At 66.7% G+C, this 57,671-nt stretch carries 43 protein-coding genes (1 of these 43 running past the window's edge); 17 read left to right on the top strand and 26 right to left on the bottom strand.

Annotated features, from left to right (window positions below; genetic code table 11):
• On the top strand, window positions 1-519 hold the 3' portion of the coding sequence (rpiA, locus tag K225_RS0103150; protein WP_026435054.1) for a ribose-5-phosphate isomerase RpiA. The gene continues 174 nt to the left of window position 1, outside the view; 519 of the gene's 693 nt are visible here — the last part of the coding sequence; the start codon falls outside the window, past its left edge; its stop codon occupies window positions 517-519.
• Window positions 520-560: 41 nt separating this feature from the next.
• Here the strand turns inward: rpiA and K225_RS0103145 are convergent, their stop codons facing one another.
• The 5 genes from K225_RS0103145 to K225_RS0103125 form a co-directional block, all read right to left on the bottom strand.
• The gene (locus tag K225_RS0103145) at window positions 561-1,205 is read right to left on the bottom strand and encodes a glutaredoxin family protein (RefSeq protein WP_026435053.1); all 645 of its coding nucleotides are present in this window, start codon (window positions 1,203-1,205) and stop codon (window positions 561-563) included.
• A gap of 42 nt (window positions 1,206-1,247) precedes the next feature.
• Window positions 1,248-3,281, bottom strand: a complete 2,034-nt coding sequence (locus K225_RS0103140) for a M3 family metallopeptidase (RefSeq protein ID WP_026435052.1) — start codon at window positions 3,279-3,281, stop codon at window positions 1,248-1,250.
• Window positions 3,282-3,345: 64 nt separating this feature from the next.
• Window positions 3,346-4,212, bottom strand: coding sequence for a bifunctional methylenetetrahydrofolate dehydrogenase/methenyltetrahydrofolate cyclohydrolase FolD (folD, locus tag K225_RS0103135; protein ID WP_026435051.1), 867 nt, complete (start codon window positions 4,210-4,212; stop codon window positions 3,346-3,348).
• Window positions 4,213-4,285: 73 nt separating this feature from the next.
• On the bottom strand, window positions 4,286-4,912 hold the full coding sequence (locus K225_RS0103130) for a response regulator transcription factor (protein WP_026435050.1): 627 nt from the start codon (window positions 4,910-4,912) through the stop codon (window positions 4,286-4,288).
• The gene (locus tag K225_RS0103125) at window positions 4,909-7,467 is read right to left on the bottom strand and encodes a PAS domain S-box protein (protein WP_026435049.1); all 2,559 of its coding nucleotides are present in this window, start codon (window positions 7,465-7,467) and stop codon (window positions 4,909-4,911) included. Before K225_RS0103125 ends, K225_RS0103130 begins: the two co-directional genes overlap by 4 nt.
• A 167-nt stretch (window positions 7,468-7,634) precedes the next feature.
• On the opposite strand from K225_RS0103125, the gene aceE reads away from it, so the two are divergent.
• The 5 genes from aceE (at window position 7,635) to K225_RS0103100 (ending at window position 15,494) form a co-directional block, all read left to right on the top strand.
• Window positions 7,635-10,349 carry a pyruvate dehydrogenase (acetyl-transferring), homodimeric type gene (gene aceE, locus K225_RS0103120; protein ID WP_026435048.1) on the top strand — a complete coding sequence of 905 codons (2,715 nt, stop codon included), beginning with the start codon at window positions 7,635-7,637 and terminating at the stop codon, window positions 10,347-10,349.
• A 19-nt stretch (window positions 10,350-10,368) separates the two neighbouring features.
• Entirely contained in the window at window positions 10,369-12,033 is a 1,665-nt protein-coding gene (aceF, locus tag K225_RS0103115) for a dihydrolipoyllysine-residue acetyltransferase (RefSeq protein WP_026435047.1), read from the top strand.
• 19 nt (window positions 12,034-12,052) lie between these two features.
• A complete protein-coding gene (gene lpdA / locus K225_RS0103110) occupies window positions 12,053-13,897 on the top strand; it encodes a dihydrolipoyl dehydrogenase (RefSeq protein ID WP_026435046.1) in 1,845 nt (614 codons plus the stop codon).
• A gap of 45 nt (window positions 13,898-13,942) precedes the next feature.
• A complete protein-coding gene (locus K225_RS0103105) occupies window positions 13,943-14,173 on the top strand; it encodes a DUF3079 domain-containing protein (protein ID WP_026435045.1) in 231 nt (76 codons plus the stop codon).
• A gap of 325 nt (window positions 14,174-14,498) precedes the next feature.
• Window positions 14,499-15,494 carry a class I SAM-dependent methyltransferase gene (locus tag K225_RS0103100; RefSeq protein ID WP_026435044.1) on the top strand — a complete coding sequence of 332 codons (996 nt, stop codon included), beginning with the start codon at window positions 14,499-14,501 and terminating at the stop codon, window positions 15,492-15,494.
• 37 nt (window positions 15,495-15,531) lie between these two features.
• On the opposite strand, the gene K225_RS0103095 is transcribed toward K225_RS0103100, so the two are convergent.
• From K225_RS0103095 to K225_RS0103080, 4 genes are all read right to left on the bottom strand, one after another.
• The gene (locus K225_RS0103095) at window positions 15,532-16,026 is read right to left on the bottom strand and encodes an EVE domain-containing protein (RefSeq protein ID WP_034711678.1); all 495 of its coding nucleotides are present in this window, start codon (window positions 16,024-16,026) and stop codon (window positions 15,532-15,534) included.
• A gap of 130 nt (window positions 16,027-16,156) precedes the next feature.
• Entirely contained in the window at window positions 16,157-18,967 is a 2,811-nt protein-coding gene (locus K225_RS0103090; protein ID WP_026435042.1) for a DEAD/DEAH box helicase, read from the bottom strand.
• 150 nt (window positions 18,968-19,117) lie between these two features.
• Complete coding sequence (locus tag K225_RS0103085; RefSeq protein WP_026435041.1) at window positions 19,118-19,612, bottom strand: hypothetical protein; 495 nt, start codon at window positions 19,610-19,612, stop codon at window positions 19,118-19,120.
• A 14-nt stretch (window positions 19,613-19,626) separates the two neighbouring features.
• Window positions 19,627-19,878 (bottom strand): GlsB/YeaQ/YmgE family stress response membrane protein, encoded by a 252-nt coding sequence (locus K225_RS0103080; protein ID WP_026435040.1) that lies wholly within the window; start codon window positions 19,876-19,878, stop codon window positions 19,627-19,629.
• Between the two features lie 244 nt (window positions 19,879-20,122).
• On the opposite strand from K225_RS0103080, the gene K225_RS0103075 reads away from it, so the two are divergent.
• Window positions 20,123-20,491 (top strand): hypothetical protein, encoded by a 369-nt coding sequence (locus K225_RS0103075; RefSeq protein WP_026435039.1) that lies wholly within the window; start codon window positions 20,123-20,125, stop codon window positions 20,489-20,491.
• Between the two features lie 38 nt (window positions 20,492-20,529).
• Here K225_RS0103075 and K225_RS0103070 read toward each other — a convergent pair whose 3' ends face one another.
• Window positions 20,530-21,093 carry a C40 family peptidase gene (locus tag K225_RS0103070; protein WP_026435038.1) on the bottom strand — a complete coding sequence of 188 codons (564 nt, stop codon included), beginning with the start codon at window positions 21,091-21,093 and terminating at the stop codon, window positions 20,530-20,532.
• 147 nt (window positions 21,094-21,240) lie between these two features.
• Between K225_RS0103070 and K225_RS0103065 the strand changes: the two genes are divergently transcribed.
• From K225_RS0103065 to K225_RS0103055, 3 genes are read left to right on the top strand one after another with little or no spacing between them, the layout of a single operon-like run.
• Window positions 21,241-22,809 carry a thymidine phosphorylase family protein gene (locus K225_RS0103065; RefSeq protein ID WP_026435037.1) on the top strand — a complete coding sequence of 523 codons (1,569 nt, stop codon included), beginning with the start codon at window positions 21,241-21,243 and terminating at the stop codon, window positions 22,807-22,809.
• A gap of 2 nt (window positions 22,810-22,811) precedes the next feature.
• Window positions 22,812-23,759 carry a ribose-phosphate diphosphokinase gene (locus K225_RS20270; protein WP_051248637.1) on the top strand — a complete coding sequence of 316 codons (948 nt, stop codon included), beginning with the start codon at window positions 22,812-22,814 and terminating at the stop codon, window positions 23,757-23,759.
• A 24-nt stretch (window positions 23,760-23,783) separates the two neighbouring features.
• Window positions 23,784-24,386, top strand: coding sequence for an isochorismatase family protein (locus K225_RS0103055; RefSeq protein WP_026435036.1), 603 nt, complete (start codon window positions 23,784-23,786; stop codon window positions 24,384-24,386).
• Window positions 24,387-24,852: 466 nt separating this feature from the next.
• On the opposite strand, the gene chrA is transcribed toward K225_RS0103055, so the two are convergent.
• Complete coding sequence (gene chrA, locus K225_RS0103045) at window positions 24,853-26,247, bottom strand: chromate efflux transporter (RefSeq protein ID WP_026435034.1); 1,395 nt, start codon at window positions 26,245-26,247, stop codon at window positions 24,853-24,855.
• Window positions 26,244-27,221, bottom strand: a complete 978-nt coding sequence (locus K225_RS20265) for a chromate resistance protein ChrB domain-containing protein (protein ID WP_034711676.1) — start codon at window positions 27,219-27,221, stop codon at window positions 26,244-26,246. The genes chrA and K225_RS20265 overlap by 4 nt, the downstream gene beginning before the upstream one ends.
• Before the next feature lie 233 nt (window positions 27,222-27,454).
• On the opposite strand from K225_RS20265, the gene K225_RS0103035 reads away from it, so the two are divergent.
• Window positions 27,455-29,359, top strand: coding sequence for a propionate--CoA ligase (locus K225_RS0103035; protein WP_026435033.1), 1,905 nt, complete (start codon window positions 27,455-27,457; stop codon window positions 29,357-29,359).
• A gap of 78 nt (window positions 29,360-29,437) precedes the next feature.
• Here K225_RS0103035 and K225_RS20260 read toward each other — a convergent pair whose 3' ends face one another.
• The 4 genes from K225_RS20260 to K225_RS20255 are packed head-to-tail and all read right to left on the bottom strand — an operon-like array spanning window position 29,438 to window position 35,497.
• On the bottom strand, window positions 29,438-32,368 hold the full coding sequence (locus K225_RS20260; RefSeq protein WP_051248635.1) for an EAL domain-containing protein: 2,931 nt from the start codon (window positions 32,366-32,368) through the stop codon (window positions 29,438-29,440).
• A 9-nt stretch (window positions 32,369-32,377) separates the two neighbouring features.
• Complete coding sequence (locus tag K225_RS0103025) at window positions 32,378-33,304, bottom strand: DMT family transporter (RefSeq protein ID WP_026435032.1); 927 nt, start codon at window positions 33,302-33,304, stop codon at window positions 32,378-32,380.
• Complete coding sequence (locus K225_RS0103020; RefSeq protein ID WP_026435031.1) at window positions 33,301-33,831, bottom strand: methylated-DNA--[protein]-cysteine S-methyltransferase; 531 nt, start codon at window positions 33,829-33,831, stop codon at window positions 33,301-33,303. Before K225_RS0103020 ends, K225_RS0103025 begins: the two co-directional genes overlap by 4 nt.
• Window positions 33,832-33,889: 58 nt before the next feature.
• A complete protein-coding gene (locus K225_RS20255; RefSeq protein WP_081679586.1) occupies window positions 33,890-35,497 on the bottom strand; it encodes a DNA-3-methyladenine glycosylase 2 family protein in 1,608 nt (535 codons plus the stop codon).
• A gap of 133 nt (window positions 35,498-35,630) precedes the next feature.
• Here K225_RS20255 and K225_RS0103010 point away from each other — a divergent pair, with 133 nt between their 5' ends.
• From K225_RS0103010 to K225_RS0103000, 3 genes are all read left to right on the top strand, one after another.
• Window positions 35,631-37,019 (top strand): phosphomannomutase/phosphoglucomutase, encoded by a 1,389-nt coding sequence (locus tag K225_RS0103010; RefSeq protein ID WP_026435030.1) that lies wholly within the window; start codon window positions 35,631-35,633, stop codon window positions 37,017-37,019.
• A gap of 173 nt (window positions 37,020-37,192) precedes the next feature.
• On the top strand, window positions 37,193-38,551 hold the full coding sequence (locus K225_RS0103005) for a 3-deoxy-D-manno-octulosonic acid transferase (RefSeq protein WP_026435029.1): 1,359 nt from the start codon (window positions 37,193-37,195) through the stop codon (window positions 38,549-38,551).
• A 175-nt stretch (window positions 38,552-38,726) separates the two neighbouring features.
• A complete protein-coding gene (locus K225_RS0103000) occupies window positions 38,727-41,417 on the top strand; it encodes a bifunctional acetate--CoA ligase family protein/GNAT family N-acetyltransferase (RefSeq protein ID WP_026435028.1) in 2,691 nt (896 codons plus the stop codon).
• A 39-nt stretch (window positions 41,418-41,456) separates the two neighbouring features.
• On the opposite strand, the gene K225_RS0102995 is transcribed toward K225_RS0103000, so the two are convergent.
• The 6 genes from K225_RS0102995 to K225_RS20250 all read right to left on the bottom strand — a co-directional run bounded on the left by K225_RS0102995 (window position 41,457) and on the right by K225_RS20250 (window position 49,013).
• A complete protein-coding gene (locus K225_RS0102995; protein ID WP_026435027.1) occupies window positions 41,457-42,779 on the bottom strand; it encodes a TolC family outer membrane protein in 1,323 nt (440 codons plus the stop codon).
• A gap of 61 nt (window positions 42,780-42,840) precedes the next feature.
• Window positions 42,841-43,182, bottom strand: coding sequence for a rhodanese-like domain-containing protein (locus K225_RS0102990; protein ID WP_026435026.1), 342 nt, complete (start codon window positions 43,180-43,182; stop codon window positions 42,841-42,843).
• Window positions 43,183-43,203: 21 nt separating this feature from the next.
• Entirely contained in the window at window positions 43,204-43,917 is a 714-nt protein-coding gene (locus K225_RS0102985; protein WP_026435025.1) for a protein-L-isoaspartate O-methyltransferase, read from the bottom strand.
• 24 nt (window positions 43,918-43,941) lie between these two features.
• On the bottom strand, window positions 43,942-47,142 hold the full coding sequence (locus tag K225_RS0102980) for an efflux RND transporter permease subunit (RefSeq protein ID WP_026435024.1): 3,201 nt from the start codon (window positions 47,140-47,142) through the stop codon (window positions 43,942-43,944).
• A 6-nt stretch (window positions 47,143-47,148) separates the two neighbouring features.
• Window positions 47,149-48,327 (bottom strand): efflux RND transporter periplasmic adaptor subunit, encoded by a 1,179-nt coding sequence (locus K225_RS0102975; RefSeq protein WP_026435023.1) that lies wholly within the window; start codon window positions 48,325-48,327, stop codon window positions 47,149-47,151.
• Window positions 48,328-48,332: 5 nt separating this feature from the next.
• Complete coding sequence (locus K225_RS20250) at window positions 48,333-49,013, bottom strand: TetR/AcrR family transcriptional regulator (protein ID WP_034711673.1); 681 nt, start codon at window positions 49,011-49,013, stop codon at window positions 48,333-48,335.
• Between the two features lie 88 nt (window positions 49,014-49,101).
• On the opposite strand from K225_RS20250, the gene msrA reads away from it, so the two are divergent.
• The 3 genes from msrA (at window position 49,102) to K225_RS0102955 (ending at window position 52,469) form a co-directional block, all read left to right on the top strand.
• The gene (gene msrA, locus K225_RS0102965) at window positions 49,102-49,641 is read left to right on the top strand and encodes a peptide-methionine (S)-S-oxide reductase MsrA (protein WP_026435022.1); all 540 of its coding nucleotides are present in this window, start codon (window positions 49,102-49,104) and stop codon (window positions 49,639-49,641) included.
• Between the two features lie 82 nt (window positions 49,642-49,723).
• Window positions 49,724-50,194 carry a hypothetical protein gene (locus tag K225_RS0102960; protein ID WP_155885212.1) on the top strand — a complete coding sequence of 157 codons (471 nt, stop codon included), beginning with the start codon at window positions 49,724-49,726 and terminating at the stop codon, window positions 50,192-50,194.
• Between the two features lie 178 nt (window positions 50,195-50,372).
• A complete protein-coding gene (locus tag K225_RS0102955) occupies window positions 50,373-52,469 on the top strand; it encodes a TonB-dependent receptor domain-containing protein (RefSeq protein ID WP_026435020.1) in 2,097 nt (698 codons plus the stop codon).
• Window positions 52,470-52,652: 183 nt separating this feature from the next.
• On the opposite strand, the gene K225_RS0102950 is transcribed toward K225_RS0102955, so the two are convergent.
• The 4 genes from K225_RS0102950 to K225_RS0102935 form a co-directional block, all read right to left on the bottom strand.
• Window positions 52,653-54,566, bottom strand: a complete 1,914-nt coding sequence (locus tag K225_RS0102950) for a potassium transporter Kup (RefSeq protein WP_051248633.1) — start codon at window positions 54,564-54,566, stop codon at window positions 52,653-52,655.
• 76 nt (window positions 54,567-54,642) lie between these two features.
• Complete coding sequence (locus K225_RS0102945; protein WP_026435018.1) at window positions 54,643-55,353, bottom strand: response regulator; 711 nt, start codon at window positions 55,351-55,353, stop codon at window positions 54,643-54,645.
• Window positions 55,350-56,900 (bottom strand): ATP-binding protein, encoded by a 1,551-nt coding sequence (locus tag K225_RS20245; RefSeq protein WP_051248632.1) that lies wholly within the window; start codon window positions 56,898-56,900, stop codon window positions 55,350-55,352. The genes K225_RS0102945 and K225_RS20245 overlap by 4 nt, the downstream gene beginning before the upstream one ends.
• 422 nt (window positions 56,901-57,322) lie before the next feature.
• Window positions 57,323-57,671, bottom strand: a 349-nt coding sequence (locus K225_RS0102935) for a transposase (protein ID WP_026435017.1), incomplete at its 5' end; no start/stop codon positions are given.

Raw genomic sequence — 57,671 nt, 5'->3', positions numbered from 1 at the left:
TCGGTGGCGAGCACCGAGCGGCTCAAGGCGCTGGGAATTCCGGTGTTCGATGCCAATGACGTGGAATCGCTGGCGGTGTACATCGATGGCGCCGATGAAATCGACGGCCACGGTTACATGGTCAAAGGCGGTGGCGCCGCTCTGACGCGCGAGAAGATCGTGGCGGCCCTGGCCAGTTGCTTTGTTTGCATCGTTGATGAGTCCAAGCTGGTGCCGGCACTGGGCCGCTTCCCTGTGCCAGTGGAGGTGATTCCGATGGCTGCCCAGCACATTGTGCGACGCTTTGCCGCGCTGGGTGGCATGGCGCGCCTGCGCCTGAGGGACGGACAACCGCTGGTGACGGACAACGGTCAGCACATCCTGGACGTGACGGGCTTGTCCATCACCGACCCGCTGGCGTTGGAGTCCCAGGTGAACCAGTGGCCTGGGGTCGTGACGGTGGGCGTATTCGCGCACCAGAAAGCATCGGTAGGCCTTGTGGGAACCACGCAGGGCGTGGTGAAGACCTTCACCTACTGAACGGCGTCAGGCAGTGCCGGGCCCGGGCCCGGCAGGATGTGTCAGAAGCGGATACCTGCGGGGTTGCTGGGCGAAGGGCCGTCGGTGCTGGGTGTGGGCCGTGGACGCTCCGCAGGTGTTCTTCTGGCCGGCCCGCCGGATGCCGCCGGTTGCGCTGCCTGGACGGCCACCAGCGGGGTCGCGGGCGGGCGGCGGTAGTTCGGTGGCAGCTGGGATTGCAGGGGATATCCGGCCGCGTTCAGGTACTGGGTCCACTCGTTTTCGGAAAATCCCGCCAGCTGCTGGCCACCGATCGTGGCAAAGGGCAGGCCGTTGTTGCCGCTCATGCGCTGCAACGCCTCGATGTCCTCGTTGGTATTGACGGTGCGTTCAGCAAACGGAATGCCGCGCCCCACGAGCAGGTTGCGGGCGCTGTTGCATGGAGCGCAGTCACTGCCGGTGTACAGCGTCACGGGAAAGCGTGCCGCAATCTGCTGAAGCTCGTAGGGCAGTGCAGAACCGATGGCTGCGGCGGAACCTTGCCAGACGCCTTGTGCGGGTTTGGCATTGCTGTCGGACGCGCGGTCCGAGAAGGTCACCTTTCCATCGGGGCCGACAATCCGGTACACGACCTGGGCATGGGCACCGGCAACCGCCAGCACCATCCCCAACGAGGCCAGCAACGGTGTACGCAAGGGCTTGCCCATGGGTCGTCTCCTGATAAAGAAGAGTCGGTGCAACAGAAAGACTTAGTCTGCCATGCCCTGGTGGCGCAGCAAGGCATCCAGGCTGGGTTCTCGGCCACGAAAGGCCTTGAAGGATTCCATGGCGGGGCGGCTGCCGCCCGCCTCCAGAATGGCTTGCCGGTAGCGGCGGCCCGTTTCGATGCTGGCCAGACCGTCGCTGCCGGCGGTTTCTTCAAAGGCCGCGTAGGCATCGGCGCTGAGCACCTCCGCCCATTTGTAGCTGTAGTAGCCCGCCGCATAGCCACCCGCAAAAATGTGGCTGAAGGTGTGGGCCGTGCGGCTGAAAGAGGGCGGTGGCAGCACCGACACTTCGCTGCGCACCTCGGCCAGCAAGGGCATGAAATCCCGGGCGGGGTCGTGATCGGTGTGCAACAGCATGTCGAACAGGGCAAATTCGATCTGGCGCAGGGTGCCCATGCCACTCTGGAAGTTCTTGGCGGCGATCATCTTGTCGAACAGTGCACGCGGCAGCGGTGCACCGGTATCGACGTGCGCCGTCATGTTGCGCAGCACATCCCATTCCCAGCAGAAGTTCTCCATGAACTGGCTGGGCAGTTCGACCGCATCCCACTCGACACCGCTGATGCCCGATACGTCGCGTTCGTTCACCTGCGTCAGCATGTGGTGCAGGCCGTGGCCGAATTCGTGGAACAGCGTGATCACATCGTCATGGGTGAGCAGCGGGGGCTTGCCGTCCACGCCCTCGGCAAAATTGCACACCAGATGCGCCACGGGGGTCTGCAGCGTGCCGGTGTCGGGGCGCAGCCAGCGGGTGCGCACGTCGTCCATCCAGGCGCCGCCACGCTTGCCGGTGCGGGCAGGCTGGTCGAGGTAGAACTGGCCCACCAGCTGGCCGTCGCGCTCGATGCGATAGAACTCGACCGCGAGGTGCCACACGGGCGCGCTGTCGCGGCGGATGCTGACCTCGAACAGTGTCTCGATGATCTTTAAAAGGCCGGCCAGCACCTTGGGGGCCGTGAAGTATTGCTTGACATCCTGCTCGCTGAACGAATAGCGCGCTTCCTTCAGCTTCTCTGCAAGAAAGGGCCAGTCCCAGGCCTGCGGATCGTTCAGGCCCATCTGGCTGGCTGCGAAGTCACGCAGGTCGGCCACGTCCTTTTCGGCATAAGGCCGGGCGCGGCGCGCCAGATCCCGCAAGAATGAAATGACCTCGTCAGGCGACTGGGCCATCTTGGGCACCACCGACACCTGGCCGAAATTGTCGTACCCGAGCAGCTGTGCCTCTTCGCGGCGCAGTGCCAGAATTTCACGGATGAGCGCCGAGTTGTCGAAACGCCTGGCCTCGCCTTCGGCCTGGTCGGAGGCGCGCGTGACATAGGCGCGGTACATCGTTTCGCGCAAAGCACTGCGGGTAGCAAATTGCATCACCGGCAGATAGCAGGGCATCTTGAGCGTGAGCTTGTAGCCGTTCTTGCCCTCCGCCTGGGCCGCTGCCAATGCGGTCTGCTGGACATCGGCGGGCACGCCATCGAGTTCTTCCGCCGTGGCGTAGTAGGCAAAGGCGTCGGTGGCGTCGAGCGCGTTTTCACTGAATTTCTGGCTCAGCTCGGCCTGCCGTTCCTGGATCTGGGCAAAACGTTCCTTGGCGGGCCCGGTGAGTTCGGCGCCGCTGAGGACGAAATTGCGCACGGCGTTCTTGTGCGCCTGGCGCTGCTCGGAGGTCAGAGTGGCGGGATCAATGGCCTTGTACTTGGCGTACAGGCGCTCATCGGCGCCAAGGCGGGTCCAGAATTCGGTCACCCGGGGCAGCGCTGCGTTGTAGGCAGCGCGCAGTTCCGGGGTGTCTGCCACGCTGTTGAGGTGGCTGATGGTCCCCCAGGCGGTGCCCAGGTGCTCCGTGGCAACGTCCAGCACCTTCGCAATGGCATCCCAGCGCGCAGGAAAATCGGCGGCCGTGACCGTTTCGAGGGCGGCATTGGCTTTTTCCAGCAACACGTCAACGGCGGGGACCACGTCGTCTGGCGTGATCCGGTCGAACTGGGGAAGGTCGGAGAAGTCGAGGAGGGCGTTGCTCATGCGTGTGTAGATGGCGCTTTGCGGTGCGGGTTCAAGTTGCGAGGCTGTGGGAGCGGGGCTGACATCAAGTGCCGGCGGCGCGCTCGGCGGCTTCCAGGGTGTTGACCAGCAGCATGGTAATGGTCATGGGCCCCACGCCGCCGGGCACAGGGGTGATCCAGCCGGCCACTTCCTTCGCGCCATCAAAATCCACATCGCCGCACAACTTGCCTTCTTCATTGCGGTTCATGCCCACGTCGATCACCACGGCGCCGGGCTTGATCATGTCGGCCGTGAGCACGTTGCGCTTGCCCACGGCGGCCACGATCACGTCGGCCTGCAGGGTCTGGGCCTTGAGGTCGGGCGTGCGCGAATGGCAGATGGTCACGGTGGCATCTTTTTGCAGCAGCATCAGCGCCATGGGCTTGCCCACGATGTTGCTGCGGCCAATGACCACAGCGTGCTTGCCCCTGAGGTCGTAGCCCTTGCCATCATTGAGCGATTCGAGCATCTTCATGCAACCGTAGGGCGTGCAGGGCCAGAAGCCGGGCATGCCGGTCATCAGTGCGCCGGCGCTGGCAATGTGAAAGCCGTCCACGTCCTTGGCGGGCGAGATGGCCTCGATGACCTTTTGTGCATCGATGTGCGCGGGCAGCGGTAGCTGCACCAGGATGCCGTGGATGGTGGGGTCGTTGTTCAGGGCCTCCACGCGGGCCAGCAGCGCGGCTTCGGTCATGTCGGCCGCGTATTTTTCCAGCACCGAATGCAGGCCACTGTCTTCGCAGGCCTTGACCTTGTTGCGCACATAAACCTGGGAGGCGGGGTTGTCGCCCACCAGCACCACGGCCAGGCCTGGCGTGGTGCCCCGCGATTTGAGGGCGGCTGCGCGCTGGGCGACTTCAGTGCGCAATTGGCGGGACAGGGCGTTGCCGTCGATGAGTTGTGCGGTCATGTCAGAAAATACGGATAAAAATGGCCTGTAGCGCTTTGCAGGAAAGCGCTTAAAGCGATGAAACAGAGAGCAATCAAGCCTTGGGCGCGTTCTGGCCCAGTGCAATCTTGAGCAAATCGGCCACGGTGTTGGCGTTGAGCTTTTCCATGATGTTGGCGCGGTGGGCCTCCACCGTCTTGATGCTGATGCCCAGGTCGTCGGCGATCTGCTTGTTCAGGCGGCCGGCAACGATGCGTTCAAGCACCTGGGCTTCGCGGCCCGTCAGCTTGGACAGCAGCGCGTCGCGGCTGGCGGCCTGCTGGTAGCCGGCAAAGGCGTCGCGGGCATGGTCGAGCATACGCTCCACCAGCCCGACGAGCTCTTCCTCGTCGAAGGGTTTCTGGATGAAATCGAGCGCGCCTTTCTTCATGGTGTTCACAGCCATGGGCACGTCGCCGTGGCCGGTGATGAAGACGATGGGCAAAGGCGATTTGCGCTCGATCAGTCGGTCCTGCAGCTCCAGCCCCGTCATGCCGCCCATGCGGATGTCCACGATCAGGCAGGCCACCTCGCGCGGGTCGTAGCGTGAGAGAAAGGTTTCGGCAGAATCAAAGCAACGCACCCGGTAGTCCTTGCCCTCCAGCAGCCACTGAAGCGAGTCGCGGACTGCCTCGTCGTCGTCCACTACGTAAACGGTGCCTTTTTTCGGAATCAAACTCATGCAATTGTCCTCGGGGGTTGTGCGTTTGCTACAGAATTTGTAGTGGCATCCACAGGCTTGGCAAGCGGAAGCCAGAAGGAGAACCGGCAGCCTGTGACCTCGGATCCATTGTAGAGGTTCTCCGCCCGCATTCGGCCGTGGTGCGATTCGACGATGCTGCGGCACAGGTTCAGACCCATGCCCATGCCTTCCTGCTTGGTGGAGAAGAAGGCTTCGAACAGGCGCTCCAGCACCTCGGGCGCCAGCCCCTTGCCGGTGTCCTGCACCGAAAACTCCACCACATCGTGGCCTTCGACATGCTTGGGCACCACGCGCAATTCCACGCTGCGGCCGGACGTGGGGCGGTTGGCCATCTCGATGGCCTCGGCCCCGTTTTTCATGAGATTGACCAGCACCTGTTCGATCAGGATGGTGTCTGCCATCACGGGCGGCAGGCGCGCCGCAACGTAGTGGGTCAGGCGCACGTTGTGGCGGCGCAGCTCGATGTCGGCCAGCTCGACGGCCTCGTTCACCATCGAAGGCACATCGGCCAGTGTGCGGTTGGGTTCGCTCTTTTTCACGAAGGCACGGATGCGCTGGATGATCTGGCCCGCGCGCTGGGCCTGATGGGCGGTTTTTTGCAGTGCTGCGAGCAGGGCTTCTTCGGTGATCTGGCCGCTGCGGATGCGTGAAATCATCCCGCTGCAGTAGTTGCTGATGGCCGTGAGTGGCTGGTTGAGCTCGTGTGCCACGCTCGACGCCATCTCGCCCATGGTGATCAGGCGGCTGACGGACTGCGCCCGTTCGGCCTGGCGGGCCGCCTGCTCCTCGGCCAGGCGACGCGGCGTGATGTCGGTGGCAATCACCATCTGCGCCAGGCGTCCGTCCACCCAGTTGAGGTAGCGTGAGCGCACCTCCAGCCATTTGCCCATGTCAGGCAGGTAGATTTCGGCGTTCTCGCTGCGTGCGCTGGTCAGCGAGTCGGTGGGCAGTCCCATCAGGCCGTCCTCGTCGTCCACGCCCGCCATGTGGCTGTTGGCCGCTGGCACCACGCCCGCCTGGGCCACCAGTTGTAGGTGGCCCACGGTTTGCGAGCCAAACCACTGGCGGTAGAGCTTGTTGGCAAACAGCAATTCCTGGCTTCCCAGCGGTGCCACCGACACCGAAGCGTCCAGCGACTCCAGCACGATGGTGAAGCGTTCATAGGAGGCCGACAGCTGCTCGCGGATGCGGTTGGGTTCGGTGATGTCGGTCATCGATGTCATCCAGCCGGTTTGCTGGCCATGGGCATCGATCAGCGGAGACACATACAGGCGCGCGTCAAACTGCGTGCCATTCTTGCGCCGCACGCGCACCTGAAACCCGCCCGTCACGGTCTTGCCGCTGATTTCGTCGCGCAGCTTGGCATACAGGGCTTCATAGTCGGATTCGGGCCAGTAGGGGAAAGGGGCCGTCAGGCCCACGAGCTCGGTTTCGCTCCACCCGGTCATCTGGCAAAACGCCGCATTCACATAAGTGATGCGCCCCTCCAGATCCAGCGCACGCATGCCGGTAAGGACGGAGTTCTCCATGGCCCGGCGGAAATTGGTTTCAGCCACCAGCGCCTTCTGGGCCTGCATGCGCCGGCGGGTGTGGCGCCAGGTCGCAATCAGCATCCAGGCCGTCATGGCGCTGAGTGTGCCGACCAGCCAGAACAGGCCGCTACCCACCACGCCCAGCGATGTGCGGTAGGCCTGTGCCTTGAGCACCAGGCCGTTGCCCACCGGGGAAACGGGTACTTCGTATTCGTTGGCGCGTGGGGTCCACGGCAGCAACTGGGTATTGGGGTTGCGCCGGCCCAGCGGCGTGCCGGCCAGCACCTGGCCGTTGCCATCGAGCAGCGTGACGGCATAACGCGCCAGCACTTCGGTGGGCGTGCCATAGCGCAACAGGCTGTCGATGGAGTATTCGCCCAGTACCACGCCGCTGAATTTGCCCTGCTGGTTCAGGGGCACCTGCAATTGCAGCAGGGGCGTGGCGTCGCCCCGGGTGGCGGTGGGCTGTGCATACACGGGTTGCTGCAGGTCGCGCGCCAGCTCGTAGGTGTCCCTGGTGTCGCCGGGTGTGAGCACTTCACCGGCCACGCGCAACTCGCTGCTGCCCAGCGTGGGGGCCGCATGGCTGGCACGGATGCGCCGCTTGTCATCAATCCAGGTGATGGCCTGCAACTCGGGGTGTTGGCTGATCAGGGATTCGGCCCGGCTCACGAACTCCGCACGGTCCAGGTCCTGGTTGGACAGATCGCGCGCAATGCGCATGAGCTGCTCCTGGCGCTCCAGAAGCCGCAGGCGCACACGTTGCTGGGCATATTCCACATCCCGTTTAAGGGCTTCGTGTTCGCGCTCGATCTCTTCGGTTCGCAGATACCAGAACGCCGCCACGATGGCCGCCATGAACATCAGCACGGCGGCCAGCGGTGCCAGTGCCGCAAACCGGTCCTGCCGGGTGGGGGAGAGGCCGCGCCACCATTTGCGTACCCCCCGCACCCGTGGGGGAATGGGCGCTGCGGGTGCGGCGGTGGCTGGGGAGGTTTCCATGGGGCAAGTGTAGAGGAGGGTGGGCAACGCCATGGCGTTATCGCAGGTGTTTGCGCCTGCAAGAAAATATCGTTATATGAAATGCAAAGGCACTATTCGAAATTTGAAAAAAATATGCGAAACTCCACGCAACGTACTAAATTGCACCCTCAACACAGGAGACAAGCATGTCAGCTCAGCCCGCCCCTCTGGTCGGAAACGGCGCCGCGCCCGCCATCGACACCGATCAGCAAGAAACCCGTGAGTGGATGGACGCGCTGTCCGCCGTGATCGATAAAGAGGGGGCTGAGCGCGCCCACTTTCTGATCGAGCAACTGCTCGAGCATGCGCGCCAGAACAGCATCGACATGCCGTTCTCGGGCAACACGGGTTACGTCAACACGATCGAGCCCACCCAGGAAGCCCACTGCCCCGGCAACATCGCCATCGAAAAGCGCCTGCGCGCCTACATGCGCTGGAACGCCATGGCCATGGTGGTGCGCGCCAACCGCCTGAACCCCGCCGATGGCGGCGACCTCGGCGGCCACATCGGCTCGTTCGCCTCGGTGGCCAGCATGTTCGGTGCGGGCTTCAACCATTTCTGGCATGCCGAGAGCGAAGGCCACGGTGGCGATCTGCTCTACATCCAGGGCCACAGCGCCCCCGGCATCTACGCCCGCGCCTACCTGGAAGGGCGCCTGAACGAACAGCAGCTCGACAGCTTCCGCCAGGAAGTGGATGGCAAGGGCCTGTCGAGCTACCCGCACCCCAAGCTCATGCCCGAGTTCTGGCAATTCCCCACGGTGTCCATGGGCCTGGGCCCGCTGATGGCGATCTACCAGGCGCGTTTTCTGAAGTACCTGCATGCCCGGGGCATTGCCAACACCGAAAACCGCAAGGTCTGGGTGTTCTGCGGTGACGGCGAGATGGACGAGCCCGAATCGCTGGGCGCCATCGGCCTGGCGGCGCGCGAGAACCTGGACAACCTGATCTTCGTGGTGAACTGCAACCTGCAGCGGCTGGACGGTCCGGTGCGCGGCAACGGCAAGATCGTGCAGGAGCTCGAGGGTGAGTTCCGGGGCAGCGGCTGGAACGTCATCAAGCTGCTGTGGGGCGCCGGCTGGGATGCGCTGCTGGCCCGCGACAAGACGGGCAAGCTGCGCCAGCTGATGATGGAGACGCTAGACGGCGACTACCAGGCCATGAAGGCCAACGACGGCGCCTTTGTGCGCAAGAACTTCTTTGGCCGCTACCCCGAGACGCTCCAGCTCGTCGAGCACATGACCGACGATGAGGTGTTCGAGCTGCGCCGCGGCGGCCACGAGCCCGCCAAGGTGTACGCTGCCTTTCACGCCGCCAACGCGCACCAGGGCCAGCCCACCGTGCTGTTGGTGAAAACCGTCAAGGGCTATGGCATGGGCAAGGCCGGTGAAGGCAAGAACACCGTGCACCAGACCAAGAAGCTGTCGGACGAAGACATCAAGTACATCCGCGACCGCTTCAACATTCCGATCCCCGACAGCGAGCTGCCAGGCCTGCCGTACTACAAGCCGGCCGACGACACGCCCGAAATGCGCTACCTGCACGAGCGCCGCAAGGCCCTGGGTGGCTACCTGCCGCACCGCCGCGCCAAGGCCGACGAGCACTTCACCGTGCCCGCGCTCGATACCTTCAAGGCCATCCTGGAGCCCACGGCCGAGGGCCGCGAGATCAGCACCACGCAGGCCTACGTGCGCTTCATCACACAGCTGTTGCGTGACCAGGCCCTGGGGCCGCGCGTGGTGCCCATCCTGGTGGACGAGGCGCGCACCTTCGGCATGGAAGGCCTGTTCCGCCAGATCGGCATCTACAACCCCAAGGGCCAGCAGTACACCCCGGTCGATCGCGACCAGGTCATGTACTACCGCGAAGACAAGGCCGGTCAGATCCTGCAAGAGGGTATCAACGAGGCCGGCGGCATGGCCAGCTGGATCGCTGCAGCCACCAGCTACAGCACCAACAACCGCATCATGGTGCCGTTCTACGTGTACTACTCGATGTTCGGCTTCCAGCGCATTGGCGACCTGGCCTGGGCCGCGGGCGACATGCAGGCGCGCGGTTTCCTGCTGGGCGGCACCTCGGGGCGCACCACGCTCAACGGCGAAGGCCTGCAGCACGAAGATGGCCACAGCCACATCCTGGCGGGCACCATCCCCAACTGCGTGAGCTACGACCCGACCTTTGCCCACGAGGTAGCGGTGATCCTGCACCATGGCCTCAAACGCATGGTCGAAAAGCAGGAAAACGTCTACTACTACATCACCCTGCTCAACGAAAACTACGCCATGCCCGGCATCACGCCCGGCACCGAAGAGCAGATCATCCAGGGCATGTACCTGTGCAAGCCCGGCGCCGAAGGTGACAAGCGCGTGCAGCTGCTGGGCTCGGGCACCATCCTGCGCGAATCCATTGCCGCACAGACCCTGCTGGCCGCCGACTGGGGCGTGCAGGCCGATGTCTGGAGCTGCCCCAGCTTCAACGAACTGGCCCGCGAAGGCCAGGACTGCGAGCGCTGGAACCTGCTGCACCCGCTCGAAGCGCCGCGTGCGTCGTTCGTGGCGCGCCAGCTGGGCGGCCATGCAGGCCCGGTGGTAGCCTCCACCGACTACATGAAGAGCTACGCCGAACAGATCCGCCCCTTCATCCCGGCGGGCCGCCCCTACAAGGTGTTGGGTACCGACGGCTTTGGCCGCAGCGACTTCCGCAGCAAGCTGCGCGAGCACTTCGAGGTCAACCGCCATTACATCGTGGTCGCCGCGCTCAAGGCGCTCAGCGAGCAAGGCAGCGTGCCCGCCACCAAGGTGGCCGAGGCGATTGCCAAGTACGGCATCCAGGCCGACAAGACCAACCCGCTCTACGCATAAAACGAACGGAGACAGAACAATGGCATTGGTCAATATTCAAGTCCCGGACATCGGAGACTTTGACGAAGTGGGCGTGATCGAGTTGCTGGTCAAGGTGGGCGACACCGTGAAAGCTGAGCAGTCGCTCATTACCGTCGAATCCGACAAGGCATCGATGGAGATCCCGTCCAGCCACGCAGGCGTGGTCAAGGAACTCAAGATTGCGCTGGGCGACAAGGTCAAGCAGGGCTCGGTGATTGCGGTGGTGGAGTCCGCTGACGCGGGCGCTGCAGCAGCACCGGTGGCTGCCCCGGCCCCAGTGGCGGCTGCCGCTCCAGCTCCAGTGGGGGCCCCAGCGCCCGCACCGGCGGCCGCAGCTGCTGCAGGCCCGATCGAAGTGCACGTACCCAACATCGGCGACTTCAAGGACGTGGCCGTGATCGAGCTGCTGGTCAAGGTGGGTGACACCATCCAGCGCGAACAGTCGCTGTTCACGGTCGAATCCGACAAGGCCTCCATGGAGATTCCTTCGCCCGCCGCCGGCGTGCTCAAGGAGCTCAAGGTCAAGATCGGCGACACCGTCAACATCGGCGATCTGGTGGCTGTCCTCGAAGGCGCGGCAGGCGCCTCTGCGCCTGCACCCCTTGCCGCTGCTGCACCAGTGGCAACGCCAGTCGCTGCGGCACCCGTCGCCGCCGCTGCAGCGTCCGCCGTGGCCGTGACCACGGTAGCCGTCCCCGCCCACCAGCCAGGCAGTCTCACAGCCGGCCTGCCGCACGCCTCGCCTTCGGTGCGCAAGTTCGCCCGCGAACTGGGCGTGCCCATCGACGAAGTCCAGGGCACCGGCCCCAAGGGCCGCATCACCCAGGACGACGTCGCCGCCTTCACCAAGCAGGTGATGGCAGGCGCCGTGCAGACCAAGGCCCAGGCCGCCAAGGCGCCCGCTGCGGCATCCGGCGGTTCCGGCGTGGGCCTGGACCTGCTGCCCTGGCCCAAGGTGGACTTCACCAAGTTCGGCCCGGTGGAGCGCAAGGACCTCTCGCGCATCAAGAAGATCAGCGGTGCCAACCTGCACCGCAACTGGGTCGTCATCCCGCACGTCACCAACCACGACGACGCGGACATCACCGACCTCGAAGCCTTCCGCGTGCAGTTCAACAAGGAGAACGAGAAGAGTGGCGTCAAGGTCACCATGCTCGCCTTCATGATCAAGGCCGCCGTGGCCGCGCTCAAGAAGTTCCCCGAGTTCAACAGCTCGCTCGACGGCGACCAGCTGGTGATGAAGAACTACTTCCACATCGGCTTTGCGGCGGACACGCCCAACGGCCTCGTCGTGCCCGTCATCCGTGACGCTGACAAGAAGGGCATCGTCCAGATCTCGCAAGAGATGGGCGACCTGGCCAAGAAGGCGCGCGACGGCAAGCTGGGCCCTGCCGACATGACCGGCGGTTGCTTCTCCATCAGCTCGCTGGGTGGCATTGGCGGGCGTTACTTCACGCCCATCATCAACGCCCCCGAAGTCGCCATCATGGGCGTGTGCAAGAGCAGCCTCGAGCCCAAGTGGGACGGCAAGCAGTTCGCCCCGCGCCTGATGCTGCCCCTCTCCCTGAGCTGGGACCACCGCGTGATCGACGGCGCCGCCGCCGCACGCTTCAACGTGTACTTTGCCTCGCTGCTGGCGGACTTCCGCCGCATCGTGATGTAACGGAAGGGCAAGACACACCATGGCAATCATCGACATCAAGGTGCCCGACATCGGCGACTTCGCCGAAGTGGCCATCATCGAAGTGCTGGTCCAACCCGGCGACACCATCAAGGCCGAGCAGAGCCTGATCACCGTGGAGTCCGACAAGGCCTCCATGGAGATCCCCTCCAGCCATGCTGGGGTTGTGAAGGAGCTCAAGGTCAAGCTCGGCGACAAGGTCGCCGAAGGCTCGGTGGTGCTGACGCTGGAAGTGCAGGGCGCAGGCGCGGCAGCTCCAGCATCTGCCCCTGCTCCCGTAACTTCTGAGCCAAAAGCGGCTCCAGCGCCTGCACCGCAAGCGCAAGCAGCTATCAATCCAGTAGCATCCAGCTATGCTGGCTCGGCCGACATGGACTGCGACGTGCTCGTGCTCGGCGGCGGCCCCGGCGGCTACAGCGCCGCCTTCCGCGCGGCCGACCTGGGCCTCAAGGTCGTCATCGTTGAACGCTACGCCACCCTGGGCGGCGTGTGCCTGAACGTGGGCTGCATCCCGTCCAAGGCGCTGCTGCACGTGGCAGCCGTCATGGACGAAGTCAGCCACATGGCCGACCTGGGTGTGGACTTTGGAGCACCCGCCGTCAACATCGACAGGCTGCGCGGCCACAAGGAAAAGGTCATCGGCAAGCTCACCGGCGGCCTGGCCGCGATGGCCAAGATGCGCAAGGTGACCACCGTGCGCGGCTACGGTGCCTTTGTGGGCGCCAACCACCTCGAAGTGGAAGAAACCACTGGCACCGGCCAGGAGAAGACTGGCACCAAGAAGGTCATCGCCTTCCAGAAAGCCATCATCGCCGCAGGCAGCCAGGCCGTGCGCCTGCCCTTCATGCCCGACGACCCGCGCGTGGTCGATTCCACCGGCGCCCTCGCGCTCAAGGAAGTCCCCAAACGCATGCTGATCCTGGGCGGCGGCATCATCGGCCTGGAGATGGGCACGGTGTACAGCACGCTGGGTGCGCGCCTGGATGTGGTGGAAATGATGGACGGCCTGATGCAGGGCGCCGACCGCGACCTCGTCAAGATCTGGCAAAAGATGAACGCCAAGCGCTTCGACAACATCATGCTCAAGACCAAGACGGTGGGGGCCAAGGCCACGCCCGAAGGCATCGAGGTGACGTTCGCCGCAGCGGAAGAGGGCGGCACCGCCCCCGCGCCGCAAACCTACGACCTGGTGCTGCAGGCCGTGGGCCGCACCCCCAACGGCAAGAAGATCGCCGCCGACAAGGCCGGCGTCGCCGTCACCGACCGTGGCTTCATCAACGTCGACATCCAGATGCGCACCAACGTGCCGCACATCTTCGCCATCGGCGACATCGTGGGCCAGCCCATGCTGGCGCACAAGGCGGTGCACGAGGCGCATGTGGCGGCAGAAGTCATCGCCGGTGAACTGCAGGGCAACAAGGAGCTGGCAAGCAGCGCCTTCAACGCCCGCGTGATCCCATCGGTGGCCTACACCGACCCCGAAGTGGCCTGGGTGGGCCTCACCGAAGACCAGGCCAAGGCCCAGGGCATCAAGGTCAAGAAGGGCCTGTTCCCCTGGACGGCTTCCGGCCGTGCCATCGCCAACGGCCGCGACGAAGGCGTGACCAAGCTGCTGTTCGACGATTCGCTCGAGGCCCATGGCCACGGCAAGATCCTGGGCGGCGGCATCGTCGGCACCCATGCCGGCGACATGATCGGCGAGATCGCCCTGGCCATCGAGATGGGCGCCGATGCCGTGGACATTGGCAAGACCATCCACCCGCACCCCACGCTGGGCGAGAGCATCGGTATGGCGGCGGAGATTGCCCACGGCAGTTGCACCGACGTGCCACCGCAGCGCAAGTAACGCGCCCATCGACAGGAGCCCGGCAACACTGCCCCTAGAAGCGCCATGGCAGTCGTCAAGAAGTTTCCCAAGGCCCCCGCCCACCCCGAGCGGGTGTGCTGGGGTTGCAACCTCTACTGCCCGGCCAAAGACATGCGTTGCGGCAATGGTTCGGACCGTACGCAGCACCCGGTCGAGCTGTTTGGGGACGACTGGGACCAGTGGGGGCTGGACGCCGAGACGAAGGACGAAGCGCCACCACCAGCGAGCGAAGACGCCGCCAACTCGCGGCATTGAGCTGTAGCCGCGAAGCGCGGGTCTCGCCAGTCCGCGAGCCGTCCAAACGGCTATCCAGGGCCTCAAGTACGAATACCGGCCCGACGTCCACGACCGCACAGCGCTGGGGCGCAACTTTCGCGAGAACAACGTCTTTTTGGAAGAGTTGGGCTTGCGTGCGCTGCCGTAGGCTGTGGGGCTGCACGGCAGCTGCACAACGTGCCACCCGCGTGAAATCATCAAAAAAAGATAGCTGCCAGCGCTATCTCAGCAAGCGCTAGTGGCCTAAAACGCTTGAATTTTCTACCCCTGCATCTCATTCCCTGCGCTCACCGCACACCACCCCATGCAAGCCTTGCTCGACGCCATCGCCCGGATGCAGCTCCCCACCGATGCCCAGCGCATCTTCCATGGCCGGGGCGGCATGCACCCCGGCTGCGAACAGTGGACGCTGGATGCCTATCCGCCCGTGTTCGTGCTCACCAGCTTTTTGCCGGCGGGCGATGAGACCGAGGCACAGTTGCTTGCCATCGGCACCGCGCTGGCCCGGCGCTGGGAGACGCTGGCGCCCGGCCAGCCGCTGAACTGGGTGTTCCAGTGCCGCAATGAGGCGCTGCGCACCCAGGGCCGCACCGAAACGCGGCTGATGGCCGGCAGCGTGCCAGAACCGCATGTCGTGACCGAGCAGGGTAGCCAGTTCAAGCTGCATGTGCTGCGCGGCCAGAACCACGGCCTGTTTCTCGACATGGCCGAGGGCCGCCGCTGGGTGCGCGCCTTTGCTGCCGCGCGCAGCGCCGACCGCTATGGCCTCAAGGTGCTCAACCTGTTTGCCTACACCTGCGCGTTTTCGGTGGTGGCGCTGCAGGCAGGCGCCAGGCAGGTGGTCAACGTGGACATGGGCCACGGCGCCATCGCCATCGGGCAGCAGAACCACCAGCTCAACGGCATCAGGACGGGCGCGAGCTTTCTGGCGCACGACATTTTCAGCAGCTGGGGCAAGATCACTCGCAGCGGGCCCTATGGCCTGGTGATCGTGGACCCGCCCAGCTACCAGAAGGGCAGCTTCGTGGCCACCAAGGACTATGCCCGCCTGATGCGCCGCCTGCCCGACCTGCTGGCGCCCGGCGGCCACGCGCTGCTGTGCCTGAACGCGCCAGAGCTGGGGGTGGATTTCCTGCACGATCAGATGCGTGAGCTGGCGCCAGAGCTGGTGTTCGTGGAACGCGTGGCCAACCCGGTGGCGTTTGCGGATGTGGACGAGGGCAGGGCGCTGAAAGTGCTGGTGTATCAGCTGCCGGAGCTGGCGGGCTCCAGCGCGCTGCCTGCGCAGCCACCCATTTGATCTGCGAGCACGGGTGCGCAGGTCTCGCCGGGCTGCGTCAGGCCAGCAAGCGTTCGGTAATCTCGCGCCACTCCTCTGGCTCCACTGGCGTGATGGACAAGCGGCTGCCTTTTTGCAGTACGCGCATGCCTGCCAGCGCCGGCGTGTGGCGCAGATCCGCCAGGCTGACGAGGCGCGTCTTGCGCAGCGCCTGCACGTCCAGCAGCAGCCAGCGCGGCTTTTCTGCCAAGGATTTGGGGTCGTAATACGGTGATGCCGGGTCGAACTGCGTGGGGTCAGGCCGCGTGCCGCTGGCCACGCGCGCAATGCCGGCGATGCCGGGCTCGGGGCAACTGGAGTGGTAGAACAGCACGCCATCACCCACCTGCATCTCGTCGCGCATGAAGTTGCGGGCCTGGTAGTTGCGCACGCCGGTCCACGGCACGGTGGCATGGGGCGCGGCCAGGGCGTCGTCGATGGAGCACTCGTCGGGCTCGGATTTCATCAGCCAGTAGCGCTGGAGGCGGGCTGGAGCAATGGGCGGTGCGGTCATGGCGCCATTGTGGCAAACGCGATGGCGGGCTGGCTTTTGTGCGGGTGGCGTGCCGTGTGTTTCATTGGCTGCATATCGGATGGCTCATGGTGCTTGTCGGCAAAGCGCCAGAGGCCAAAAACACGCCAACTTATGGTGGCTGCAGCGGTCGCGGCCGCCGTTGGCCTGTGCCGCCCCAGCGCAGGGCGTCTTCGCCCGGTATGCCCAGCGGGTTGTTGGCGGGTTCGGTCAGTGGCGCCAGCAGCGCGTGCAGGTCGGCTTCGCTGAATTTGACTGCGCCCTCGGCGTCATGCCCCAGCACACCCTGGGCCAGCGCGGCCTTGCGGGCCTGCAGTTCCAGCATGCGTTCTTCGATGCTGCCTTCGACCACCAGCTTGTAGACAAAAACGGGCTGGCTCTGCCCGATGCGGTGGGCGCGGGCGGTGGCCTGTTCTGCCACGGCGGGGTTCCACCAGGGGTCGAGGTGGATCACCGTATCCGCCGCCGTGAGGTTCAGGCCCACGCCGCCGGCCCTGAGGCTGGCAAGCAGGATGGGAGCGTTGCTCTCGTCCTGTGTCTGAAAGCGTTTCACCACGGCTCCGCGCTGGCGCGGCGGTGTCTGGCCGGTGAGGGTGAGGTAGGGCTGGGCCAGGGTATCGAGCAGCTCGGCCGCCAGCGCGAGCATTTCGGTGAACTGCGAGAACACCAGCACGCGGCGCCTTTCATCGACCAGGGCGGGCAGCAGGTCGGCCAGCAGCTCCAGCTTGGCGCGTTCGGTGCCGGGGTGGACTTTCGCTCCCTTCACAAGGTGGGGGTCGCAGCAGACCTGGCGCAGCTTGAGCAAGGCGTCCAGGATGGTGATCTGAGCGCCTTCGAAGCTCTGCCGTTCCAGCACGCGGCACACCTGCTGGTCGGCCGTGGTGCGCACGGCCTCGTACAGCTCGCGCTGCTTGCCTTGCAGCTGCACGCGCAGGATGGTTTCGGTGCGCGGCGGCAGTTCGGTGGCCACGTCCTGCTTGCGGCGGCGCAGGATGAAGGGGCGAACGCGCTGCGACAGCAATTGGGCGCGCAGGGTTTCGCCGTTTTCCTCGATGGGCTTGCGCCAGCGGGCGTTGAAGCTGCGCACATCGCCCAGAAAGCCGGGCATCAGGAAGTCGAACTGCGCCCACAGCTCGCCCAGGTGGTTCTCCAGCGGCGTGCCCGTCAGGCACAGCAGGTGCGGGGCCTGCAGCTTGCGCAGCGCGCGGGCGCTGCGGCTGCCCGTATTTTTCACCATCTGGGCTTCGTCCAGGACCAGCAGGTGGAACGGCTGGGCGGCCAGGGCTTCCACATCGCGCCACAGCAGCGGGTAGGTGGTGAGCACCAGATCGTGCTGGGCGATCTGCGGGTAGCACTGACCGCGATCGGTGCCGTGCAGGCTGAGCACGCGCAAGTCCGGCGCTATGCGGGCGGCCTCAGCTTGCCAGTTGAAGAGCAGCGAGGTGGGCAGCACCACCAGGGCGGGGCGAATGAGGCGCCCGGCCTCCTTTTCGGCCAGCACATGGGCCAGCGCCTGCGCGGTCTTGCCCAGGCCCATGTCGTCGGCCAGGATGCCGCCCAGGCCCTGGGCGCGCAGGTATTGCAGCCAGGCCAGGCCTTCGAGCTGGTACGGCCGCAGTTGCACCTGCAGGCCCTGCGGAGCCGGCACCGGTTGCGGGGTGCCGATGGCGCTCAGGCGCTTGGCGAGTTGCGCCAGGCCAGCGTCGCCTTGCAGCTGCCAGTCGTTGTTCCAGCCATTGACCGTGCCCACGCGGTGGGCCTGTACCAAACCAGCACGCAGGGCTTCGATGCGGCGGGCCTCCCATGCGCCCAGGCGCAGCGGGTCGCCGTCCGGGCACTGGTTGCGGGTCGGGTCGGTCAGCAGGTCCACCATAGCTCCCACGATGGCCTTGAGCGGCCCGGCGGGCGCGTCAATGCGTTGGCCGCCGGGGGCGCGCAGCGAAATGACGGCGATGTCGTCGATGGCGGCCATCTGCCGGGCGTTGAGCCAGCGGGCGTCGCGGCGCAGCAGGTCGGCCAGCATCGGGGCCAGGTCCAGCGTTTCGCCGTCGATCTCGATACCCAGGCTCAGCAGCCAGGCGCCTTCACGCCCGGGCAACCGCAGCTTTTGCACCGGGCGTTGGCGTTCGCTCAGCGGGCCGTCCACCTCCTTGCCCAGCAGTTCGCCGGTGTCGGGGGCGATCAGCAGCTTCCAGCGCTGCACGGGCACGCTTTCGTGTGCAAAGCCGGGGTGGACCACCACGCTCCAGCCTTCGGCGCGCAGCCGGGGGATCTGTTCGGCCCAGAAGTCGCCAAAGTGGGATTCCTGCGCCAGCGTCCACACGGGGCCGAGGCTGCTGGCGGCAGCGTGGTGGCGCCACTGCAGCTTGCGCGCATCGACGGGGATCAACCCCAGGTCCCACACACGGTCCATGGCGTCGGCCTCGGCCGCCAGGTTGCGCTGCAGGCGCACCACCGGGCCGCCGGTGTCGTAAAGCGCTTCTTCCAGCGCCGGGCGGCTGTTGAGCACGGTGGTGGGTGCGGGTGTCTGCCAGGCGGCACCACCTGGGGTGCGGTAGGTCCAGTCAATGCATGCGAGGGTGATGCTGCCGCTGCGCGGGCCGAGCTTTCCGTGCGGTTGCAGGCCCAGCAGGCCCTCGCCCCGGCCCAGGGTCTGCAGCGTCAGCCGGGGGCGAAACTGGCCTGGTTCTGCTGCGGCTGTCTGCGCTGGCTCTGCGGGGCGGGCCGGGGGCAAGGCGGTGCCGTCCTGCCGCAGCAAGGCCATGACGCGGGCCGCGTCCGCATCGGCCAGCGGCGGGAGCCGCTGCAGCGCTGCCGCATCGGCGTGGCTGCGCAGGGCCTCAAGCCACATGGCCACCCCCTGCTCATGCAACGCCGGTGCTGGGCGCTTGGGGGAGGGAATCTTGTCACCAGCGGAAGCCATGGGCCGGAATTTTGCCTTGGACAGGGGCGCTGCAGGAAAAGGGGCGCCGGCTTGCGGTGTAACGCACGGCGCAGGCTCTGATGGGAAATCTGATGACACCGCTGCTTTCCTTTATTGCATAGGCACAAGCAGCTACTTTTTAAGGAGCAATCAGCGCGGTACCGGCAACCTCAACTGGGCCTGTTGCACCACTTGCACGCAATCGCGCAGGTGCTGCTCCCCCAGGTAGCGCAAGGTGGTGTAGCCCACGGTGGCGGCCACCGCCTGGCCTGCCAGCGGTACATACTTGGCCAGCTGCCGTGTCGTGAGGCGCAGGCCCACCGCTCGGGTGGCGCGCAGCACCAGTTCCTTGGTGATGAATTTGCCGATCAGCACGGACCCGACCAGCGTGACCGCTTTTTGCACCTGCTCGCGCTGGTGCGGGTCGAGCTGGTCGAGTTGCGCAGGCGTGAGTCCAAACTGGGCATTGATTTGCGGCAGCAGCTGCGAGAGCAGGGCGGCATCCACCGCCCAGTCCAGCCCTGGCACCGGCACTGTGCTGGCCACTGCTGCCACCAGGGCGCGGCGGTGCAGCAGGCGGCGGCTGCGCTGCACGGCCGCCGCCAGTTCGGGGTTGCCTGCGGCCATTTGCCGGGCGCTTGCCATGGGCTGGCCTGCGATCAGGTCTTGCCTTTGACCACGCCGTAGACCACCAGCAACACCACCGCGCCCACCACCGAGGCAATCCAGCCCGCGGTTGCGCCTGGTTGGTACCAGCCCATGGCCATCCCCACGTAACTGGCGAGAAACGAGCCGGCCACGCCCAGCAAGGCGGTCATGATCCAGCCCAGCTTGTCATCACCCGGCTTGACCGCCCGCGCGATGAAGCCAACGACGAGTCCGACGATAAAGGTTCCGAGGATTGACAGCATGGGGACACCTGGTAACAAAGATGGGGGCCAATGTATGCCAAATGACCCTGGCGCGTGTGTCAGACAGGGCCTTGTGTTGGCGCAATGGCGAGAAGCCCCCGGGGCAGGCAAGGCCCATGCATGTGGGCATTGTCCGACACCCGGGCGCGCTCGGTACCTGCGCCTTGCCCGGGAGCCGACCTATGGTGGCGCCTGTGCCCCGCTCCTAAATTGGCCTCTTCGGATGAACTCAAAAGGAAATCGTATGAAGAACCATTCGGCATCTGGCCTGTTGGCCGTGGCAGCCTGGGTCGCAGGCACTATTTTGGCACCGGCATTTGCGCAGGCAGGCGCAGAGGCATCGCTGATACGGGGAGCCGTACCTGACACCACGGCCCAGCAGCGCTACCAGTCGGCCATCCGCGAAGCCGGTGGCGGCTTGAAGGTCAGTCTGGAAGAATGCAAGGCCATGCCCCAGGGCAAGGAACGCCAGGGCTGTGAAGCCGAGGCACGGTTGCGTTACCAGCAGGACATGGCCGACGCCCGTGCCATGCGCAGCAACCCCGACAAGGGACCCGTCAATATCACGGGTGGACCCATTCGAAGCACGGAAACGGTCACTGTGAAACCCTGACCAGGGTGAGGCCGCAGAGGCTTGCGGCGCTGCCAAGCTCAGGGCTGGTTTTTTGCTTCCGCGGTGACCCGGCGGGCCCCGTCGAAACGGCGTTGCCAGTAGGACTGGCGCATGTCTTCGACCCGCACTTCACTGCCGGAGCGGGGCGAGTGGATGAACTTGCCGTCGCCCACATAGATACCCACATGGCTGAAGGCGCGGCGCATGGTGTTGAAGAACACCAGATCGCCGGGCTGCAGTTCCTTTTTGTCGATCACCAGGGTGCTGGCAGCTTGCTCATCGGCCCTGCGGGGCAGGATCTTGCCCACGGTTTTCTCATAGACGGCGATCACGAAGCCGCTGCAGTCAAAGCCGGTTGCCGCAGTGGTGCCACCGCGGCGGTAGGGTACGCCAATGAATCCCATGGCGTTGCTGAGCAGATCTGCGGTGCGGTCGGCGACCCCATGGGCTTTGTCTGCCACGGAATGGCGCACGTCATCGAGCTGGGTCAGCAGGCCTTTATCGGCCAGAAAACGCTCGATATCTTCGGGGGATGCCGCTGCAGGGGCAGCTTGGGCGGCAGAGGCAAAGGTGAGGAGTAAGGCGATGAACCAACGGGACATGGGTGCGGAGGGTAACACGCTTTTCTTACAGGCCCGGAATCAGGTGTTCTGCGCAAGTTGTTGATTTGAATCGTTTTCCCGTTTCGGTGGCGGCATTTACGGTGTAGGCTGCTGCCCATGCACATCGAGACCAGCGAACCCCGGGACATGCCTGCTGCGCCCGTTTCCACCCAGATTCCGTCCCAACTCGCCCTGCGCCGCGTGGCCATCGACACCTGGCACGAAAACGTTGCCTACCTGCACCGCGATTGCGCGATGTACCGGGCTGAGGGCTTTCAGGCGCTGTCCAAGATCGAGGTGCGCGCCAATGGCCGCCACATCCTGGCCACCGTGAACGTGGTGGACGACACCACCATCGTGGGCTGCCATGAGCTGGGTCTGTCAGAAGACGCCTTTGCCCAGTTGGATGTGGAAAACGGCCACACCGTGTCGGTCACGCAGGCCGAACCGCCCGAGTCCATGGGGGCGCTGTTTCGCAAGATCTCTGGCGAGCGCCTGACGCGGGCGGATTACGCGGCCATCGTGCGCGACATTGCGGGCCACCACTATTCCAAGATCGAGCTGACGGCCTTTGTCGTGGCCTGCCACCGCGATGAGCTCGACCGCGAAGAAGTGTTCTTCCTGACCGACGCCATGGTGGCCAGCGGCCGGCGGCTCGACTGGCATGAGCCGCTGGTGGTGGACAAGCACTGCATTGGCGGCATCCCCGGCAACCGCACGACCATGCTGGTGGTGCCCATCGTGGCGGCCCATGGCATGTTGTGCCCCAAGACATCGTCGCGCGCCATCACCTCGCCGGCCGGCACGGCCGACACCATGGAGGTGCTGGCCAAGGTGGAGCTGCCGTCCGAGCAGCTGGCCGATATCGTGCGCGACTACCGCGGCTGCCTGGCCTGGGGCGGTACGGCCAATCTTTCGCCGGCCGATGATGTGCTGATTTCGGTGGAGCGCCCGCTGTCCATCGATTCGGCCGGTCAGATGGTGGCCTCCATCCTGTCCAAGAAGGTGGCCGCCGGCGCCACCCACCTGGTGCTCGATATTCCCATCGGCCCCACGGCCAAGGTGCGCTCCATGCCCGAGGCCCAGCGCTTGCGCCGCCTGTTTGAATATGTGGCGCGGCGCATGGGCCTGTCGCTGGACGTTGTCATCACCGACGGCCGCCAGCCCGTGGGCAACGGCATCGGCCCGGTGCTGGAGGCACGCGACGTCATGCGGGTGCTGCAAAACGACCCCGATGCACCCAACGACCTGCGGCAGAAATCCTTGCGGCTGGCGGGCCGCCTGATCGAATGCGACCCCGACGTGCGCGGCGGCGACGGCTACGCCATTGCGCGCGACATTCTCGATTCGGGTCGGGCCTTGCGGCGCATGGAAGAGATCATCGCTGCGCAGGGCAGCAAGGGCTTCGATCACCTGCACCCGCAGCTGGGGCCGCTGACCTTCGAGGTCTGCGCCCCCGCCAGCGGCACCGTGGTGGGTATCGACAACTTCCAGATCGCCCGTGTGGCGCGGCTGGCAGGCGCGCCCAAGGTGCAGGGCGCGGGCGTGGACCTGGTGCACAAGCTGGGCGCCACGGTGGCGCAGGGCGATGTGCTGTACCGCGTGCACGCCGGCTACCCCGCCGACCTGGAGTTTGCCCGGCAGGCCAGTGTCCGGGACATTGGCTACCGGCTGGGCGCTGCCGACGCCGTGCCCCAGGTATTTGTGGAGTTCTGACCATGCTGGCTGACCCATTGCAGGCCTGCCTGCTGCATTTTGATGATGAAACCGATGCCGCCGGGCGACTGGCCCAGGCTGCGCAATTGCCCGTGAAGATGATCGAGCGCCACCGCTTCCCCGATGGCGAGCTCAAATTGCGGCTGCCGGTGGACGGGGCGGGGCGCCTGCCCCCCCAGGTGGTGCTGCTGCGCAGCCTGCACGATCCCAACGAGAAACTGGTCGAGCTGCTGCTGGCGGCCCGCACCGCACGCGCCCTGGGCGCCCGGCATGTCACGCTGGTGGCACCCTACCTGGCCTACATGCGGCAGGACATTGCCTTCGCGCCGGGCGAAGTGGTCAGCCAGCAGGTGGTGGGCGGGTTTCTGGCCGGGCTGGTGGATGCCGTCATCACGGTCGATCCGCACCTGCACCGGGTGGCGACGCTGCAGGAGGCGATGGCCGTGCCCGATGCCATCGCGCTCAGCGGGGCCGAGCCGCTGTCCGACCTGATCGCCCAGCGGCGCCCGCACGCCTTGCTGGTCGGGCCCGATGGCGAGTCGGCCCAGTGGATAGCCCAGGCCGCCGCGCGCCATGGCTTTGACCACGCGGTCTGCACCAAGGTGCGCCACGGCGACCGGGAGGTCACGATCGAGCTGCCACCCATCGCCGCCGCAGGGCGCGCCGTGGTGCTGCTCGACGACATGGCCAGCACCGGCCGCACCCTGGCACTGGCCACCCGGCTGCTGCGGGCGGCGGGGGCGGCGTCGGTGGACGTGGCCGTCACCCATGCCCTGTTTGCCGGCGATGCCCTGCAGGCCCTGCACGACGCCGGTGCTGGCGAGGTCTGGAGCACCGATTGCATTCCCCATGCCAGCAACGCCGTGGCCATGGCCGAACCCCTGGCGCAGGCGCTTCGGTCGCTGCTGCAGCGCCGAGGCGGGCTGCGACAATCAGCGCCTTTGCCGTGAACTGGCCCGTTTCTGAAGGACACCATGCTGCTCGACGCCTCTGAATCCCAACTCGTTCTGGTGGACTACCAGGAACGCTTGATGCCCGCCATCCACGAGGGCCCCGCCGTGCTGGCCAATGCGCTGCGCCTGGCACAGGTGGCCCGGCTCATGGAGGTGCCCGTGTGGGGCACCGAGCAAAACCCCTCGCGCCTGGGCGCCAACGATGCCGCGCTGCGCGCCCTGTGCCAGAAGACCCTGGCCAAGATGCACTTCAGCGCCGCCGAGGAAGGCCTGGGCGAATGGCTGCGCCCACCGGCCAAGCCCCAGGGTGGCAATGCGCGCAGCCTTCCCAAGCACCTGCAGAAACCGGCCCAGCAGGCGCCCGAGCGCAGCACCATCGTCATTGCCGGCTGCGAAGCCCATGTCTGCCTGTTGCAGACCGCGCTGAACCTGATCGACGACGAGTTCGAGGTGTGGGTGGTGACCGACGCCTGCGGCTCGCGCACCGAACGCAACCGCGACGCCGCCTTTGACCGCCTGGCCGGTGCAGGGGCCGAGCTGGTGACCACCGAGATGGTGGCGTTTGAATGGCTGGGCAGCTGCGAGCACCCGGCGTTCAAGGATGTGCTGGGGCTGATCAAGTAGCCTGTTTTTAAGGATTTTTTGGCCGTTTGCGCATGTCCATCATGCGCCAGCAACTATCAAAATAGTAGTGATTGGGGCACGGCCCTCCCTGCCCCCAGCCCAGCGCGCTGGCCGCGCTTGCAGACGGGCGTTTGCTCAGGCGGCGGCCAGGGACAGCACCGGGTGGCCCGCAGCAACCCAGCCTTCCAGTACCCGTGCAGAAAACGTGCCGGGATGCCCGCTGCCCGCAGCCGCAAGGCGGCGGCCCGGCTGACCTCGTGGCCGTGGACGCAATACACCACCACGTTGTCGCTGGGTGACAAGGTGTCGACGGCCGCAGGGTCGCGCCAGCAGGCGTGGGGCAGGGTGGTGGTGGTGGCTGCGCAGCAGCTTTTTAGGACAGGCCGGGCAGCGTGGCCGGGTCAAAAGTAAGGGCTTGGGCGCGTGCTTGCTTGGGGAGGCTCCCGGGAGGTGGATGGCAAGGGGCTCAGGCAAGCCAGGGTTGGAGGAAAGTCACGGCCAGCCCCATGGCCGCGCACAGGCCCAGCAAGGGCATTACGCCCAGCTTGAAGCAGAACAGCGCCCCCAGCGCGCCGATGGCGATCACGGCGGACACGGCATCGAAGGCGCCGCCAAAGCCCTGGGGCCACAGCAGGTGATAAGCAAAAAACAGCGCCAGGTTCAGGATCACGCCCACCACGGCGGCGGTGATGGCCGACAGCGGTGCGGTGAAGCCCAGCTTGCCATGCGTGGCCTCCACCAGCGGGCCGCCGGCCAGGATGAAGATGAACGAGGGCAGGAAGGTGACGAAGGTCACCACAGTGGCAGCAGCTGCAGCGCCCGCAAACAGCGCGTCCGGCCCCCACACCTGCTGCAGCCAGCCGCCCACGAAGCCGACGAAAGCCACCACCATGATCAGCGGGCCGGGCGTGGTCTCGCCCAGCGCCAGGCCGTCGATCATCTGTGGGCCGCTGAGCCAGTGGTAGTGCTCGACAGCGCCCTGGTACACGTAGGGCAGCACGGCGTAGGCGCCGCCAAAGGTGACCAGCGCCGCCTTGGTGAAGAACCAGCCCATCTGTGTGAGCGTGCCCTGCCAGCACTGCGTGGCCACCAGCACGGCCATGGCCGCCAGCCACAGCGCCAGCCCCGCTGCCAGCACCCGGGCCAGGTGGCGGCGGGAGAAACTGGCGTGCGCGGGCGGCGGGGTGTCGTCATCGATCAGCGCCGGGCCATAGCCTTTGTGCCCGTTGCCGTGGCCGCCCCCCAGGGCAAACACGGCGGGCCAGCGCCGGGCGCCGAAGTGGCCAATCAGCCCAGCCGCCAGCACGATGGCCGGGAAGGGCGTGTCAAGCGCGAAGATGGCCACGAAGGACGCGGCGGCGATGCCCCACATCCAGCCGTTCTTCAGCGCCCGCGTGCCGATGCGGTGCGCCGCGTGCAGCACCAGCGCCGTCACCGCGGGCTTGATGCCGTAGAAGATCCCTGCCACCACGGGCACATCGCCAAAGCGCAGGTACACCCATGACAGCCCTATCAGAATGAACAGCGAGGGCAGCACGAACAGCGCCCCCGCCACGATGCCGCCCCAGGAGCGGTGCAGCAACCAGCCGATGTAGGTGGCCAGCTGCTGCGCCTCGGGGCCGGGCAGCAGCATGCAGTAGTTGAGGGCGTGCAGAAAGCGCTTTTCGCTGATCCAGCGACGGCGCTCCACCAGCTCGGCATGCATGATGGCAATCTGCCCTGCGGGTCCGCCAAAGCTGATGAAGCCGAGCTTGAGCCAGAACAGGAAGGCCTCGCCAAAGCCCACGGGGGCTGGGCGCTCCAGCGCGGGGGGCGCGTCGGCAGAGGGCGGCGGGTGGGCAGCAGAAGTGTTGGTGGTCATGGGGCGGCGCCAGGTGCGTTAGAAGAGGACGAGGGAGAGAACGCCGAGGATTGCGGCACGGCATACAGAGCGTCGAACACCTGCGCGGCGGCCTGGGTGAGGGCGTCGTCGCCGGCATGCACCTCGCGCAGGCCGGCCAGCACGGCCTCCAGCCCGGCCGCCTCGGGCACGGGCATGCCGCCCACGTCCAGGTAGTGCACGGCGCGCGCCAGCCGCTGCAGGCGCGGGTCGGCGTCCAGCCCGAAGCTCGCCATCAGCACCTCGAAGGTCACCAGGGCGCCCACATGGGTGAACCGGGCGCTGTCATAGTCAAAGCCCAGCACCTCGGCGGGTGCCAGCAACGGATCTGACAGCCACACAAACGTCGCACCGTGATCGATGAAGCGGCGGATCAGCCACGCGCAGGCCAGGCGGTCCACCCAGGGCCGGGCGCGCGTGGCCCAGCGCTGGTTCTGGAACGCGGAGGGCTGCAGACGCGGGATGCCATGGGCGGGCAGGGCGGCCGGCTCACCGCGCGAGAAGCAGGCATCCAGGGCCTGCCGCAGGCCGGCCAGGTCGGCATCGGCCTGGGCGGCGGCGGCGCCAGGGTAGTAGTCGGTGCGGTGCAGGGCCTGCAGTGCGTCGGCCACGCCGCGCAGGCGGCGGCGCGCTTCGGCTTCGGTGAGTTGCGGCAGCTCGGCCTGCAGGGCGGTGGCTGTGTCGCGCCACTGGGTAAAGGCTTCGGTGCGGTCGAAAAGTGCTTCAATCTCCTGGCGCTGTGCGTTGTCGTTGGCGGTCAGGGTCAGCAACATGGCCGTGCCGCCATGCTGCCGCACCTCGGCCGCAACTGGGGCCAGCAGGCCCGCATGTGCTTCGGGCAGCAGGTAGGCACCATCGCGCAGGGCAGCGCACCCCAATGACTTGAGATGGCGCCAGATGCGCAGCCGCACGGCGTTGGGCTGCGTGGGCAGCGTCATGATGAGGGTGGACCACATGATAAGAAGTATATGTTCATATATTTGAAATAAGTATTTCTATTTTCAATGACTACCTGTTGAACCCTCCTGGCGTGGGATGCACCCCTCTGCATGGAACGGCCTGACTGCATACGCCGTGGGGACGGGTAGCTGCCACGGTGTGTCAGCTTGGAGCAAGCTCGTCATGAATAATTATGAATTCAGAATCTGCCCGTCCGCAGGGCGAGAGAGATGCCGAGGAGACACCCACGATGACCGCTCACAGCACCTACGCCGACTTTTATCGCCAGTCCATCGACCAACGCGACACCTTCTGGGCCGAGCAGGCCCGGCTGATTGATTGGCAGACGCCACCCCGGCAGGTCTGCGACTACAGCAACCCGCCGTTTGCAAAGTGGTTTGTCGGTGGCACCACCAACCTGTGCCACAACGCGATCGACCGCCACCTCAAGGACCGCGCCAGCCAGCCGGCGCTGGTGGCCATTTCCACCGAAACCGATACCGAGCGCAGCTACAGCTTTGCCGAACTGCATGCCGAAGTGCAGCGCATGGCCGCCGTGCTGCAGAGCCTGGGGGTGAAGAAGGGCGACCGCGTGCTCATCTACATGCCCATGATTGCCGAGGCCGCCTTTGCCATGCTGGCCTGCGTGCGCATCGGCGCACTGCATTCGGTGGTGTTTGGCGGTTTTGCCTCGGGTTCGCTGGCTTCGCGCATCGAGGATGCCGAACCCGTGGCCATCGTCAGCGCCGATGCCGGCTCGCGCGGTGGCAAGGGAGTGCCTTACAAGCCGCTGCTGGATGAAGCGATCGCACTGTCCAAGCACAAGCCTGCCGCCGTGCTCATGGTGGACCGGGGCCTGGCACCCATGGCCATGCGCGCCGGCCGCGACCACGACTGGGCGGCGCTGCGCGCGCAGCACCTGAACGCCACCGTGCCCTGCGAGTGGGTGGAATCCACCCACCCCAGCTACACGCTCTACACCAGCGGTACCACCGGCAAACCCAAGGGCGTGCAGCGCGACACCGGCGGTTACACCGTGGCGCTGGCGGCGAGCATGAAGCACATCTTCGATGCCCAGGCCGGCCAGACCTACTTTGCCACCAGCGACATCGGCTGGGTGGTGGGGCACAGCTACATCATCTACGGCCCGCTGATCGCCGGCATGACCACCATCATGTACGAGGGCCTGCCCACCCGGCCCGACGCAGGCGTGTGGTGGAGCATTGTTGAAAAGTACAAGGTCACGCACATGTTCTCGGCTCCCACGGCGGTGCGCGTTCTGAAAAAGCACGACGCCTCGTGGCTCCAGAAATACGATGTCTCCACCCTCAAGGCCCTGTGGCTGGCCGGCGAACCGCTGGACGAGCCCACGGCCCAGTGGATCAGCGACGCGCTCTCGGTGCCCATCATCGACAACTACTGGCAGACCGAGACCGGCTGGCCCATCCTCACGCTGGCCAACGGCGTGGAGCAGCAGACCACCCGCTTTGGCAGCCCCGGCAAGGCCATGTATGGCTACAACGTCAAGCTGATCGATGAATCCAACGGCGAAGAACTGACCGGGGCGAACCAGAAGGGCGTGGTGGCCATCGAAGGCCCGCTGCCGCCCGGTTGCATGCAGACCGTGTGGCGCGACGATGAGCGCTTCGTCAACACCTACTGGAAGAGCATTCCCGGCCGCCTGATCTACAGCACATTTGACTGGGGTATCCGCGATGCCGATGGCTACCACTTCATCCTGGGCCGCACCGACGACGTGATCAACGTGGCCGGTCACCGCCTGGGCACACGCGAGATCGAGGAATCCATTTCATCGCACCCCAACATCGCCGAAGTGGCCGTGGTGGGCGTGGCCGACAGCCTCAAGGGCCAGGTGGCCATGGCCTTTGCCGTGCCGCGCGATGCTTCGGGTCTGGTGGACGACGCCGCGCGCCTGAAGCTCGAAGGCGAGGTGATGAAGCAGGTGGACAGCCAGCTCGGGGCCGTGGCCCGCCCCGCGCGCGTGTACTTCGTGACGGTGCTGCCCAAGACGCGCAGCGGCAAGCTGCTGCGCCGCGCCCTGCAGGCCGTGGCCGAGCGCCGCGACCCGGGCGACCTGACCACCATGGACGACCCGGCAGCGCTGCAGCAGGTGAAAGACCTGGTGGACTCCTGAGCGTTGTGCCCGATGGGGTGCAGAAGCTATCAAAAACAATAGCTGTAAGCGCTTTATTATCAAGAGCTGCAGCCGTTTTTATATCAAATAATCCTCCGCGTTCTGACGCTGCCACTCGGCGGGTGGTTGCCAGCGGCTGGCCCATTCGATGAAGGCATCGATGGGCATGGGGTGCGCAATGCAGTTGCCCTGGGCATGGGCACAGCCGAGCTGCAGCAGCAGCTGGCCCTGGGTTTTGGTTTCCACGCCCTCGGCGACCACCTGGTAGCCAAACGACTGGGCCAGGCCGATCACCCCCTGCACGATGGCCCGGTCCCCCCGATCGGCCATCATGCCCCGCACGAAGCTCTGGTCGATCTTCAGCGTGTCCATGGGCAGGCGGCGCAGGTAGGTGAGCGATGAATAGCCGGTGCCGAAGTCATCGAGCGAGATGGCCACGCCCAGCGCACGCAGTTCGGCCAGCGTCGCGGCGACGGCGGGCAGGTCGTACAGCGCCGCGCTTTCGGTGATTTCCAGCTCCACCAGCCTGGGCGCCACCCGGGGATGTCGGGCCAGGCACTGCACCATCCAGGCGGAAAAACCGGGGTGCTGCAGTTGCTGGGCCGAGATGTTGATGCTCACGGGTATGGCCAGGCCCGCATCCAGCAGGCGTTCCAGTTGCGCCAGTGCCGCTTCCACCACCCACTCACCAAAGTCGATTTCCAGCGGGGTGCCGTCCAGCAGTGGCAAAAAGGCGCCGGGAGGCAACAGGCCGCGTTCGGGGTGCTGCCAGCGTGCCAGCACCTCGGCCCCCACCACCTGGCCCGTCTGCATGAGCACCTTGGGCTGCAGAAACAGCACGAATTGCGCCTGTGCCAGCGCCTCGCGCAGACGCAGGCCCTGTTCGCGCTGCTCACGCCGGGCGCGCTCCTGGGCCGCGTCGAACTGGTGAAACCGGTTGCGCCCCGCCTGCTTGGCGGCGTACATGGCCTGGTCCGCATGGCGCAGCAGGGTGTCGGCGTCCGCATCGTCCGAGGGGAACATGGTGTAGCCGATGCTGGCCGTCACGGCCACCCGTTCGGTATCGAGCGTGTAGGGCGAGGAAATGCTGTCCATCAGGCGTTGCAGCAAGCGTTCGCCATCGGTGTGCGAGGCCAGGCCCGGCAGGAGGATCGCGAATTCGTCACCACCCAGCCGGGCCACGCAATCTTGCGGGCGCAGCGCACGCGCGAGCCGGCCCGCCACCTCCACCAGCAATCGGTCGCCCGCGCCGTGGCCCAGGCGGTCGTTGACGGGTTTGAAGCCATCCAGGTCCAGGTAGGCCACCCCCAGCCGGGTGCCGCGCGCCCGGGCCTGGGCCATGCAGTCCTGCAGCCGGTGGGCCAGCAGAACGCGGTTGGGCAGGCCCGTCAGGGTGTCGTAATGGGCCAGCCTCTGCAGCAGCGCCTCGCGTTCGCGCACCTGCTCTTCGCTGCGCTTGCGATCGGTGATGTCCTGCAGCGCAAACAGCCAGCAAGCCTGGCCATCGAACTCCGTGGCCAGCATCGATTGCAGTGCCGTGTGTTCCTCACCGGTGCGCGTGCGCATCCTGACCTCGAAGGCGTTGATCTGGCCGGTCTGCCGGATCGCCTCCATCATGCGGGCGCGTTCCTGCACCTGGAAAATACCCAGTTTGACGGCCGAGCTGCCCACCGCCTGCGCACGTGTGAAGCCCAGCAACTGCTCCCATGCGGGGTTCACTTCCACATAGGCGCCATCGCTTTGGCGCGTCATGCCCATGGGGTAGGGCATGAGATGGAAGATGCGCGAGAACCGGTCTTCGGACTGGCGCAGCTGTTGTTCGGAGCGCTTGGCCGCATCGATGTCCTGCACCACACCGCGCATGCCGATGACCTTGCCGTCCAGCAGCACCGGCTCGCCGATGGCGCGCACCCAGGCCTGGCGGCCATCGGCGCGGATGATCTTGTACACCAGGCTCCATGCGGCCTGGTGCACGAAGCAGTCGCGTATTTTGCTGCGCAGGGTCTCCTGCCAGGCGGGCGCCACGAACTGCTGGATATAGTCCTTCGGCGGCGGGGTGCCGGGGGACAGGCCGTGGATTTCGCAGCAGATTTCCGACCAATACCCCTTGCCCTTGCCGCGCGTGTTCTCCCAGGCGCCCAGGCGCGCCATGCGGCTGGCCTGCTGCAGCAGGTCGTTGAGCGCCCGCAGATCGTCGCTGGCGCGCTGCGCCTGCGTCATGTCGTGAAAGACAAACAGCAGGCAGTTTTCCCCGTCCACCACGATGGGCCGGGCCGACATCAGGCCTGGCACACGCACACCCTGGCGCTGCGCCACCATGGGCAGGCGATCCACCTTGCCTTCGCGCTGGTAGGTTTCCAGCATGCGCGCGCGCTCCTGGCTCGACGCCCAGATGTTGAGCTCGGCAGACGTGCGCCCCACCACTGCGCTGCGCTCTGCCCCGAGCAGTTCGCAAAACGCCGGATTCACGTCGAGATAGCGCCCGTCCGATATCCGCGAGATGCCTGCGGGGTCGGGCAAGGTCTGGTAGATGGTGGTGTATTTGGCCTCCGATGCGCGCAGTGCGTCTTCGACATCGCGCTGGGCCGTGACGTCCACGGCCATGCCCTGCAGGGTGAGAGGGTGGCCGGCTGCATCGCGTTCACCCACCAGGCCCCGCGAGATGACCCAGCGCCAACGGCACGCCGTGTCGAGCACACGGAACTCGGCTTCGTAGGTGTCCAGTTGCCCGCGCATGGCGCGCTCTATCGTGCCGGCAAGGCGCGTGGCATCGTCGGGGTGCCACCGGGCGTGCCAGCGGTCCCAGGCATCGTCGGTGTCGATGGCATCCATGCCGAAGGCGGCATAGAAGCGGCCATGGCATGCCAGCTTCTGGCGCCGGATGTCCCATTCCCAGTGCCCGCCGCCCAGGGCATCCAACGCCAGGCCCATCTGCTGTTCGCGCTGGCGCAGGTGCTGGTTGGCCTGCTGCACGGTCAGGCTGTCCTGGGGGGCTGGCGCAAGATCCATGCGCCGAGTTTAGGTCCGTTTCGCAGCCTGCGCGGGAGCGCGTGCGGCCCTGATCAGGCCGGTGGACAACATGGTTCCGCACACGATGACCAGCCCGCAGCCGAGCATCCAGGGCGTGATGTCCTCGTGCAGGAACACCGCGCCGTACACCAGGGCAAACACCGGCGCCAGGAACGTCACGGCCAGCGCACGGCTGGGGCCGGCGTGGGCAATCAGGCGAAAGTAGAGGATGTAGGCAATGCCCGTGCAGAGGATGGCGATGGCCACGATGGCCGCCCAGGCGCGCAGCCCCGGCATGGTGGCGGGCCAGAACCACAGCATGGGCACGAACAGCCCCAGCGCTGCGCCGAGCTGGCTGCCCGTGGCTGCAGCCAGCGGCGGCACCCCCGCCAGGTAACGCCGGGCAAAGCTGGCGGCCACGGCATAGCAGGTGGTGGCCCCCAGGCAGGCGGCAATGGCCCAGGGTGCGGCAGCCGATTGGATGCCCGCGCCCCCCGGTGCACGCCAGGCCAGCAGCGCCACGCCAACGAAACCGATGCCCAGGCCCAGCCAGCGCAGACGGTTGATGCGGTCGCCCAGCCAGGCCCACGCGACCAGGGCGCCAAACAGCGGCACCGTGGCGTTGAGAATGGAGGCCAGCCCCGTGGTGATGTGCAGCACCGCCCAGGAATACAGGGCGAACGGGATGGCTGAATTCACCACGCCCGACAGCAGCACCGGCTTCCAGTGCCGGCGCAGCTGCGGCCACTGGCCCTGGTATAGCAGCATGGGCCACAGGAACACCGTGGCCAGCAGCACGCGCAGCCCGGCGGTGGGCAGCGGCCCGAATTCGGAGGCTCCCAGCCGCATGAACAGAAACGATGCCCCCCACAGGGCCGCCAGCAGCAGGAACTCGCCCAGCCAGGCCGCCACGGGTTGGGTGGCTGGCGCGCTCATGCCAGCGCCTGCGCCGGACGCAGCGCAGCGCCCTCCAGCTGCAGCAGCGCGCTCTTGCGATCCAGGCCGCCGGCGTAGCCCGTGAGGGCGCCATCCTTGCCCAGCACCCGGTGGCAGGGCACCACCACGCTGACCGGGTTGCGCCCCACAGCGGCCCCTACGGCGCGCACGGCGGCCGGGCGGCCCAGCTGCTGGCTGAGCGCGCCGTAGCTGGTGGTGTGGCCGCAACCGATGGACAGCAGCGCCCGCCACACGTCCCGCTGGAACGGCGTGCCGCCCGCCAGGTCGAGCGGCAGCTCGAAGCGGGTGCGCTCACCACGCAGGTATTGCTGCAGTTGGTTGACGGCCGCCACCAGCACCGGGTGCTGTGGGTCTTGCGGCCAGGCATGGGGCCCGTCGAGTTGCGGCGGCAGATGGCGCTGGCCATCAAACCACAGGCCGGCCAGGCCCAGGGGCGAGGCGGCCAGCCGCACGGTGCCCAGGCGGGTGGCGGTGCGGGTCTGCACGGTAGAGGGATGAAATTGCATGGGCATGGTATTTTAGGATGAAACCATCTTGAAATGCTGATGAAACAATCTCCATTAGCTACTCATTTAATAGCGTTTGCGCTGCCATTGCATGGCCGGCACGGGCGCTGCCACCCGCCGCCCAGGCACGCACCACGGCGTAGCTGCGCCAGGGTTGCCAGACCCGCGAGGCTTGGGCGGCCGCGCGGGCCGGCTGGGGTTGGGCCTGCAGGCCCATGGCCTTTTGCAGGGCCACGTCGCCGGCCGGAAACGCATCGGGCCAGCGCAGCACGCGCATGGCGATGTACTGCGCCGTCCAGTCGCCTATGCCGGGCAGGGCGCACAGCGCCGCCGTGGTGGTGGCCACATCCACACCGCCCTGCAGCCGCAGCTGGCCCGCATCCACCGCCCGTGCCAACGCCACGATGGCGGCCTGGCGCTGGCGCACGATGCCCAGCTGCCCCAGCGCCTCGCCGGGTGCCTGCGCCAGCACCGCAGGGGCAGGAAACAGCCGGGTGAGTTCGGGCCAGGGCGTGGCGATGGGTTCGCCAAAGCGCTCCACCAGCCGCTGCCCGAGCGTGCGCGCGGCTGCCACGGTGATCTGCTGGCCCAGCACGGCGCGCACGGCCAGCTCGAAGCCATCGAAGGCGCCCGGGACGCGCAAGCCATCGCCCTCGGGGAAAAAGGGGTGGAGCACGGCGTTGATGGCCGCCGGGTCGGCGTTCAGGTCGAGCATGGCACGCACACGGCGTATCACCTGCGGCAGCACGGGGTACAGGCTGTCGCTGGTCTGCACCAGCACCTGGTGGCGGGCGGGGTCGAAGCGGGCGTCCAGCCAGCCGCAATGCACTTGCAGCCCGCTAGCGTCCTGGCTTGGCAGGCGCACCGTGCGGCGCAGCACCGGGGTGGCGGCGTCGCCCGCCCATTCCACGCCGTGGAACTGGCGGCGGGCAAAAAAATCCAGCAGGGCCGGCACATCCAGCGGCGGCCGGTAGGCCAGCCGCAGCGTGGCCACAGCCACGTCTGTGGACTCGCCCGCGGGCCGGACGCCGCCACGGCGCAACTGGGTCGGGTTCAGGCCATAGTGCCCGGCAAAGGCGGCATTGAAACGGCGCACGCTGGCAAAGCCGCTGGCCAGGGCCACCTGGCTGACGGGCATGGGCGTGTCGGTCAGCAGCTGCTTGGCCGTCAGCAGCCGCCGCGTCTGCAGGTATTGCAGCGGCGACACCCCCAGGACGGCCTCGAAGATGCGGCGCAGGTGCCGGTCGCTCACGCCCAGGCGGGCGGCCAGCCGCGTCACCGTGGCGCCGCGCTCATCGGACCAGGCCTCGGGGGCATCGAGCAGCCGGGCGGCCTGCTGCACCAGAATGCCGCTGGCGTCCTGCACCGACCACACCAGCGCCTGCGGCGCCAGTTCGGGCCGGCAGCGCAGGCAGGGCCGAAAACCCGCACGCTCGGCCTGTGCGGCCAGCGCGAAGAAGCGGCAGTTTTCGCGCCGGGGCGTGCGCACGGCGCAGACCGGGCGGCAATAGATGCCGGTGGAGGTGACGCCGGTGAAAAACCGCCCGTCAAAGCGCGCATCCCGGGCCTGCAGGGCGCGGTAGCAGCCGTCGTCGACCGACAGGTCGATCGATGGATCGATCAGGGTGTCAGCCGGTGTGGCGAGGGGGGGTGCGGGCGAGGTCATGGGGGCCATGATAGGCCTGCTGCACCGCCGCACTGGCCGTTTTCGGACCTGTGCCTGCAATGCAAGGGCAGTGGTGAGGCCCCCCCTACAATGCAGCGAACCTTCGACCTCTCTCCCAGCGAAAGACCCTTCTGTGCAACCCACACCTGCCATCTTCAAGGCCTACGACATCCGCGGCATCGTGCCCTCCACCCTGAACGAAGAAGTGGCCCTGGGCCTGGGCCGGGCCTTTGGCACCGCGGCCCGCGCCGAAGGCCAGACCACGGTGGCCGTAGGGCGCGATGGCCGGCTGTCCGGCCCGGCCATCAGCGGCGCCCTGGTGCAGGGCCTGATCGAAGCCGGCATCGAGGTGATCGACGTGGGCCTGGTCACCACGCCACTGCTGTATTTCGCGGCCAGCACGCTGTGTGCCAGCGGCATCCAGGTCACGGGCAGCCACAACCCGCGCGACTACAACGGCTTCAAGATGGTGCTCAACGGCCGCGCCATCTATGGCGACGAAATCCAGGCTCTGCGCCGCACCATGGAGGCCGAGAGCTGGCAGCTGCTGCCCGGCGGCAGCGTGCGCCCTGTGGATGTGCTGCCCGCCTACCGCCAACGCATCGTGGACGACGTGAAGCTGGCCCGCCCCCTGAAGATCGTGGTTGATTGCGGCAACGGCATTGCCGGCGCCTCGGCCCCGGCCATCTTCCGCGCGCTGGGCTGCGAGGTGACCGAGCTGTTTTCCGAGGTGGACGGCAACTTCCCGAACCACCACCCCGACCCCAGCAAGCCCGAAAACCTGCGCGACCTGATTGCCGCCCTGCAGGCCGGCGACGCCGAACTGGGCCTGGCCTTCGACGGCGACGGCGACCGGCTGGGCATCGTCACACGCGATGGCAGCAACATCTTCCCCGACCGCCAGATGATGCTGTTCGCGCAGGATGTGCTCAGCCGCGTGCCGGGCGCGCCCATCCTGTTCGATGTGAAATGCACCCAGCGCCTGGCGCCGGCCATTGCCGCCGCAGGCGGCCAGCCGGTGATGTTCAAGACCGGGCATTCGCTCATCAAGGCGCGCATGAAGGAGCTCAGCTCGCCCCTGGGCGGCGAGATGAGCGGCCATATCTTCTTCAAGGAGCGCTGGTTCGGCTTTGACGACGGCACCTACGCCGGCTGCCGCCTGCTCGAGATCCTGTCGCGCAGCGCCGACCCGGGTGCCGTGCTCAACGGCCTGCCCACCAGCTTCAGCACGCCCGAGCTCAATGTCGCCTGTGCAGAAGGCGAGCCGCACCGCCTGACGGCCGAGCTGCAGGCACTGGCCACCGAAAGTTTCACGGCCCCGGCGCAGATCAACACCATCGACGGCCTGCGGGTGGACTGGCCCGACGGCTTTGGCCTGATCCGCGCCAGCAACACCACGCCCGTACTGGTGCTGCGCTTCGAAGGCCACACGCCCGAGGCGCTGGCACGCATCGAGGCGGCCATGCTGGCCTTGCTGCACCGTGTGAAGCCCGATGCCCAGGTGGGCAGCGCGGCGCATTGAAGTGAAACACCCCCCTGAGTCGCTTCGCGCCTTCCCCCCGCTCTCGCAGCGCTGCGCGCTGCGGGCAGGGGGATGCAGCCCTTGCTGCGGGGCGGCCCTTGCGCGGCTGCCCGCGCATGGGCCGCGCCCGTTTCACAGGATGCGGGTGGCCTGCGGCATCCTGGATCGCTGAAATGTCCCTTGCCCGCACCCTCTATTCCGCCCTGACCTGGGCCGCCCAGCCGCTGCTGCGGCGCAAGCTGCGGCACCGCGCCGTCGCCGAGCCCGGCTACGGCCACGCGGTGGACGAGCGCTTTGGCCGTTATGCGCGCCCTATCGACAGCCTGATTCCCCAAAGCAGCACCGACCCGCTCGGCCGCTTTGTGTGGATCCACGCCGTGTCGCTGGGGGAGACGCGGGCCGCGGCCATCTTGCTGGCCGAGTTGCGCCGGCAGCTGCCCGGCATGCGCCTGCTGCTCACCCACGGCACCGCCACGGGCCGGGCCGAGGGCGAGAAACTGCTGCAGCCGGGCGATGTGCAGGTGTGGCAGCCCTGGGACACGCCGGGCGCGGTGCGCCGCTTCCTGCGCCAGTTCCGGCCGGCCATCGGCATCCTCATGGAAACCGAGGTCTGGCCCAATCTGGTGGCGGGCTGCCGGCAGCGTGGCATACCGCTGGTGCTGGCCAATGCCCGCTTCAATGAAAAATCCCTGCGCAAGTCGCTGCGGCTGGCGGCGCTGGCCCGCCCGGCCTATGGCGGCTTGGCGGCCGTCTGGGCCCAGACCGGTGCCGATGCCGAGCGCCTGCAATCCATCGGCGCGCCGGTGCGAGGCGTGTTTGGCAACCTCAAGTTCGACGTGGTGCCCGATGCCGGGCAACGGGCCAGGGGGCGTGCATGGCGCGCGGACAGCACCCGGCCCGTGGTCATGCTGGCCAGCAGCCGCGACGGTGAAGAATCGATGTGGCTGGCTGCCTTGAAGCAAAAAATGGCCCCAGCGCCTCATTCGCATCTGCGGGAAGCTATCCATAGTGAAGCAAACCCGACGGATCAACCGGTGCAATGGCTGGTGGTCCCGCGCCACCCCCAGCGCTTTGCCGAAGTGCAGCAGCTGCTGTGCAATGCCGGCCTGACCGTATCGCGCCGTAGCCAGTGGGCAGACGGCCCCGGGCCCGCCGATGTCTGGCTGGGCGACTCGCTGGGTGAAATGGTGCTGTATTACAGCCTGGCCGATGTGGCCTTGCTCGGCGGCAGCTTTGCGCCGCTGGGCGGGCAGAACCTGATCGAGGCCATTGCCTGCGGCTGCCCCGTGGTGCTGGGGCCACACACCTTCAACTTTGCCGAGGCAGCCACGCTGGCCTGTGAACAGGGCGTGGCGCACCGCGTGGCGGATATCGGGCAGGGGGTGGCGCTGGCCTGTGGCCTGGCCACCGACGCCTCCCGGCTGGCCGTCGCCCGCGACCTGGCCCAGGAATTCATGCAGCAGCATCGCGGTGCAGCGCGGCTGACCGCCGCCGCCATATCGGCCTTGCTGGGCCTTGCTGCGGCGCCATGAAACGGCGCGCAGCGGGAGCGCAAAATGCCGGGCCAGCACCTGTGTTTCAGGCCCGTGCCTGCCGGAAATGTCACCTCGTGTACTCGGCTTTATGCCGACACGCCCGCAGCTGTGCCACAGTTCCCACCACCGCTGGCTGATCATTGATGGGCGGCCCGACGCCGCTGCAAGACCCATGGACAAACACTACCTGACGCCGCTTTTTGCACCTGCTTCCATTGCCGTACTGGCGGGCAAGGCCGACGAACCTGAAAACCTCACCTCGTATGCGCAAGCGCTGCATCCGGCCCTGCGCGCACAGCGCTTTGCCGGCAGCCTGCAGTTTGTCGATACCCACACCAGCGGCACGCTGGCCGACCTGGCGCAAAGAAAGGCCGATCTGGCCATCATCGCACTACCGCCCGCCGAGGTGCCGGCTGCGCTGGAAGTGGCGGGACGCATCGGCTGCCGCGCGGCGCTGGTGCTGTCGAGCGGCATGGACGCAGACCAGGCCAGCCACCTCAAGAAGATCGCGCGCCACGAGAACCTGTACCTGCTGGGACCCAACTCGCTCGGGTTCCAGCGGCCGCACCTGCAGCTCAATGCCAGCGCGGCCGGTCCGCTGGCGCGCGATGGCTCGCTGGCGCTGGTGTGCCAGTCGGGCGCGCTCACGGCGTCGATCCTGGACTGGGCCCGCAACAACGCCGTGGGGTTCTCCACCGTGGTGTCGCTGGGGCCGAACACCGACGTGGACATTGCCCAGGTGCTCGACTTTCTGGCCCACGATGCGCGCACGCAGAGCATCGTCGTCTACATGGAAGGCATCTCCAACGCCCGCCGTTTCATGAGCGCACTGCGCTCGGCCGCCAATGCCAAGCCGGTGGTGGTGCTCAAGGCCGGGCGCAAGCCGGCGGGCAACGAGGCCGCCCAGACGCACAGCGGCACCATCGTGGGCAGCGACGATGTGTTCGACGCCGCCTTGCGCCGCGCCGGCGCGGTGCGCGTGCGCTCGTTCGTCGAGCTGTTCTCGGCGGCCAAGTGCCTGGCTTCGCGCTACCGGCCGGTGGGCAAGCGCCTGGCCATCGTCACCAACGGCGGCGGGCCCGGTGTGCTGGCGGCCGACTGGGTCAATGAGATCCTGCTGAGCCTGGGCAAGCTGTCGCCCGAATCGGCGCGTGCGCTGGCGCCCAGGTTGCCACCCCTGGCGTCGCTGTCGGATCTGATCGACCTGTCGGAAGACGCCGGCGCCGAGCACTATCGCCTGGCCATCGAAGCGGCCTGCAAAGACCGGCAGGTGGATGGTGTGCTGGCCATCCATTCTCCCAAGGCTGGCTCGGACGCCTGTGCGGTGGCCACCGCGCTGGCCGAGGTCAAGCGCAGCATGGTCAAGCCGCTGCTGGCCTGCTGGATGGGCGACACCTCGGTGGTGCCGGCGCGCGCCATCTTGCTGGAGGCCGCCATCCCTAGCTTTCGCACGCCCGAGGCCGCCGTGGGGGCGTTTGGCAACATCGCCTCGTTCTACCAGAACCAGCAACTGCTGCAGCAGACGCCGCCGCCGCTGTCCACGCTGGCCAAGCCGGACATCGAGGGCGCGCGCCTGGTCATCGAAAGCGTGCTGGCCGAGCGGCGCAAGGTGCTGACCGAGATGGAGTCCAAGACGCTGCTGGCAGCGTTCCATATCCCGGTCACCAAGACCATCCTGGCGCGCAGTGCGCACGAGGCCATGATGATCGCCACGCAGATGGGCTTTCCGGTGGCGCTGAAAATCGACTCGCCCGACATCAGCCACAAATCCGACGTGGGCGGCGTGGCCCTCAACATCCACAGCGGCACCGCGGCCCGCGATGCCTACACCGACATGGTGCAGCGCGTGGCACACCTGCAGCCGCAGGCGCGCATCAACGGGGTGACGGTGCAGAACATGGCGGGCGCCCGGCGCGGACGCGAGATCTGCATCGGCCTTGTCACCGACGACCCGTTTGGCCCGGTGATCACGTTTGGTGCGGGCGGCACCATGATCGAACTGATCGACGACCGCGCCATGGAGCTGCCCCCGCTCAACCAGTTCCTGGCACGCCGGCTGATCGAGCGTTCGCGTGTGGCCGAAACGCTGGGTGAGTGGCGCGGTGCCAGCGCGGTGGACCATGACGCGCTGGAGCAGGTGCTGCTGCGCGTATCGGAAATGGTGTGTGCCTTGCCCCAGCTGCGCGAGATGGACATCAACCCGCTCATCGTGGACGCGCAGGGCGTCGTGGCGGTGGATGCGCGCATTGCCATCGACCACGCGGCCAACACCTCGGGTGGGCGGGCCGACAGCTTCAGCCACCTGGCCATCCTGCCGTATCCCGCACGCTACGAACAGCTGTGGCCGATGCGCGGAGGCGGTGAATACCTGGTGCGCCCCATCCATCCCGACGATGCGCAGATGCTGCAGCAACTGGTGCAGAACCTGTCGCCCGAAAGCCGGTATTTCCGTTTCATCTCGTCGATGGTGGAACTGCCGGCCTCGATGCTGGCACGCTTCACCCTGATCGACTACGACCGCGAAATGGCGCTGGTGGCCGTATTCCGCGAACGCACGGTGGGCGACGACGGCGACAGCACCGAAACCGAACGCATCGTGGGGGTGTCGCGCTACGTCACCAATCCCGACCAGTCGAGCTGCGAATTTGCCCTGGTGGTGGCCGACGACTTCAATGGCAAGGGCCTGGGTTCGCGCCTGATGCTGAGCATCATGGATGTGGCGCGCGACAAGGGCCTGGCCGAGATGGAAGGCCTGGTGCTGGCCAACAACCCCGGCATGCTCAAACTCATGCGCAGCCTGGGCTTTGTGGTCAAGCCCTATTCAGACGACGCGGATTTCAGGTTGGTCACCCACATCTTGTAGGCACTCGCCCCTTGTTTTCAGGCAGGGGCGGTGTGGAGGCTACGGCTGCTGCAGCAAGCGGTTGATGGCGGCCACGTCGTCTTCCGACAGCGTGCCGGCCGCCTGGCGCAGCTTGAGGGTACCCAGCAGCACGTTGTAGCGCGCCTGCGCCAGGTCGCGCTTGGTCTGGTAGAGCTGGCTTTGGGCATTGAGCACATCGATGTTGATGCGCACGCCCACCTGGTAGCCGAGCTTGTTGGCGTCGAGCGCGCTCTGGCTGGAGGCTTCGGCCGCTTCCAGGGCCTGCACCTGGCCCTGGCCGGACTGCACGCCAAAGAAGGCGGCGCGGGTGGCCTGCGCCACGTTGCGGCGCGCGGTTTCGAGGTCGGCAGCGGCCTTTTCTTCGAGGGCCAGCGTTTCCTTGATGCGGTTCTGCACGGCAAAACCGGCAAATAGCGGCAGGTTCAGGGCCACGCCCACGCTGGCATTGTTGGTGCGGCCGTTGATTCCCGGCATGGTGACCGTGCCGTTGGGATTGCGCACGATGTTGTAACCGGCCTGCAGGTCCACCGTGGGCAGATGCCCGGTGCCGGCCTTGCGGGTTTCCAGGCGTGCGATGTCCAGGGCGATCTGGGCCTGGCGTACGGCCGGCTGCTGCTCCTGCGCCGTCTGCACCCATTGCGCCACGTTGTCGGGCTGCACGGTGGGCAGCGGCACCGGCTGGACCAGGGGCAGGGGCTGGGTGCCGGTCACGCCCACCAGCTGGTCGAGTGCCAGCTTTTTCACACGCAGGTCGTTCGCGGCGGCAATTTCCTGGGCGATGACCAGATCGTAGCGGGCCTGGGCCTCGCGCGAGTCGGTCACGGTGGAGGTGCCCACCTCGAAATTGCGCTTGGCGGAAGCCAGCTGCTCGGAAACGGCCGCTTTTTGCGCCTGCACGAAAGTGAGCGTGTCCTGGGCCGCGAGCACATCAAAGTAAGCCTGGCTGACGCGCACCAGCAGGTCCTGGGTGGCGGCGTCCAGCTGGGCTTGCGCCACATCGACGCCGCGCTGGCCCTGCTGGAAGGCGATGCGGTTGGCCGGGCGGAACAAAGGCTGCGAGGCACTCACCCCCACGTTCTGCGAGCTGCCGTTGAAGTCCACCTTGGGACGGGTGATTTCGGTGCTGGCGCGGGACACGCCGGCAGACAGGCCGGCACTGGGCAGCAGGCCGGCACGGGCCTGTTCGGCGCGGCTGGAGGCCGCATCCAGCTGGAGCTTGGCCGCCTGCCACACGGTGTCGTAGCCGCGCGCTGCGTCCACCAGTTGCACAAGGCTCTGGGCCTGCGCCGGCGTGCAAAGGGCGGTGGCGAGGGCCAGGGGAAGTAGCCGAAGCAGGTTCATGGAGGTCCTTCAGGTCGTTCTGGGCGCAAGAGGTGGCGTGAACCAGGTGGGCCGGCGCATTTCAGTACCGCGGCACGGTGGTGTCGTGTTCGCAGGACCACGCATCGATGCCGCCCGTGATGTTGGCCAGCGTTCCAAAACCCTGCTGCGCCAGGAAAGCCGCCACGCGCAGGCTGCGGGCGCCGTGGTGGCACAGGCACGCCAGGGGGCGGGCAGGGTCCAGCTCGGCCAGCCGGCCAGGCAGCTGCCCCATGGGAATCGCCACCAGTTCAAACCCGTCCGTGCGCACGCTGGCGGTTTGCAATTCCCAGGGCTCGCGCACGTCCAGCACCAGCGGCTGGCCTTCGGCGGCAACCTGCGCAAACCAGGCGGACAGCTGCGCGGGGCGTACATGGTCGATCATCCAGAACTCCTCGCCGCCCAATCAGAAGGAAAAATCCGAAGGTTCGGCAAAGCCCACCAGGCGCGGCGCGACGGTGTCCCAGGGCTGGGTGGTGTCGAAACGCTCGCCCGTGCGGCGCACCAGCGTGAAGCGCATGACGGGTTCCTGGCCCACGATGGCGGCCAGGCGGCCACCTTCGCGCAGCATCGACAGCAGGTTCTGCGGAATGCTGGCCACGGAGCCACTGAGCACGATCACGTCGAACGGGCCTTCGGGCACGGCATCGCGGGAGCCGTCCGACACGCGCACATGGGCGTTGGCGATGCCGGCGCGCTGAAGATTGTCTTGCGCCATCTCGGCCAGCGCGGGCTCGATTTCGAGCGAGACCACGCTCTCGGCACGCTGGGCCAGCAACGCGGCCATGTAGCCCGAACCGGCGCCGATTTCCAGCACGCGGTCGGTGGGCAAGATCTTCAGGTCTTGCAGCGTGCGTGCTTCCAGGCGCGGTTGCAGCATGCTGTGGCCCAGGCGAACGGCTTCCTTGGCGTCGCTGCCCAGCAAGGGGATTTCGATGTCCATGAAGGCCATGCTGCGGCAGGCCGGGGGCACGAAGTCTTCGCGGCGCACCACCGACAGCAGCTCCAGCACGTCGGCATCGAGCACGTTCCAGGGGCGGATCTGCTGCTCGATCATGTTGTAGCGGGCCTGTTCAACGGGATCGCTGATGTTGGCAGACGTGTTCAGAGGCATGTTCATGGAATCTCTCCAGGGGAAGACGGGTCAGGACAAACCCTTGATTTTAGGGGCCACGGGCGCGGGCTGGCCACGGCCCAGGCGGGCAAGTGCCCAGCGGGCCAGATCGTCCATGTAGCAGTACACCACCGGCACCACCACCAGCGTCAGCAGCGAGGAGGTGATCACGCCGCCGATCACGGCCTGGCCCATGGGTGCGCGCTGCTCCGAGCCCTCGGACAGCGCAAACGCCAGCGGCACCATGCCAAAAATCATGGCCAGCGTGGTCATCAAAATGGGGCGCAGCCGCACGCGGGCGGCCAGCAGCAGGGCCTCGGCGCGGGGCAGGCCGGGCACGGCATGGCCGGCATCGTCGATATGCTCCGCCCGGGCCCGGATGGCAAAGTCCACCAGCAAGATGGCATTCTTGGTGACCAGGCCCATCAGCATCACCACCCCGATGATGGAGAACATCGACAGCGTGGAGCGGAACATCATGAGCGCCAGCACCACGCCGATCAGCGTGAGCGGCAGCGAGGTCATCAGCGCCAGCGGCTGCAGGAAGCTCTTGAACTGGCTGGCCAGGATCATGTAGATGAACACGATGGCCAGCACCAGCGCCGAGATGGCGTAGCCGAACGACTCCGCCATGTTCTTGGTGGAGCCGCCAAACTGGTAGCGGTAGCCCGGGGGGAAGGCCACGCTGTCGAGCGCTTTCTTGATGTCATTCGACACCTCGCCCGCCGATCGGTCGGCCACGTTGGCCGTCACGGCCACCTCGCGCGTGAGGTCGCGCCGGTTGATCTGGTTGGCGCCGGTGGATTCGCTCACCCGGGCCACCTGGTTCAGGCGCACGATGCGCGTGCCGCCATCGGCTGCCGCCAGCGCAAAGGGCAGGCGTTCCAGGTCCTGCGGCGTGGTGCGGGCCTCGGGGGCCAGGCGCACGTTCACGTCGTAGGTCTGGTCATCGGGCGCGCGCCAGTTGCCCACCGTGGTACCCGCCACCAGCGTGCGCAGCGAGGCGGCCAGCTGCGCCACCGACACCCCCAGGTCCGACGCCGCATCGCGCTGCACATCGAGCGCGATCACGGGTTTGTCGGGCTTGGCGCTGGTGTCGAGGTCCACCAGGCCCGGAATGCCGTGGATCTTTTCGGAAACCGTTTTCGTCAGGCGCTCCAGCTCCTGCAGATCCGGCCCCTGCAGTGAAAACTCCACCTGTTTTTGGCCACCCACCGGGTCGAGCAGGCCCACATGGGTGACGGTGATGCCGGGCACCTGCTTGAGGCGCTCGCGCAGCACGCCCGACATGGCGTCCACACTGCGGCTGCGGTCCTTGCGGTCCACCAGGCGCACGTAGATGCTGGCGTACATCTTGCCCTGCGCGTTACCGGTGTTGAGGGTGGACAGCGTGTAGCGCACCTCGGGAAACCCGCGCAGGATGCCCTCCACCTGGCGCGCCTTGGCCTCGGTGGCTTCGAGCGACGAGCCCACGGGCGTGTAGAAATTGACGGTGGTTTCGGAAAAGTCGGCCTTGGGAACAAACTCGGTGCCCAGGAGCGGCACCATGAAGACACTCAGCACAAAAATGGCCAGCGCGATGCCCAGGGTCGCGAGCTTGTGCACCAGCGACCAGCGCAGAATGCCCTGGTAGGCCTCGGCCAGCGCATCGGTGGCGCGGTCGAACCAGCCCGTCACGCGGCCGATGGTCCTGTCGTAGAACGTGACCGGCGCGTTGCGCTGCCCATGCGCGTGGATGCTGGGGTCATGCCAGAGGCTCGACAGCATCGGGTCGAGTGTGAAGCTGACAAACATCGAGATCAGCACCGCGGCCACGATGGTGATGCCGAACTCATGGAAGAACTTGCCGATGATGCCGCCCATGAACCCGATGGGCAGGAACACGGCCACGATGGACAGCGTGGTGGCCAGCACGGCCAGGCCAATCTCCTGTGTTCCATCCATGGCCGCCTGGTAGGCGTTTTTGCCCATCTGCACATGGCGCACGATGTTCTCGCGCACCACGATGGCATCGTCGATCAAGAGGCCCACGCACAGGGAGAGCGCCATCAGCGTGATCATGTTGATGGTGAAGCCGAACAGGTTCATGAACCAAAACGTGCCGATCAGCGCAATCGGCAGCGTGAGGCCCGTGATGACGGTGGAACGCCATGAGTTCAGAAACAGAAACACGATCAGCACCGTGAGCAGGGCGCCCTCGATCAGCGTCTGGCGCACATTGTTCACCGCCACGCGAATCGGGCGGGCACTGTCGCCAATGGTTGCCAGGCGCACCCCGGGCGGCAGCTGGCGCTGGAGTTCGGCCACGGCGGCATTCAGGCCGTCCACCACCTCGATGGTGTTCTCGCCCTGCGATTTCTGCACCGACAGCAGCAGCGTGCGCTGGCCGTTGTACAGCGCCAGGCTTTCCACTTCCTGTGCGCCATCGTGGACGCGGGCCACCTGTTCCACCCGAATCGGTGCTCCGTTTTTCCTGGCCACGATGATGCGGCCAAAGTCTTCGGGGCGCTGCATGCGCGCGTCGATCTGCACCACGCGCTCCTGCGCGAGGGAGCGGATGGCGCCCACGGGCAAATCCTGGTTTTCGCTCCGCACGGCAGCCACCACCTGGTCGGGGGTCACGCCAAAGGCTTCGAGCGCCTGCGGGTTCAGGTAGATGTTGATCTCGCGCCGGGTGGCGCCCACCAGGTTCACGGCACCCACGCCACGCACGTTTTCCAGCCGTTTCTTCAGGATCTGCTCGGCCCAGGTGGTCAGCTCCACGGCGCTGCGTTCCGTGCCCCCGGCCTGGTCGCCGGGCAGCACGGCCAGCGACCACACGGCACGGCTGGCGGGGTCAAAGCGCAGCACGCGCGGCTCTTTCACCTCGGTGCGCAGGGTGGGGCGGACAATGGCCACCTTCTCACGCACATCTTCGGCCGCCTTGCGGCCATCGATGTGCAGCTGGAACTCGATGATGACGACGGCGGTGCCCTCGTAGCTGCGCGAGGTGAGGGCGTTGATGCCGGCAATCGAGTTGACGCCTTCCTCGATCTTCTTGGTTACCTCGCTCTCCACGATTTCCGGCGAGGCGCCGGGGTAGTCCACCGTGACCACCACCACCGGAAAGTCGATGTCCGGAAACTGATCGACCTTGAGGCGCTGGTAGGAAAACAGGCCCAGCACCACGATGGCGAGCATCACCATGGTGGCGAACACCGGGTTTTTCAGGCTGACCTGGGTGAACCACATGGCTGCTTACGGCGCGGCGCGCGATGCAGAGGCTGCGGGCGTGACTGCTGGCGTGTTTTCGAGGATGCGCACGGGCGTGCCCTCGCGCAGCGAGCCCATGCGCCCGGCCACCACGGCAGTGCCCTCGGGCACACCCTCGATGGCCACCAGCGTGTCGCCCCCCACCATGGCACGCCGGCCGGTCTTGACCGGCAGATACGCCACGCGGCCGCCTTGCACCGCCTGCACGTAGGGCGCCGGTTTATCGGTGCGCACGGCGTCCAGCGGCAATGCCAGCACATCGGCATGCCCCGTGTCGAGCGCGCCCTGCACAAACAGGCCCTGGCGCAGCACCGATGCCGCCGCGCCCTGCTCGATGACCAGGTACACCGGCACGGTGCGGCTGCCGGCCTGGGCGCTGGGGTTGATGCGGGCCACCGTGGCCACGATCGGACTGGCCACGCCCTCGATCCGCAGGCGGGCCTTTTGGCCCACGCGCACGGCCAAAGAATCGGCCGGGCTCAGCAGGGCTTCGAGCTCCAGCCGCGACAGGTCCACCACCTCGACGATGCGGGCATCCACCCCCACGCGCTCGCCGGGTTGCGCCAGCCGCTGCGCCACCTGGCCCTTCAAAGGGCTGCGCAGAACCGTGTCGTCCAGCGCCTTGCGCGCCACATCGGCAGCGGCCAGCGCCGCCTGGTAGGTCGATTGCGCGGCCTCCAGGCTGGCCTGCGAGGTGACCAGTGCCGTGGCGGAAATGAAGCCCTGGTCCACCAGCGCACGGTTGTTGGTGAACTGGCGCTGGCTGATGTCCACCTGCGCCTTGGCGGCATCGGCCTGCTGCTGCGCCTGGCGCAGGCGGGCCCGGGCCTCGGTGGGGTCGATGCGGGCGATTTCCTGCCCGGCGCGCACGCTGTCGCCCTCGCGCAGGGTCAGGCCCTGCAGCTCGCCCGCCGCGCGGGCCCGGACCATGGCGGATTCCACGGCGCGCAGCGCGCCCGACACCGGCACCGCGAGGGCCAGGCTTTGGCGCCGCACGGTGACCAGTTCGCCCGGTGCCAGGTCCAGCATGGCTTCCTTGACCTGCGCGCTGGCTTCGGCCAGGGCCTTTTGCTGCGCCTGCCGCGCGGCCAGCGCACGCCAGACGCCACCACCCACCAGCACAACGGCGATGGCAACAGCCACCCAGGCAATCCAGCGTTTCATGGCGATCAGGTCGTTGAAGGACCGGAGGAGGGCGCGGCCGCGCACAGGCCGTGCAGGATGTTGTCGGCCTGCATGGCCAGGTATTTTTCGGGGTCCAGGTCCTCGGCATCCGGCACGCAGGCGCCCATGGAGTGCTTCCACAGCATCAGAAAGATCATCGGGGCCAGCACCAGGTACACCGCGCAGTCCATGTCGAGCGGCCGAAACTCTTTGCGGTCCACGCCGCGCTGCAGGATGCGGCGGATCAGCGCCTGGCCCGGCCCCATCACCTCGCGCTGGTAGAACTGGGTGATTTCAGGAAAATGGTGCGCCTCGCTCAGCATCAGCTTGGTGATACCCGAGGCTTTGGTGCTGCCGATGCGCTCCCACCACACCTGGTAGCAGTAGCGCAGCAGGTCGTCGGTGCTGCCCTCGAAGGCGTCGAGCTCCAGCGTCCACTCGGCAAAACGGCCCGCGATGTTTTCGCGCACCACGGCCTTGAACAGCTCTTCCTTGCTGGGAAAGTACAGAAACAGCGTGCCCTTGGACACCCCGGCGCGCGCCGCCACCTCGTCCACCCGGGTGGCCGCATACCCTTTTTCGACAAACAGTTCCAGCGCGGCACCGATGAGTTCGCCGGGGCGCGCCTGCTTGCGCCGCTCGCGTTTGGCCACCGTGCCGGGAAGAGGGGAAGATTCAGACTGCATCTGTTAATGACTGACTGGTTAGTAATATAGCCAGCGCCCGCAGCGGCGTCAATTCATAATGCGGCGCTACACAGACAAGGAAACTGCCATGACACAGCAAACCATCACGCTCGGCGGCGGTTGCTTCTGGTGCACCGAAGCGGTTTTTGTCCGGGTGCGCGGCATCACCGACGTGGAAAGCGGCTACACCAACGGCCACACCCTGCACCCCAGCTACGAGCAGGTCTGCCAGGGCGACACCGGCCACGCCGAGGTGGTGCGCCTGACGTTCGATGCCGACCAGATCAGCCTGCAGGAAATCCTGGAAATCTTCTTCCACACCCACGACCCGACCACCCTGAACCGCCAGGGCAACGATGTGGGCACGCAATACCGCAGCGGCATCTATTACGAGAACCCTGCGCACGGAGAGATGGCCAACGACATGATCAGCCAGATGTCGCAAGACAAGCTGTTCGGTGCACCCATCACCACCGAGGTGCAGCCGCTGACCAACTACAGCGCGGCCGAGGCCTACCACCAGGACTACTTTGCCAACCATCCGAACGCCGGTTATTGCGCGTTTGTGGTGGGGCCGAAAGTGGAGAAGTTTCGCAAGACGTTTGCACGGTATCTGAAGCCCGACTGAGCGGGCAGTGGCAAAGATCTGAATAAAATAAGGCTCTTGCGCCTTTCCCGCATACGCCAGCTGCTATCAAAGTGATACCAAAGTGAGTCTGCCAGCAGCCTCCCCAGCCCTTTCAGTCCTGCAGGCCACGGCCCGCCGGACGGGCGTGTGCGGGCGCTGGCTGCAGCAGCTCTCGGCCCGGGCTGCGCTGGTGTGGCTGCTGCTGGCCCTGGTCATTGCGCCCACCGTGGGCCGCCTGCACGAGGTGGCCCACGGCGGCCGCGGCAACCCGGTGCACGCGGGGCACGTCCCGCAGGCGGCGGCGTTCCATGGTGGCATGGCCGGGACGCATGCGACAGACCAGGCCTCGGGCCTGTTGCAGGCCCTTTGGGGCGACCATGCCGCGCCCGATTGCCTCTTGCTCGACCAGCTGGCCCTGGGCGATGCCTTGCACAGCGCCCCCATGGCGCTGCCAGCCCTGGCGCCCGTGCCGGCACGGCTGGCCTACCGCTCCGAAGCCGTCCTGCTGCGGTGGTTCACGCCATTCCAGGCCCGCGGCCCTCCGGTGGCCTGACTCCCGCAGCCACTGCACCGCAGCACGCGCTGTCCCCCCCTGATTTCATAGCTGCTAGCGCTTGATGACCAAGCGCTACAGCCGCTTTTTATTCCGTTTTCATGCCACAGCGCATGAAATCGTGCCCCTGCGCCAGGACCTGGTTGCGCCGGTGCGCGCCCCTTTTTTCAGAAACACCATGAACATCCTTGTACCCGCACACAGCAGCCGCAGCCATCCGGTCCTGCACCCCGTTGCACTGGCCGCCATCCTCACGCTGTCGGGCACCAGCCTGGCCCATGCGCAGGCCGCAGCTGCCGCTTCTCCCGCCGAAGCGCCCGGCCTGCCCCCCGTCACCGTGTCCGCCAGCGGCCTGCAACTGGGCGCCAGCGACATGACCACCCCCGCCACCGTGCTGGAGGGCGACGAACTTGTGCGCCGCCGCGAGGCCACGCTCGGCGAAACGCTCAGCAGCGAGCGCGGCATCACCAGCAGCCACTTTGGCGCCGGTGCCAGCCGCCCCATCATCCGCGGCATGGACGGCCCGCGCGTCAAGCTGCTGAGCGACGGCGCCGAGCTGCACGACGCCTCCACCATCAGCCCCGACCACGCCGTGGTCTCCGAGCCCCTGCTGGCCACGCAGATCGAAGTGCTGCGCGGCCCCTCGGCCCTGGTGTACGGCAACGGCGCCGTGGGCGGCGTGGTCAACGTGCTCGACGGCAAGGTGCCCACCGCCATCCCGCAAAAGGGCATCGAGGGCAGCGCTGAGCTGCGTGCCAACACCGGAGCAGGCGAGGGGGCAGGGGCCTTCTCGCTCACCGGCGGCGCCGGCAACCTGGCCGTGCACGTCGAAGGCGTGGCGCGCGACGCGGGCGACTACCGCGTAGGCAAGGGCTGGGCGGGTGGCAACAAGGTGCCGGGCAGCTTCAACCGCACCGACACCGGCAGTGTGGGCCTGTCGTGGGTGGGTGAGCGCGGCTACCTGGGCGCCGCCTACACCCGCCAGACCGCCAAATACGGCCTGCCAGGCCACAACCACAGCTTTGACGGCTGCCATGCCGATGGTGACCACCTGCACTGCGGCGCGCACGCAGGCGAAGCGGATGATGGCCACGACCATGGCGCTGAAGCGCCTGGCGACGTGCCGGTGGTCGACCTGCGCAGCGAGCGCCTCGACATCCGGGGCGAGCTGCGCAACCCGTTTGCCGGCTTCTCGGCATTGCGGCTGCGGGCGGGCGTTACCGACTACCGGCATGACGAGATCGAGGACGGCGCCGTCAGCACCACCTTCAAGAACAAGGCCTACGACACCCGCATCGAGCTGCAGCACGCACCCGTGGCCGGGTTCAAGGGCGTGATCGGCCTGCAGACCTCGCAACGCAAGTTCAGCGCCGACGGTGAAGAAGCCTATGTCGAACCCACCATGACCCGCAAACTGGGTTTCTTTGCGCTGGAGGAAGTCCGCCTGGGTGACTGGCGCCTTGAAGCCGCCCTGCGCCACGACCGCCAGACGGCCGAGGCCCAGACCAGCGGCATCGAGCGCAGCCACAACGGCACGTCCGCATCGCTGGGCGCGGTGTGGAAGTTCACGCCCGGCTACCAGGTGGGTACCTCGTTCACCCGCGCCAGCCGCGCCCCCACCGCCGAAGAGCTGTACGCCCAGGGCCTGCACATGGCCACCAGCACCTACGAGCGCGGCAACGCCGACCTGAAGTCCGAGATCTCGCACAACATCGACCTCGGCCTGCGCAAGACCAGCGGCGACACCACCTTTGGCGTGAGCATCTTCAGGAATCGCATCAACAACTACATCTACGGCCGCACGCTCGACGAGGCAGACGGCCTGCAACTGCTGCAATACAGCCAGCAGGATGCCACCTTCACCGGCATCGAAGGCCAGGTGCGCCAGCGCCTGAACCGCCATCTGGGCATCACCCTGTTTGGCGACACCGTGCGCGCCAAACTCGATGGCGGCGGCCTGCTGCCCCGCATCCCCGCCACCCGCGCAGGGGTGCGGCTGGATGCCAGCTGGCAGGCCTGGGAAGGCCAGGTCGAATGGGTGCAGGTGGCCCGCCAGAACCGCGTGGCCGCGTTTGAAACCGCCACGCCCGGCTACGGCATGCTGAATATGGGCATGAGCTACAACGGCCAGCTGAGCAGCGGCGCACCGTGGCAGGTGTATCTGAAGGCGAACAACCTGACGGACCGGCTGGCGTATGCGCACACCTCGTTCATCAAGAATGCCGCACCGTTGATGGGGCGGAATGTGACAGTGGGTGTGAAGGTGGCGTTTTGACGTTGCTGGAGTTTTGACGTGACGCAAGGCGACCGTGCTGGCAGTGGGCGCCTTGCCCGTCCGGTCGCGATTTCTGGTTTTGGATGAAGGCTTGCGACACATTGCGCAAGTTCGCCGGCAAACCGCGACTGAGCTGGTTGCTACAACCTTGGCCCAGGCCTCAATTCCACCGTCATACGGCCGTCATATCGGCACCCGCGTTCCAAGCTCCACCACTGCGTTGCCCGGCAGGCGGAAGAACTCCACGACGCCGCCGGCGTTCTGGCTCATGGCGGCAAACAGTTTTTTGCGCCAGTCCGGCATGCCGCCGCCCGGTGAGGGCACCACGGTCTCGCGGCTGAGGAAGTAGCTGGTCTCGAACAGCGGCACCGCCAGCCCGTGCGAGGCGGTCAGCTCCAGCGCCTTCGGTATGTCGGGCGTGTTCATGAAGCCGTAATTCACCTGCACCCGCCAGAAGCCGTGGTCCAGAGCCTGCACGTCCACCCGGCGTTCCATCGGTATCCAGGGCACATCGTGGAATCGCACCGTGAGGATCACATTGCGCGCATGCAGCACCTGGTTGTGCTTGAGGTTGTGCAGCAGGGCCTGCGGCACGGTGTCGGGGTCGGCCACCGGGTACACGGCGGTGCGTTCAGCACGACTCACGCTGCGGGGATCGAGTGGGGCGATGAAGTCCTGCAGCGAGAGCCCGTCGCGGCGGATGCTGTCCATCAGCAGTTCGCGCCCCCGCCGCCAGGTGCTCATCAGCACGAACAGCGCCAGGCCCAAGGTGAGCGGAAACCAGCCGCCGTCGAGGAACTTGATGGCGCAGCCGGCGACCAGCAGCGCGTCGATAGCCAGGAAAAATGCAGTGGCGCCGATGGCGACCGGTGCCGGCATGCGCCAGCCTTCGCGCACCACGAAGTAAGTCAGCACGGTGGTGATCATCATGGTCAGCGTCACGGCAATGCCGTAGGCGCTGGCCAGCGCTGAGGAGCTGCGGAAGAACAGCACCACTGCCAGCACGCCGATCAACAGGGCCCAGTTGACACCGGGCATGTAGATCTGGCCCATTTCGCGCGCGCTGGTGTAGCGCACCCGCATGCGCGGCAGGAAGCCCAGCTGGATCGCCTGCTTGGTCAGCGAGTACGCACCGGAGATGACGGCTTGCGAGGCGATGATGGCGGCCAGCGTGGCCAACACCAGCGCTGGTGGCAGCCAGGCTTCGGGGAACTGGCGATAGAAGGGGTTCTGGATCGCCGAGGGGTCGCCTATCAGCAGCGCCCCCTGGCCCAGGTAGTTCAGTGCCAGGCCGGGCAGCACCAGGCCGGTCCACGCGATCTGGATCGGCCTGCGGCCGAAGTGGCCCATGTCGGCGTACAGCGCCTCTGCGCCGGTCAGCGCCAGCACGATGGCACCCACTGCCGCGAAGACATGCCAACCGCGTGCTGACAAAAACTCCCAGGCATGTTGTGGGTTCAGGGCCGCCAGGATGGCCGGCTCCTGCGCGATGTGCCAGGCGCCCACCGCGCCCAGTACGGTGAACCACAGCACGATGATCGGTCCGAAAAATCGGCCTACCACTGCCGTGCCGAAGCGCTGCATGAGGAACAGCCCGATCAGGATGGCCACCGTGGCCGGCACCACCCAGGGCTTGAGCGCTGGGGTCAGGACCTCCAAGCCTTCCATCGCGCCCAGCACCGAGATGGCCGGGGTGATCAGGCTGTCGCCATAGAACAGCGTGGCACCGAACACGCCCAAGAGCAGCAGGCCGTTGCGCAAAGCCGGGCGCTGCTCCACTGCGCGGGCGGCCAGAGCGGTCAGTGCCAGGCCACCCCCTTCACCGTGGTTGTCGGCGCGCAGGATCAAGATCACGTACTTGAGCGTAACCACCAGCATCAGTGCCCAGATGATGGTGGAGACCGCGCCGATCAGGTGCGGTGCGTCCAGCGGCACGCCGGTGTGCGGCGCAAAGATCTCCTTGACGGTGTAAAGAGGGCTGGTGCCAATGTCGCCATAGACGACGCCGATGGCGGCCAGTGTGAGGGCTGCGAGGCCCTGCTTGTGGCCTGTGTGGGGAGTCGTGCTGGGCAGGGGGGCGGTGTCGGGGTGCTGCATGGGGGGTCTGTGGATGCACAAGGCTGCCACGATGCACCACCACACATCAGGATTGCATAAGCAACCCGATTTGACCTCAGTCTGTGGCGTCTGGCTCGGCGAGCCGGTAGCCCACCCCGGGCTCGGTCAGCAGGTGCTGCGGGTCGGCGCTGTCGGCCTCCAGTTTGGCGCGCAGCTGGCCCATGTACAGGCGCAGGTAATGGGTTTGTTCGGTGTGCTCGGCACCCCACACGTCCGCCAGCAGATGGCGATGCGTGACCACCTGGCCGGCCTGGCGTACCAGTCGTGCGAGCAGGGCGTATTCGGTGGGGGTGAGCCGAATGTCGACATCGGCCAACCGCACGCGGCGGGCCTTCAGGTCCACCGCGAGTGGGCCGTGGCGGTAGTGCAACAGCGCTGGCTCGCTGGCGCGGCCGCTGCGGCGCAGGGCCACGCGCATGCGCGCCAGCAGCTCGCCGATGCCAAAAGGCTTCACGAGGTAGTCATCGGCCCCCTCGTCGAGCAGGCGAATCTTCTGCCCCTCAGACTCGCGGGCCGAAATCACGATGACTGGCGTGTAGCTATTGCGGCGGATCTCGGCCAGCAGCGCCTGCCCCTCGCCATCGGGCAGGCCCAGATCCAGCAGCACCAAGTCAATGGTCTCGCCGTGCGGCACGTGCTGTAGCTGTGCCCGAGCGTCGGTCAGGCTGGCCGCGGTACGCAAAGCGTAACCCTCGATGGCCAGTGCCTCGCGCAACGCGCTGCGCAGCACCCGGTCGTCTTCCACAAGCAGGATGCGATGGCTCATGGCTGGGTCTCCTGGACCGCAGGTGCCAACTGTGGCGGCGGGCCCTCTCGATGCAGCGGTAGCCTGCATTCGAAGCGGCAGCCGCCGTCGGCACCCGGGTGCAAAAGCAGTTCGCCCTGGTGTGCGCGGGCGATGGCGCGGCACACGGCCAGGCCCACGCCGGCACCGCGACCAGCGTCCGCATGGGGCCCCGCTGCCCCCATTTCGCCGCGCTGGAAGACTTCGAACACTTTCTCGCGCCAAGCGGGTGCAATGCCTGGTCCCTGGTCGCTTACGGCGAGCACCGCGCACTCCCCATCGCGCGCAGCATGCAGTTCCACTTGGGTATCAGCCGGGCTGTACTTCAGGCCGTTGTCCAGCAGGTTGTCCAGCAACTGCGACACCAGGGTTGCGTCGCACCATAGCAGGGGCAGATCGGGTTCCACCCTGGCGCGCACGCGTGCACCCTCGGGTCGGCGACGGGCGCGCCGCAGCACCGCGCCGACGATCTCTTCCGCGGACTCCCAGTCACAGCGCAACTGCACCGCCGATGTATCCAGCCGCGCCAGCTGCAGGGTGTTGTCGGTCAGCTGCGCAAGTCGCTCGCTTTCTTCGACGATGCCGGCGGCAAGCAGCTGGCGCTGCGCATTGTCCATGCGCTCGCCCTGTTCTTGCAGGGCGGAGGCCGCACCCATGATGGAGGCCAGCGGCGTGCGGTAGTCGTGCGAGATGGCCGCCAGCAGGGCGTTGCGGGTGGCTTGCAGCTGGGCCTGATCGCGCGCCTGCTGCTCCTGCGCCGCCATCAGCGAGCGGTGCAGGGCGCTGCCCATTTGGTCGCACAACGCCTGCAGGTGGGGGCGCAGTTCGTACCCCTGCGGATGACGGGCCAAGCCCGTGATCAATGCAGCCCCCATGGCGACGCCACGGCCGCGCAAGGGCAGATAGGCGTCGGGCAGCCCGTCGTAACGGCCACTGCCGGCGCCTATGGCACGCCCATCGCGCACACACAGGGCCAAGCCGGCGCGCTGTTCGTCGTTCGGCTCACCCACCTGCAGGGCAGCAGTGTCGTCCGGTTGGCTGTCCAAGGCGCGCAGCACCGACACCGCCACCGCGCTCCCGGTGGCTTCCTGCAGAGCTGTGCGCAGCGCCGCAGCATGGGCGGCCGGGTCCCCGGCATCGCGCAGGATATCGCCCCACTGCCGCAGTCGCGCTTCCCGTGCTGCCACCGTGCGCGCGGCCTCGACCAGGCGGCGCTGGCGAATGACCAAGCCTGCGATGATCCAGTTCACCAGCAGCAGGGCCACCAGCAGCAGTGCGTTCTGGCGCAGATCCACGGAGAAGGTCAGCCTTGGAGGAACAAAGAACCAGTTGAAGGCCATTACTGCCACTGCGCTGGCCACCAGGCTGGCCCAACCGGGCAGCCAAAGGGCGGACAGCGCCGATGCCAGCACCAGCAGCATGGACAGGTTGGCCAGGTCCAGCCGGCTTTCCAGCCCGACCATCCCGATCCAGGCGATGGTCCAGGCCAGCAGGGCAAGGATGGTGCGCGAGAGATTGTTATTGCCCATGGCTGGAGCCTAACGCCGCCTGCGTCAGGAAATCGTATGGGGGCGGAAGGCTCATCGAGATTCAGGAATTGACCGAGTTCAGCGGCGTCTCCAGCCGCAGTGGTTGAAGGGCCAACTCCAGCTATGAGCCGGCACTTGAACAAAGCCTGAGCAATAGCTTGATTTCACAAGCTGTTTTCGTTGGTTCAACAAAAAACCCGCAAATGCGGGCTTTCTGTGTGGGCTGAATTCTCAGCAATTGCCTTTCTTTGCCTGCCCAGGTGGGCAGAAGTTCCCTCCACCGCGCGGGCTATCCACTACCACCGCGCCGCTCGGCGTGTACACCGCACACCCGCTCAGCAAAGTCATCACAACGGCCGCAATCCCTAAAAGTTGTTTCATCATTGGTCCTCGTTATTGGGTTCCCTTATCTTAGAGCCTGTTCAAAGTCTTTTGAGTAGTAGCGCCAAGAATGCCAGATGGACGAACTGCAGGCTGGTGTTGAGCAACCTCTCGCAGTTCTTCCACAACCTTCGGTTTTTCTCCAACCACGCAAAGCTGCGCTCCACCACCCAGCGCTGGGGCATTACCTTGAACGTGTGAAGCTCGCTGCGCTTGGCGATCTGTACGGTGACGTGTGCGCCCAGTATGTCTTGCACGCCCTGGACAAACGGCTTGCCTACATAGCCGCTGTCACACAGCAAGGCTTGCACTCGGCTCAAAGCCAGTTTGCAGCGCTGCAGTGCCTGCAGGGCTCCTTTGCGGTCTGTCACCTCGGCCGTGGTCACCGCA

The sequence above is a fragment of the Acidovorax sp. JHL-9 genome, from assembly GCF_000426205.1.
GTDB lineage: Bacteria > Pseudomonadota > Gammaproteobacteria > Burkholderiales > Burkholderiaceae_C > Acidovorax > Acidovorax soli.
This window is presented reverse-complemented; position numbering and strand designations above follow the sequence as displayed.

Bases quoted from the DNA above. Each gene is read 5' to 3' on its own strand.
- K225_RS0102975 (WP_026435023.1), bottom strand. From the start codon at position 48,327: ATGAAACGCTGGATTGCCTGGGTGGCTGTTGCCATCGCCGTTGTGCTG.
- aceF (WP_026435047.1), top strand. From the start codon at position 10,369: ATGGCATTGGTCAATATTCAAGTCCCGGACATCGGAGACTTTGACGAA.
- msrA (WP_026435022.1), top strand. From the start codon at position 49,102: ATGACACAGCAAACCATCACGCTCGGCGGCGGTTGCTTCTGGTGCACC.
- K225_RS0103105 (WP_026435045.1), top strand. From the start codon at position 13,943: ATGGCAGTCGTCAAGAAGTTTCCCAAGGCCCCCGCCCACCCCGAGCGG.
- K225_RS0103025 (WP_026435032.1), bottom strand. From the start codon at position 33,304: ATGAGCGCGCCAGCCACCCAACCCGTGGCGGCCTGGCTGGGCGAGTTC.
- K225_RS0103095 (WP_034711678.1), bottom strand. From the start codon at position 16,026: ATGACCGCACCGCCCATTGCTCCAGCCCGCCTCCAGCGCTACTGGCTG.
- K225_RS0103130 (WP_026435050.1), bottom strand. From the start codon at position 4,912: ATGAGTTTGATTCCGAAAAAAGGCACCGTTTACGTAGTGGACGACGAC.
- K225_RS0103005 (WP_026435029.1), top strand. From the start codon at position 37,193: ATGTCCCTTGCCCGCACCCTCTATTCCGCCCTGACCTGGGCCGCCCAG.
- K225_RS0103055 (WP_026435036.1), top strand. From the start codon at position 23,784: ATGCTGCTCGACGCCTCTGAATCCCAACTCGTTCTGGTGGACTACCAG.
- K225_RS0103035 (WP_026435033.1), top strand. From the start codon at position 27,455: ATGACCGCTCACAGCACCTACGCCGACTTTTATCGCCAGTCCATCGAC.
- aceE (WP_026435048.1), top strand. From the start codon at position 7,635: ATGTCAGCTCAGCCCGCCCCTCTGGTCGGAAACGGCGCCGCGCCCGCC.
- K225_RS0103145 (WP_026435053.1), bottom strand. From the start codon at position 1,205: ATGGGCAAGCCCTTGCGTACACCGTTGCTGGCCTCGTTGGGGATGGTG.
- K225_RS0102955 (WP_026435020.1), top strand. From the start codon at position 50,373: ATGAACATCCTTGTACCCGCACACAGCAGCCGCAGCCATCCGGTCCTG.
- K225_RS0103020 (WP_026435031.1), bottom strand. From the start codon at position 33,831: ATGCAATTTCATCCCTCTACCGTGCAGACCCGCACCGCCACCCGCCTG.
- K225_RS20265 (WP_034711676.1), bottom strand. From the start codon at position 27,221: ATGTGGTCCACCCTCATCATGACGCTGCCCACGCAGCCCAACGCCGTG.
- chrA (WP_026435034.1), bottom strand. From the start codon at position 26,247: ATGACCACCAACACTTCTGCTGCCCACCCGCCGCCCTCTGCCGACGCG.
- K225_RS0102950 (WP_051248633.1), bottom strand. From the start codon at position 54,566: ATGCAGCACCCCGACACCGCCCCCCTGCCCAGCACGACTCCCCACACA.
- K225_RS0103080 (WP_026435040.1), bottom strand. From the start codon at position 19,878: ATGCTGTCAATCCTCGGAACCTTTATCGTCGGACTCGTCGTTGGCTTC.
- K225_RS0103075 (WP_026435039.1), top strand. From the start codon at position 20,123: ATGAAGAACCATTCGGCATCTGGCCTGTTGGCCGTGGCAGCCTGGGTC.
- K225_RS20255 (WP_081679586.1), bottom strand. From the start codon at position 35,497: ATGACCTCGCCCGCACCCCCCCTCGCCACACCGGCTGACACCCTGATC.
- K225_RS0102985 (WP_026435025.1), bottom strand. From the start codon at position 43,917: ATGAACATGCCTCTGAACACGTCTGCCAACATCAGCGATCCCGTTGAA.
- K225_RS0103100 (WP_026435044.1), top strand. From the start codon at position 14,499: ATGCAAGCCTTGCTCGACGCCATCGCCCGGATGCAGCTCCCCACCGAT.
- K225_RS0103070 (WP_026435038.1), bottom strand. From the start codon at position 21,093: ATGTCCCGTTGGTTCATCGCCTTACTCCTCACCTTTGCCTCTGCCGCC.
- K225_RS0103125 (WP_026435049.1), bottom strand. From the start codon at position 7,467: ATGGAAACCTCCCCAGCCACCGCCGCACCCGCAGCGCCCATTCCCCCA.
- K225_RS0103065 (WP_026435037.1), top strand. From the start codon at position 21,241: ATGCCTGCTGCGCCCGTTTCCACCCAGATTCCGTCCCAACTCGCCCTG.
- folD (WP_026435051.1), bottom strand. From the start codon at position 4,212: ATGACCGCACAACTCATCGACGGCAACGCCCTGTCCCGCCAATTGCGC.
- K225_RS20250 (WP_034711673.1), bottom strand. From the start codon at position 49,013: ATGCAGTCTGAATCTTCCCCTCTTCCCGGCACGGTGGCCAAACGCGAG.
- K225_RS20245 (WP_051248632.1), bottom strand. From the start codon at position 56,900: ATGGGCAATAACAATCTCTCGCGCACCATCCTTGCCCTGCTGGCCTGG.
- K225_RS0102980 (WP_026435024.1), bottom strand. From the start codon at position 47,142: ATGTGGTTCACCCAGGTCAGCCTGAAAAACCCGGTGTTCGCCACCATG.
- K225_RS0102945 (WP_026435018.1), bottom strand. From the start codon at position 55,353: ATGAGCCATCGCATCCTGCTTGTGGAAGACGACCGGGTGCTGCGCAGC.
- K225_RS20270 (WP_051248637.1), top strand. From the start codon at position 22,812: ATGCTGGCTGACCCATTGCAGGCCTGCCTGCTGCATTTTGATGATGAA.
- lpdA (WP_026435046.1), top strand. From the start codon at position 12,053: ATGGCAATCATCGACATCAAGGTGCCCGACATCGGCGACTTCGCCGAA.
- K225_RS0103085 (WP_026435041.1), bottom strand. From the start codon at position 19,612: ATGGCAAGCGCCCGGCAAATGGCCGCAGGCAACCCCGAACTGGCGGCG.
- K225_RS0103140 (WP_026435052.1), bottom strand. From the start codon at position 3,281: ATGAGCAACGCCCTCCTCGACTTCTCCGACCTTCCCCAGTTCGACCGG.
- K225_RS0102995 (WP_026435027.1), bottom strand. From the start codon at position 42,779: ATGAACCTGCTTCGGCTACTTCCCCTGGCCCTCGCCACCGCCCTTTGC.
- K225_RS0103090 (WP_026435042.1), bottom strand. From the start codon at position 18,967: ATGGCTTCCGCTGGTGACAAGATTCCCTCCCCCAAGCGCCCAGCACCG.
- K225_RS0103000 (WP_026435028.1), top strand. From the start codon at position 38,727: ATGGACAAACACTACCTGACGCCGCTTTTTGCACCTGCTTCCATTGCC.
- K225_RS20260 (WP_051248635.1), bottom strand. From the start codon at position 32,368: ATGGATCTTGCGCCAGCCCCCCAGGACAGCCTGACCGTGCAGCAGGCC.
- K225_RS0102990 (WP_026435026.1), bottom strand. From the start codon at position 43,182: ATGATCGACCATGTACGCCCCGCGCAGCTGTCCGCCTGGTTTGCGCAG.